Origin of the sequence: Nocardioides sp. (genome assembly GCF_036405735.1) — a bacterium.
Taxonomy (GTDB): Bacteria; Actinomycetota; Actinomycetes; order Propionibacteriales; family Nocardioidaceae; genus Nocardioides.
In genome coordinates this window covers 1-44,703 of the sequence record NZ_DASWXC010000086.1, presented here as the reverse complement: position 1 = coordinate 44,703, position 44,703 = coordinate 1, and the positions used below count along the sequence as shown (strand labels likewise).

Genomic DNA, 44,703 nt, shown 5'->3' with positions numbered 1-44,703 from the left:
GCGGCCACCAGGGCCAGCAGCAGCCCGGCGCGCCACCCGGCCCGCCAGCGCCGGTCGGCCTCCGGGTCCGCGAAGCCGAGCGCGGCGTGGGCCAGCCACGGAAGCGCGGCGGCGGCGACCACCGGGCCGAGTCGGCCGTCGCCCCAGGCGCCCGCGACCGCGGGCACCAGCGCGTACGAGGCGGCGCCCCACAGCACCAGCCAGCGCGGAGCGCCGTTGATGGAGAGCAGCCGGCCGAGCACCCGCAGCAGCCGCCAGGCGCCCCACAGCGCCAGCGGCAACGCGAGCAGCAGCACGAGCGAGACCGCCAGGCCCGGCTTGCCGCCGAGCACGCTGGCCAGCAGCGTGAGTGGCAGGAGGTACGGCGGCGCGGGCACCTGTGAGCCCTGACCGACCAGGTGGCCGGCCGACACGTGCAGCCGCCACCAGTCGCCCACCCCGGCCGGCGTCCGCGAGAGCCCACCTCCGGCCACCTCGCCCAGGGCGTCGCGGGCGCCGACGAGGAGCATCACGACGGTCACCGCCAGCAGCAGCGCCACCGGGTTGGTGAGGAAGCGCGCGACCACACCGGTGTCCTGCAACAGGGCGTCGGGATCGTCGGGATCGGCCAGCCCGCTGGCCTCCCGGGCGCGGGCGGCGAACGACGCGGGGTCGCGCTCGGCCGCCGCGGCGCGGCGCCGTTCGGCGACGTCGGCGGCCTGGTTCGTCGCGGCCGCCACCACGTCACCGACCAGGTCGAGCCCGTGGCGGTAGGGCAGCCACGGCGGGGCGAGCAGGCGGCGTACGTGCGCGGGGTCGGTGGGACCCGCCGAGTCGAGCTCGCGCCGCTCCCGTCGGGCCTGGTGGATCCGGCGGGGGCTGGCGTAGATGTTGACCAGGGCCGCCAGCTCGTCGAGCGCCTCACCCACGGAGCGGACCAGCAGGAAGCCGACCATCCGCAGCAGCGTCCCGACGAACATGCGGACCAGTTGGAGGGGCAGGGTGCGGGCCCGGGAGTTGACCAGCAGCGTGTAGAGCGCGGCCCGCCGCTCCTGGTAGTGCGTGTGCCGGCCGGTGAGCGACGTGCGGCGGGCCCCGCGGTGAGCGGCCTCGGCGTGGAAGACCACGGCCTGCGGCACGACGATCGTGCGCAGTCCGGCGCGGGCCGCCCGCCACCCCAGATCGATGTCGTTGCCGAAGATGGGGAGCTGCGGGTCGAATCCGCCCAGGCGCTCCAGGGCAGAGCGACGCACCAGCATGCCCGCGGTGTTGACCGCCAGGACCGTGCGGACCCGGTCGTGCTGTCCTTGGTCGTACTCGCCGCGCTCGAGCCCCGTCTCCCGGCGACCCGTGCCCGAGATCGTGACGCCGAGCTCGAGGAGGCGGCGCAGCGACGGCCACTCCCTCAGCTTCGGGCCGAGGATGGCGGCGTCGGGCTCCGCCTCGGCGGCCGCGAGCAGCGCCTCCAAGGCGCCCGGATCGGGGTTGGCGTCGTCGTGGAGCAGCCAGATCCACTCGACCGGCTCGTCGCGCAGCCGGTCCAGACCGGCGTCGACCGCCTCGGGGAACGTGGTGGACCCCTTGAGGGCGAGGACGTCCGCCTCGTCACCGAACCCGGCGCGCAACAGCTCCCGGCTCTCGTCCTTGGATCCGGTGTCGACCGCGACGATGCGGGCGATCGGCGCGCGCTGTGCCCGGACGCCCTCGATCACGGTCGGCAGCCACCGCGCACCGTCGTGGCTGACGAGGAGCAGGGCGACCGAGTCATGCACGATCGGCCACCCTAGCCGCCCGCCGGAAACCGCCCGGGAGCCCTGGGAAGCCCGGGAACCTCTGGAACCCCCTGAAAACGCAGCGACCCGGGCCACGGGGCCCGGGTCTGCTGCTCAGACGGCTGCCTTCTTGAGCTTGCGGCGCTCGCGCTCGGAGAGCCCGCCCCAGATGCCGAACCGCTCGTCGTTCATCAACGCTGACTCGAGGCACTCGGTGCGCACCTCGCAGGTCTGACAGACCTTCTTGGCCTCCCGTGTCGAGCCGCCCTTCTCGGGGAAGAACGCCTCCGGGTCGGTCTGCGCGCACAGCGCCCGCTCTTGCCAGCCACCGTCCTCGGTGTCCGGCTCGAGGAGAAATAGCTCTCGCACGTCACTCGCCCTTTCGACCCTGTGCTGAAACTTCGGAGCATCACGTTGGTGTCGTGCCCATCGGTGGGCGACCCCCGCGGTGAAGGAAAACAACACTATTGGAATTACATGCCTGTCGTACCCACAAGTCAAGCCCGAGATCTGGTACAAGGACCAGATCGTCCTATTTCGTGGGGTTCTGGGCGGTTCTGGCCGGTTCTGGCCGTTCTGCTCAGGCCAGGGTCGGCTCCGGACCGGTCCCCGCGATGCGAGACAGTGGGGGCATGCGCAACATCACGGTGCTCTCCGGTGGCACGGGCGGAGCGAGGTTCATCAGCGGACTGCTGCACGCCATCGCCTCCGGCTCCCTGCCCGGCGTCGCCTCCGATGCGGAGGTGACCGTCATCGCCAACACCGCCGACGACATCTGGATCCACGGCCTGAAGGTCTGTCCGGACCTCGACACGGTGATGTACACCCTCGGCGACGGCCTCGACGAGGAGCGGGGCTGGGGCCGGCGCGACGAGACCTGGAGCGTCAAGACCGAGCTGGCGACGTACGGCGTGGAGCCGACCTGGTTCGGACTGGGCGACCGCGACGTGGCGACCCATCTGGTGCGCACCCAGCTGCTCGAGGCGGGGTATCCGCTCTCGCAGGTCACCGAGGCGCTCTGTCAGCGCTGGACGCCAGGGGTCCGGCTGCTGCCCATGACCGACGACCGGGTGGAGACCCACGTGGCCGTGGCGGACCCGGATCTCGAGCGCTCGCCCAGCGGCCGCCGCGTGATGCACTTCCAGGAGTACTGGATCCGGCTGCGGGCGCAGGTGCCGGCCGAGCGCCTCGTCTTCGTCGGACTGGATGAGGCGACACCCGCACCCGGCGTCGTGGAGGCGATCACGGACGCCGACCTGGTGATCCTCCCGCCGTCCAACCCCGTCGTCTCGGTCGGCACGATCCTCGGCGTCGCGGGTGTCCGTGAGGCGGTGCGGGCGACGGCCGCCCCGGTCGTGGGCGTCTCCCCCATCATCGGCGGCACGCACGTGCGCGGCATGGCCGAGCAGATGCTGAAGGCCATCGGCGTCGAGGTGAGCGCCACGGCGGTCGGCCTGCACTACGGCGCCCGGTCGGCGGGCGGGGTGCTCGACGGCTGGCTCGTCGACAGCGTGGACGCCGCCGGCCTCGCCACGCTCCAGGACGCCGGACTCCGAGCGGCCGCCGTGCCGCTGTGGATGCGCGACCGCGACGCCACGGCCGTCATGGCCGCGGAGGCCGTGCGCCTGGCCGCGGGGTGAGCGCGTGATCACCGTCTGGTCGCCGGACGGCGTGGGCGAGGTGCGCGCCGGCGACGACCTCGCCGCAGTCGTCCTCACCGCCCTGGAGCGCAGCGACCGGCGGCTGGCCGACGGCGAGGTGCTCCTGGTGACGAGCAAGGTCGTCAGCAAGGCCGAGGGCCGGGCGCGCCGTTCGACCCGCGAGGCCGAGCTGCCCGGCGAGACCGAGCGGGTCGTGGCCCGACGCGGCCCGACGCAGATCGTCCGCACGCGGCTCGGGCTGACGATGGCCGCCGCCGGCATCGACGCCTCCAACGTCGCGGCCGGCTGGGTGCTGCTGCTGCCCGAGGACCCTGACGCGTCGGCGCGTCGGCTGCGGACAGCGGTGCGCGACCGGACCGGCGTCAACATCGGCGTCGTCGTCACCGACACCGCCGGTCGGGCATGGCGCGAGGGCCAGACCGACATCGCGATCGGCGCCGCCGGGGTGAGGGTGCTGGAGTCCTTCGCCGGCCGCACCGACGCCTACGGCAACCCGCTGGCCGTCACCGCTCCCGCCGTCGCCGACGAGCTCGCCGCGGCCGCCGAGCTCGGGCAGGGCAAGCTCGGCTCACGCCCGTTCGCCGTCGTCAGCGGTCGCGCCGACCTGGTGCTGCCGCCCGGTGAGGACGGGCCGGGCGCGCGGGCGCTGGTGCGTGCCGAGGGCGCCGACCTGTTCGGGTACGGCGCCCGCGAGGCCGTCGTACGCGCGTTGAGGGGGGACCCCGCGGACCGGGCGCCGTTCGGCTCCGCAGCACCCGCGGAGGAGCTCGCCGAGGCGCTGCTCGAGGTGACCGGGACGCCCGCCGAGTCGGTCGCCGGCGGCCTCCGGGTGGCCGCCGACGGGCCGGCCGTCGCGGCACTGGCCTTCGCCCACGGCTGGGAGGTCGCGGCTTTCCGGGCCGGTCTTGCTGTACTCCGACCCGTCACTCCGTAGACTCTGCGCGACCTGACCCGACCCACACCGAGGATTGCCGACCGTGGCCAAGAAGACCGCTGCCCAGACCTCCCGTCGGGCGGTCATCGACGACATCCGCAAGAAGCAGAAGGGCGCCGAGCGCCGGCGCGGCTTCGCGATCGTGGGCGTGTGCGCCACCATCGCCGTGCTGATCGTCGTCGCCGCCGCCTACCGGCCCGTCAAGGACTGGTGGGACGAGCGGAAGTTCAACGACGTCGACCTGGCGGCCATCGGCGGTCCGGCGTCGGCCTGCGGCGAGATCCAGACCAAGCCGTCCGAGGGTCAGGAGCACGTGCCCACCGGAAGCCAGGTGACGTACCAGTCCTCCCCCGCGGTGACCGGCAACCACTGGAACGAGGCCGGCGTCGCGCCGGTGGCGATGGAGAAGAAGTTCTACAGTGCCGAGGAGCGTCCCGAGCTCGAGGCGCTGGTCCACAACTCCGAGCACGGCTACACGATCGTCTGGTACGACGAGACCGCCGCGGCCGACAGCGCCGAGCTCGCCGAGCTGCGCGCGATCGCCGGCAAGTTCCCCGGTGACTCGAACATGCGCTACAAGATGAAGGTCGTGCCCTGGCTCGAGAGCGACGGCGAGCCGTTCCCCGACGGCCAGCACATCGCCTACACGCACTGGTCGGCCGGCGGCGAGGGCGAGACCGACGCCAGCAAGCAGCTGGCCGTCACGCAGTACTGCAGCGAGGTCTCCGGTGAGGCGCTGAAGTCCTTCATGGAGAAGTACCCCTACCTCGACTCCCCCGAGCCCACCGCGATGTGACGCTCGCCTGCTAGGTGAGGTCGACCAGGCCCTCACGCTGCAGGCCGGCCACCATCTGCTTCACCTGCTGGGCGTGGGCCCGGGTGGTGACCAGCACCGCGTCGGGGGTGTCGACCACCACGATGTCCTCGACTCCCACGACGGCGATGGTGCGGCCGCCGTGCGGCACCACCAGGCCGGTGCTGTCAACGGAGTGCACCAGGCTGTGGTCGCCGAGCACCGTCGGGCCTTCGGAGTCCACCTTCATCGCGGCGTCGAGCAGGGTGGCGAGCGAGTCGAAGTCGCCGATGTCGTCCCACCCGAAGTCGGCCGGCACCACCGCGACCCGGCCGGCCTCGGCGGCTGGCTCGGCGACGGCGTTGTCGATGGCGATCTTGGGCAGCAGCGGCCACAGCTCCCCCATCCGGGCCGGCTCGGCCGCGATCGCCCGCAGCGTCGCCGCGAAGTCGGGGTGCCAGGTCTCGAGCAGCTCCAGCAGCACGCTGGGCCTGACGACGAACATCCCGGCGTTCCAGCGGTAGCCACCGTCGGCGAGGTAGCGCTGCGCCACCTCGGCGCTCGGCTTCTCCACGAACGACTCCAGCACGTATGCGCCGTCGTGGCCTGCCAGCGGCGCGCCGGCCCGGACGTAGCCGTACGCCGTCGAGGCGAACGTCGGGGCGATCCCCAGGGTGACCAGCCAGCCGTCGCGGGCGACGGCCGTGGCAGTGTGCACCGCCTCGGTGAACTTCTTGGCGCGGGTGATGACGTGGTCGGCCGCGAAGGATCCCATGACCGCATCGGGGTCGCGCCGCTCGAGCACCGCGGCGGCCAGACCGATCGCGGCCATCGAGTCACGCGGCGACGGCTCGGCCAGCAGACCGTCGGTCCCGAGGGCGGGGAGCTGCTCGTGCACGGCGTGCTGGTGCGCGGCACCGGTCACCACCACGATCCGGCCCTCGGCCAGCGGGTGGAGCCGGTCGTAGGTCTCCTGCAGCAGCGAACGCCCGTGCCCGGTCAGGTCGCGGAGGAACTTGGGCGCGGTCTGCCGCGACAGCGGCCACAGTCGCGTCCCGGCGCCGCCCGCGGGGATCACCGCCCAGAAGTTGTCGATGCTCAGCTTCCCAGCCATGCGCGGCAGCCTAGGGGACGGGTCCCGACGGCCGCGGCCTAAGGTGAGCCGAGTGACGACCTTCACCACCGTCCTGGCCGGACAGCTGCGCCGGGAGCCCGGTCGCCCGCTCGTGACGTACTACGGCGCCGAGGAGCGCGTCGAGCTCTCGGTCACGACCTACGCCAACTGGGTGGCCAAGGCCAGCTCGCTGCTCGTGGACGAGCTCGGCCTGGAGCGCGGCGACACCCTCGCCGTGGATCTGCCGCCACACTGGCTGGGCTGCGTCTTCCTCGGCGGCGCCTGGAACGCCGGCCTGGTCGTGACCACGGGCGAGGGCGGCGAGAACGCGGACGCCGTCGTCACGGGTCCGGCAGGCCTCGACCGGTGGGCGCCCGCCGCGTCCCGGCGGACCGTGCTCGCCTGCTCGCTACGCCCGCTCGGCGTCCGGTTCGCCGAGCCGCTGCCCGCGGGCGTCCACGACGTCGGCGTGGAGATCTGGTCCCAGCCGGACGCGTTCACCCCGTGGGACCCTGCCGAGCCCGACGATCCGGCGTACGACGCCGGTGGGGTGGTGCTGACCCAGCGCGAGATGTGGGAGGCGGCCGCCGCGGGGCTCTCGCCCGCCAGCGGCGGCCGCCTCCTCTCGGAGGCGAACCCGGCTTCCCCACCGGGGCTCTCCTCCTTCACCGAGCCGCTCGCGACGGGCGGCTCGGTCGTCCTGGTCGTCGACGCCGGTGCTGACCGGCTCGAGGCGATCGCCGCCTCGGAGCGCGTCACGCACCGCTTCCCCGCCTGAGGACCAGCGCTTCGGTTCCGACTCAGCCGGCCAGGTCGTACCCCTCGAACCCGTAGCCCAGCAGCCGCGGGGCGGCCACCGTGCCGTCACCCTTGCCCTGCAGCGCGTAGAGCAGGCCGGAGCCGCGCTCGCGCACCACCAGGTCGGCGGGGCCGCCGAGGCTGAGGTCGCCGACGCCGATCACCCAGTCGTACGGCGCCAGGCCCGACGACACGGGCCGCGGCAGCGCGAAGCCGCTCGGACCGTTGCCCGGGTAGAGCGTGAGGCCCGCTCCGTTGCGCACCATCACGTCCGGGGCGCCGTCGCCGTCCCAGCGGCCGACGCCGATCTGCTGCGTTCCGGCGACCGCGCTGTGCACGGCGTACGGCGTGCCGACGCCGGTGGCCCCGTTGCCCGGGTACAGGCGCACCGCGCCGCCGCCCTGCGCCATCAGGTCGGGCTTCCCGTCGCCGGTCATGTCGCCGACGGCGGCGATCATCGACATCGCGGCCCAGCCGCCGCCGAAGACGCCGGCCCGGCTGAAGCCGCCCCGGCCGTTGCCCAGGTAGAGGACCACGTTGTCGCGCTCGCGGGTGAGCACGTCGCCGTGACCGTCGCGGTTCCAGTCGCCGGCGTTGAGCACCAGGTCGGCGGCGGAGAGGTCGAGGTTCGTCACGACCGGTGCCCCCACGTCGGTGCCGGCCGCACGGGGCAGCACGTCGAGCCGGTTGCCGTAGGTGGCGACCACGTCCGGGAGGCCGTCGCTGGTGACGTCGGCGGCGCCCAGCAACGCGGTCTGCTTGCGCAGCACGGGGTGGGGGCCGATGCCGCGCCCGAAGGCGTTGCGGCCGAGGCCGGGCAGCACGTAGGAGTTGCCGGAGCCCTTGATCCGGACCAGCAGGTCCAGCCGCCCGTCGCGCGTGAAGTCGCCGGGGAGGATCGCGTCCAGCGTCCGCCACGCGGCGCCGGTGAGCTGCGCCCGACGGGGGAACCCGCCGTTGCCGCGTCCCGGGTGCACCCACAGCCGGCCGGCCGCGTCGCGACCGAGCAGGTCCACGGTGCCGTTGCCGTCGACGTCGCCGGCGGACATGAGGTCGTAGCCGCCGAAGATCCTGCTCTTCAGGGTGCGCGCCGTGAACGAGGCGGCGCGGCGCTGCCCGAAGTAGACGACGCCCTTGCCGGTCCGGCGGTCGACGGCGAACACGTCGTTGCGACCGTCCCGGTTCACGTCGCCCAGGGCGGTGATCTGCTTGCGGCCCGCGAAGGAGACCGTCCGCATGCCCTTGCCGAAGCGGCCGCGGCCGTTGCCGGGCCGCACGACGGCCTTGCCGCGCGGGGAGACGACCAGCAGGTCCGCCCGGCGGTCGCCGGTCAGGTCGGCGGACACCACGGCGCGGTTGCTGGCCCGGAAGCCGGCGCTGCTGCGCGCTCCGAAGCCGCTCAGACCCGTCGTCGGCAGGATCACGCCCCGCTTGTCGCTCGCCCGCCGGGCGATGATGTCGGGGTGCGCCGAGCCGACCAGGTTCGTGGTGCGCGGCGCGTAGCTGACCGGGGTCTGGGCGGCGGTCGCGATCCGGCGGATGTCGGGGATCCGGGCGTAGAGGTGCTTGCCGGGGCAGGCGGTCGCCTTCGTGTCGCGGTGGCCCATGATCGAGGAGGCGAAGACCTTCTTGCCGATCCGGACGTTCGTGGCGGCGGCCGAGACACCGCTGATGGAGAGCTTCCACGCCATCAGGGCGCCGAACGCACCGACGACCTCCTGCGGCGGGGCCGCGATGTCGAAGTTGCCGATGGCGGAGCCGGCGAAGGAGTTGCTGTTGTAGCCCTCCGTGTGGGCGCCCACGACCGGGCGGTCCACGCCACCCGCGCGGCCCTCCCAGATCCGGCCGAACCTGTCGATCAGGAAGTTGTAGCCCAGGTCCGACCAGCCCCGGCTCTTGACGTGGTAGGCGTAGATGCTGCGGATGATGCCGGGCACGTCGGCGGGCGTGTAGCTGTTGGCGTTCACCGTGTGGTGGACGAAGCCGCCCTGGATCACGCCCATCGTGGCCGCCCGCTGCTCACGGAGCTTCTCGTTGGCGCCCCACTGCGCGCGGCTGTAGATGACGGGCTTGGTGGCCGCCGTGGCCGCGGCCAGCACGATGCCGTCGCCGCCCTGGGCGTCGTCGGCCTCGTCGTCGGCCTCGTCGAGTGCCGGCTCCGTGGCGGGGGCCTCGGTGGCGGGGGCTTCCGTGGCGGGCGTCTCCGTGGCGGGGGCCTCGGTCGTCGGCGCCTCCACGAGGCCGCCGTCACCGTTCGGGACGGCGTCCGGGACGACGGGGAGCTGGCTGGTGTCGATGTCGGGCGTCTCCACCTTCGTCCCGGTGGGGTTGCCGGGGTCGATCACGGCGAGCTCGAGGTCGGCGGGGATCGCCTCGGGGGCGCCCTGCGCACGCACCTGCACCTGGTCGACGTGCCCGACGAGCGCCTCCTGGGTCCCCGGGCGGTCGTTGCGAGCCTCGTCGCTGCGCGGGTCGGGGCCGTGCTCGTCGTGGTAGTCCAGCTCCTGCCAGTCGCTCCACTCACCATCGGTGCGGGTGCGGACCTCGAAGCTGACCTCACCCTCCTCGACCTCGGACTCCGGAGCCCAAGTCAGGCCGACCGTGCCGAAGCCCTCGACCGCCTGCGGCGTGCTGGTCACGGTCGTCGTGCCGTCCTCGGTGTCCGCGACGGCCTGGATGCGGGCGCTCGCGGCGGCCGGGCGGACGTACGCCGCGGCGGTGGCCCGGCCCGTCTGCGCCGGTACGGCCGGCGTCAGCGCCACCTCCCGGATCTCGGGGTCGACGCTCTCGGCCGGGACCTCCGACGGGCGCCCGGCGACCGCACGGTAGGCGGCAAGGGCAGCGCTGGTCGCGTCAACGCGCTCGCTCGGGGCCTCCCGCACGACGTCCAGGTTCACCACGGAGGCGGCAGGGACGAGCGCGGCGAACACCGCACCCAGCACCAGCAACTGCTGGCACAGGGCGACGAAACGGGACTTCTGGGGATGCATGAAGGGCTCCAGGTGTGCGGGGAAGAGTCACACGAGGGCTCAACTTTCACATCAGTCACAGAACCTTGGGAAGGGTTCGCGAGTAACTACAAACATGTAATTTCTACTCGACACGCCGATGAATCCGAATGAACGGTAAAATTACACGCGTGTAGTTCGGTCGCGGAATCCCCGGTTCACCGGGGATTCCGCGGCTGATGGAACAGGGCGACGTCAGACGTCCGCCCCGAGCTCGGCGTCGGCCTGGTCGAGGCTGCCGGGCTCGTCGTCCGGCTCGTCGTAGTGCAGGTAGCGGATGCCCTCGTCGGTCGGACCGTCGAAGCCGAGCTTGCCCTTCTCCAGCACGATGACGCGGTCGCACATCCGCTGCACGGATGCGGCCGCGTGAGAGACGTAGACCAGGGTCACGCCGCTGCGGCGGATCTCCTGCATCTTCGCCATGCACTTCTTCTTGAACGGCTTGTCCCCCACGGCCAGCACCTCGTCGGCCAGGAAGATGTCGGAGTCGACGTGTACGGCGACCGAGAACCCGAGCCGGGAGTACATGCCGCTGGAGTAGTTGCCGACCGGGGTGTCGAGGAACCGGCCGATGTCGGCGAACTCGACGATGTCGTCGAACTTCCGCGCCGTCTCCTTCTCGCTCATCCCCAAGATGGCGGCGTTGAGGAAGATGTTCTCCTTGCCGGTCAGCTGCGGGTGGAAGCCCGCTCCCGTGGCGATCAGGCCGGCGATGCGTCCGCGGGTGAGCACCGTGCCGGCGTCGGGCCGCATCGTGCCGTTGATCATCTTCAGCAGCGTCGACTTGCCCGAGCCGTTGAGGCCCATCAGGCCGATCGACTCGCCCTGCTCGATCTCGAAGGAGACGTCGTCGACGGCGTGGAAGGTGTCGGACACCTTCTGGCCGCGCAGCTTCGCGACGGTGACCTGCTTGAAGGTCTTGTGGTAGCGCAGGGTGAAGACCTTCGTCGCGTGCTCCACCTTGATCGACGTCGCCATCAGATGCGCTCCGGGATCTTGTTCTCGAACTTGCTGAAGACCAGCTGGCCGATGACGAGGACCACGACGCTCACGCCGAGGGCGATCAGGCCACGGGAGAGCAGGTGGTCCGGCATGACGACCAGCGCCTGGTCGGCCGCATCCACGGCCGGGACCCAGAACGTCTCCTGCATGAGCAGCACCGCGCTCGCGATGGGGTTGGCCAGGTAGAGCTCCTTGACCCAGGTCGCCATCGGGTCGATGAAGCTGAAGCTGTAGAGCATCGGGACGCCGAACCGGACATAGTTGGTCAAGATCCCGACGAAGCTGCCGAAGTCGCGGAAGAACACGTTGGCCGTGCTGAACAGCAGCGCGAGCGCCGTACCCAGCGTCATCGCGATCGCGAGCGCGAGCAGCATCGCCGCCACGCCGGTCACGGTCGGGACCCAGCCCGTCGACAGCAGCACGATGACCAGGATCAGCAGCTGCGGCAGCACGTGGTAGAGCGAGACCAGCATCGCCGCCACCGGGAACATCTCCCGCGGCATCGCCATCTTCACGACCAGCGACTTGTTGCGGACGATCGAACGGGTGCCGGCGCCGAAGGTCTCGGTGAAGAAGTGGACGACGATGATCGCGGAGAAGATGTGGATCGCGAAGTTCGGGATCGAGTCGTGGAGCCGCATGATCTTGCCCATCACGAACCAGTAGATGAAGAACTGGGACGCGGGGTTGATGTAGGACCACAGCAGCCCGAGGAACGAGCCCTCGTAGCGCGCGCTGATCTCACGCTTGACCAGCAACCGCAGCAGGTAGCGGCGCCGGAAGACCTCCAGCAGGCCCTGGTTCGACGAGGGCGGGAGGAGGTCGCCCTCGACGTGCCGTACGCCGGTCTCGGTGCTCGCCGGAAGGCCCTCAGTCATCGCGCTCCCCCGTCCACGGCTCGAACGTCCGCTCCCACGCCTCCGGGGAGGTGATCGCGGGCAGCGCCTCGCGGTAGCGGCGTGCCAGCTCGGGCCACTCGCGGCGGTAGCGCTCGTGGATCGCGAACGTGCGCTTGGCCAGCTCACGGAACCGCTTCTCATCGCGCTGGTAGAGCGCGGCCGAGGTGCCGTCGTTCATCGACACGATCGCGGAGTCGTAGCTGGCCAGCCGGTACCACCGGGCGTCCATGGCGCGGATCTCCGCCTCGGGGTACTCGCGGGAGAGCTCGCGCGGCTTCTTCAGGTGGCGGATCGGGGCGAGTCCCGCCGTCATCAGCTGGGAGAGCCGCCCGGGCACCTCGACGATGTCGCGGCCCTTGCGCGGCGGCTTCTGGCGGCGTACGGGGGCGAAGTCGTCCCGGTCCGCCTTGAGCTGGGCGTCGGTGAACTGCCGGCGGACCTGGTTGACCTCCGCGAGCCGCGTCGGGAGCATCTCGTGCAGCCCCTCCGGCCCTGCCAGCACGTCCTCGAGCGCCATCAGCCGCAGCTCGGCGGTGGAGTACTGCATCGAGACCAGGTGGGCGATCTGGTGGTTGACGCTCTCCCGGATCATCCGCCCGCCCTTGGGGTAGGGCGAGTGGAGCAGCGCGGCGATGAAGCGGTTGCGCAGGTGGAAGTAGGCCTGCCAGTCGACGGCGTCGTTCTTGTCGGTCCACGGCACGTGCCACACGGCCGCGCCCGGGAGGGTCACGGTCGGGTAGCCGTGCGCCTTGGCGCGCAGGCCGTACTCGGAGTCGTCCCACTTGATGAACAGCGGCAGCGAGAGCCCGATCTCGGCGATCACCTCACGTGGGACCAGGCACATGTACCAGCCGTTGAAGTCGACGTCGACACGCTTGTGCAGCCAGCGCGAGGAGCGCAGGTTGCGCGCCGAGAAGTCCCAGTCCGAGAAGGTGTCGAGGGGCGACATCCACCAGAACCGCCACGGCTGGACGATCTCGCCGAAGCTGTGCAGCCGGCTCTTCGCGTAGAGGCTGAACATGTGGCCGCCGACGATCGTGGGCCGCCGGGCCAGGTCGCCGAACGTGATCGCCCGGATGATGCCCTCGGGCTCGCAGACGACGTCGTCGTCCATCATCATCGTGTACGTCGCGGTGCCCTTGCGCAGGGACTCCAGCTGCCCGCGGGCGTAGCCGCCCGAGCCGCCCAGATTGCCCTGCTCGACGACCTGGAGACGCTCGCCGAGGGCCTTCACGGCGGCCGGGAACAGCTCGCTGTCCACGACCTTGTCCGTGCCCTGCTCCATGACGTACACGGTGTCGAGGTAGGGCAGCAGGTCCGGCTCGCCGAGCTGGGCGAGCAGGGCGGCGCAGAAGTCGGGCCGGTTCATCGTCGTGATCGCGATGTCGACCGTGCCGTGCCCCTCCTCGCGCAGGCGGTCGGCCGGGACCTCGGCGGTCCACTCGGCCGACTCGACGACGACGTCACCGTGACCGGCGACGACGTCGTACCAGTACCAGCCCCCGTCGACGAACGGCTTCAGGCTCAGCTCGAAGGTGAACGTCGTCGGCTCGTCGGAGTCGGTGGTGACCGACTCGACCTTCTGCGAGCGGCCGTTGGCCATCGACTTGTTGACGATGACCATGGCGCCGGCCCCACGGACGGTCACGCTGAGCGTGACCGACGAGACGACGGTCCAGCGCCGCCAATAGCTGGCCGGGAACGCGTTGAAGTAGGTGCCGAAGGAGAGCCGGTCACCGGAGTCGACGCGAATCGCGGTGCGCGACAGCAGCTGGTCGGGGTGGACCCGCCGTCCGGTCGAAGTGGACTGCCGGATGGCCGCGTTGTTGAGGTCCTTGGCCGCCCGGTTGCCGCCGATCTCGTACTTGTCGGCGTCGAGGCGGGCCTCCTCGGGGTCGACGTAGAGCGCCAGCACGTCGACGTCGCGGTCGATCGGCATGATCTGCCGCTGCAGCAGCCGACGTACGGCGGTGGTCGATCCGGTCGAGCCCATCAGGCGTCCACTCCCCCGCTCTTCAGCTCGGCCCCGTCGCGGAAGTGCGGGACCAGCTTGTTCTCGAACATCGACAGCGCGGAGGCGATCGCCATGTGCATGTCGAGGTACTTGTAGGTGCCGAGGCGGCCGCCGAAGAGCACCTGCGGCTCCTTGGCGGCGAGGTCGCGGTACTTCAGCAGCTTGGCGCGGTCCTCGGCGGTGTTGATCGGGTAGTACGGCTCGTCGCCTTCCTCGGCGAAGCGGCTGTACTCGCGCACCACGACCGTGCGACCCGGCTTGTAGGTGCGCTCGGGGTGCAGGTGCTTGAACTCCAGCTCACGCGTGAACGGGACGTCCTCGTCGTTGGCGTTCACGACACCGGTGCCCTGGTAGTCGTCGACGTCGAGGATCTCCGACTCCAGGTCGACGGTGCGCCAGGAGAGCCGGCCCTCGCAGTTGCCGAAGTACTCGTCGACCGGGCCGGTGTAGACGATCGGGACGCGGCCCTTGAACTCCTCGGCCACGTCGAAGAAGTCGGTGTCGACCCGCACCTCGATGTTCGGGTGGTCGGCCATCCGCTCCAGCCACGCGGTGTAGCCGTCGGTGGGCAGGCCCTCGTACTTGTCGTTGAAGTAGCGGTTGTCGAAGGTGTAGCGGACCGGGAGGCGCGTGATGATGTCCGCGCTCAGCTCCTTGGGGTCGGTCTGCCACTGCTTGGCGGTGTAGCCCTTGATGAACGCCTCGTAGAGCGGGCGCCCGATCAGGCTGATCGCCTTCTCCTCGAGGTTGGTGGCGTCCTCGGTGCGGATCTCGCTGGACTGCTCGGCGATGAGCGCACGCGCCTCGTCGGGGGTGTGGCTGCGGCCGAAGAACTGGTTGATGAGGCCGAGGTTCATCGGCAGCGAGTAGACCTGGCCCTGGTACTTGCCGAAGACCCGGTGCTGGTAGTTCGTGAACGTCGTGAACCGGTTGACGTACTCCCACACCTTCTCGTTGGAGGTGTGGAAGAGGTGGGTGCCGTACTTGTGCACCTCGATGCCGGTCTCCGGCTCGAACTCCGAGTAGGCGTTGCCGCCGAGGTGGTAGCGGCGCTCCAGCACGAGAACCTTCAGCCCGAGCTCGGTCGCGCAGCGCTCCGCGATGGTCAGACCGAAGAAGCCGGACCCGACGACGAGCAGGTCAGGCATACCGGGGTCGAGATCGGGGGCGAGATCAGGGGTGGACACGATCGGTCAGTCTACGGAGGTGGGCGGAAGGCTCCGCATTCCCCGCGCCGAGCGTAGGGCGTTGATCACGTTGGCTGCCTCACGCCGCCCGCCCCGCAGCGGGCTGAGCAGCACCACCATCGCGGCGATCAGCCACGGCTTGGCCCGGACCAGCCGGTTGGCGCCGTACCGCAGGTGCACGACGAAGAGGTTGCGGTACATGTAGAACCCCTTCCAGCTGCTCAGGTCGTGCTGCTGGCTGAAGTCGAGCTGGCGCACCAGCACCGCGTCGCGGACCGCCCAGATCCGGAACCCCGCGCGACGGGCGCGCAGCGCGTAGTCCACGTCGTCGTAGAAGATGAAGTACGACGCGTCGGGCAGCCCGATCGCCTCGATGACGCGCCGGCGCACCATGAAGCCCTCGAACGCGACGTTCTCCAGCTCGACGCGCTCCGGCATGCTCGCGCGGTCGGCGTACGTCGAGACCACGCTCGCCCGCTTCGGCTTGATCGCCAGCGGGCTCTCCAGGTCGAAGCGGGTCGCGGCGAGCTCGATCAGGCGGCCGCGGGTGTCCTCTCGGACCGACATCAGGCAGTCGGCGTCCTGCGCGAGCAGCGTCGTCAGGCACTCCGGCTCCGGGACGACGTCGTCGTCCATCAGCCAGATCCGGTCGAAGCCCTGGTCGTAGGCCGTCTTCACCCCCAACCGGAAGCCGCCCGCGCCGCCGAGGTTCTCCTCGCTGCGGATCACCTGCAGCCGTATCCCGGTGGTCGAGCCTGTCGAGACCCTCGCCGCCAGCACGTCCGGGGTGCGGTCGGTGCTGGCGTTGTCGACCACGATCACGGCGTCGGCGGGACGCTCCAGCCGCTCCAGCCCGGCGAGCATGCGCTCGAGCAGGTCCGCGCGGTTGTAGGTCACGACGACGATCGCGACGCTCTCCGTCGGCCCGGTCATCGCAGATACCTCTCGTGCCCGGTGAAGTCACCGCGCAGCGCGGCCCACCACGCCCGCGCGCTCAGCAGCAGCCGCCCGGGCCGGGGCCGCGTGAACAGGTAGAACCACAGCGTCTTCGCGACGAACGCCAAGGCGTGCGGCCAGCCGCGGTAGGCGCGCAGGTTGAGCAGGTTGTTGCGGGCCATGCAGTAGTGCTTCAGGTCGCTGGGGCTGTGGTTGTACGTCGTACGGCCCGCCAGCATCGGCGTGCCGAGCTCGCCCACCGACGGGTGCAGGAAGCGCGCGTCGACCACGGTGGCGATCCGGGCGCCCGCCGCCTCGGCCCGCAGCCGGTACTCGTGGTCGTCGCCCCAGATGAAGAACTCCGCGCGCGGCACGCCGATCCGCTCGACGAGTGCGCGGGTCACCAGCACGCCGTTGAACGGGATCACGATGTCGTGGAGCAGTCCGCCGCTCGCCGCGGCGGTGACCGCCGCGACGTCGTGCACCACCCGGGTCCCGCCGGGGAGGCGGATGGGGAAGACCAGTCGGTCGGGGTCGACCTCGTCCACGACGACCGGGCCCCAGAACTCCAGATCCGGCGCCTGCCCACGCGCCCTCAACAGGGTCGGCAGGCAGTCCGTCGCGGGCACGCCGTCGTCGTCCATCAACCACACCAGGTCCGCGCCGCGCTCCATCGCCCACGCCAGACCGGTCGCGAAGCCGCCCGCGCCGCCCGTGTTCGTCGTCAGCGTGCGCGCCACCACCGGCGTGAGGGCGTGCTCGTCGCCCGGGTCGCGGTCCGCGAGGGCGGCCAGCCACTCCCCCGTGCCGTCGGTCGAGGCGTTGTCGACGACCAGCACCTCGCTCAACCCCTCGACGCCGTCGAGACGCTCCAGCAGCCGCTGCAACAGCGGAAGTCGGTTGAAGGTCACCACAACCGCCACCAACTGTTCCACGGCGACCACCCTAGGGGTCACCATGGGAGTGTCAGCATCGAGGACGTGGCAGCCGCCGACCCCGCGCCGTACAGCTTGTCCGTCGACACCCATCCCCGGGACCCCGACGGGCTCCTCGCCATGCCGCCCCCGACCCCGTTCGCACCGGTGCTGCTGCCGACCGCCGAACGGGTCCCGGCCGCGCCTCACCCGCTCGGCAGCCTCGGGGTGGTGACCTTCAACATCCACCGCGGCCGGTCACCGGAGGAGATCCTCGCCGAGGCCCGGCGACTGGCGAGGCGACCGGACGTCGACGTCATCGGCTGGCAGGAGGCGTTCACGCACCGCGCGGCGTTCCCGCCGCTGCTTCGGGACGGCTGGGAGACGGCGTACTTCGACGAGGGCGCGCGGGAGCTGCCGGTGTCCTGGCGCACCGGCGCCCTGGAGTACGTCGACTCCTCGCAGCACCTGATGCACCCCGGCTGGCCCGGACGGAAGCGGATGAAGCCCGCTCGCTACGTCGCCCGGGTGACCCTGCGGCACCGCGCGAGCGGCTTCCTGGTGACCGTCCTCAACACCCATCTGGCGCCCCGCACCGAGGACTGGGAGCGGCCAGGTCACTGGCGCACCACGATGAGCGCCGAGCGGGCCCGCGAGCACCTGGCCCGTCAGGCCGCGATGTGGCGTGCGGTGCCCGGGCGGTACGTCGTCGGCACGGCCGACCTCAACATGGACTTCCGCTCCGAGGCCGCTGTCCGCCCGCCGGGCGGGCCCAGCCGCGCGTGGTCGAACCTCGCAGTGGCCAACTGGGCGGTGCTCGGCGCCGAGCAGGTGCTCTCGACGGTGACCATCCCAGCCACCGGCCGCGACGACCTCGTCTACGACTGCGTGCATGCCTCGGCACGCTCGCTGGCCAACGGCTGGCTGGAGTTCGCCTCCCACGAGGCACTGGTCGGCTACGGCTCGGACCACGCGCCGGTGCTGGTGCGGTTCGCGCTGCGCTGACCGGTCAGCAGGCGGAGGCCAGGTCCTCGGCCTCGTTGGCGGCGTACCCGGACCTCATCGAGCCGATGGAGCCGCCGGTGACCTCGCTGGGCGCGACCGACTCGGCCGACTCGTCCTGCCCAGACGACTCGGACGACTCCTCGCTAGCCTTGGCGTCGGCCTCGTCCGACGCACTCACCTGCTCGCTCTTCGCACCCTTGCGCTGGGTGACCTTCTTGCCCTCGGCGCGGTCGATGGCGCGCTGCACCATCCGGTGCACCTTGCGCAGGTTGGGGTCACTGGTCACGATCGCCGGCGGCACCAGCGAGACCGTGGAGATCTTCTGTCCCTTGGCCTTCAGCGCCAGCCCGATGAACCGGTCCACCTCGCCGGCGGGGATGTTGGTGGAGACCATCGCGGAGCTGGCCGCGGCGATGTCGGAGAAGTGGGTCAGCACGTCCTTGGGGCTGAGCTGGTCCAGCATCGCGGCCATGACGCACTTCTGACGCGCCATGCGCGAGTAGTCGTCGGAGTCGTAGCGGGCGCGGGCGAACCAGAGGGTCTCGAAGCCGTCGAGCTTCTGCACGCCGGGCTCGATGTGGGTGTAGAAGTCGTCGTGCGGCAGACCGACCGGGATCCGGTCACGAACGTTGAGCGTGACCCCGCCGACCGCGTCGACCAGGGTGCGGAAGCCGCGCAGGTCGACCATCGCCCAATAGTTGATCTTCAGGCCGGTGATGCCCTCGACGCCTTCGATGGTCGCCTCGACGCCGGGGTTGTGGTGGCCGCGGAACAGCTGCCGATGGTCGGTGGCCCAGGTGCTGAGCGCGTTGAGGTAGCAGTCGTCGCAGTCCCAGCCCTGCGGGAACTGCTCGGCCATGATCGAGCCCTCGGGGAAGGTGAAGCCCGACATGTTGCGCGGCAGGCCGACCAGCACCGTGCGACCGGTCGAGGCGTCGATGGAGGCGACGGTGAGGGAGTCAGGGCGCAGGCCGGTGCGGCCGGCCCCGGCGTCGCCGCCGAGCAGGAGCACGTTGAAGCGGCCGTCGTGGGCGCCGACCACCTCGCTGCCCGAGAACATCGACAGCATCATTCCGCGCTGCACGCCGACCACGTGGGAGCCGAACAGCAGCGCGCTGGCGACCGTCAGGCACAGCACGCCGTTGACGCCCAGCACGGCCCGCCGGTGCGGCAGCAGCAGGCTCAGCGGCTGGCCGATCCGCCAGGCGTCGACGAAGAGCAGGGCCCAGCCGACGGCGAGGCCCATGAGTCCGAGGCGCAGCACCTGCAGAGCCGTGGGACTGGAGACCATCCAGAACGCGTAGTCGTGATGGAGCGCCGAGACGACCAGCGACCCCGCGCCGAGCAGCACGAGGCCGAGCCAGACGCGCAGCGCGATCCGGCCGACCCGGGCGTTGCCGGCGACGAGCTGCGCCGAGCCGGGCAGCACCAACGTCATCACCATGAGGGCGATGGCCCGGCGGAAACGGACGCGAGCAGCGCGCTCGGCGGTGCTGATGCGGGTCTCGACCATCGGGATGCTCTCTGCTGCGTTCTGAGGGGAAGATCAGGACTGGCCCCGGAGGACTGTTCGCCAGTATCACCAGTCACAGGCGTCACAGCGCGCAGCGACACGGTAGTTTCGGGCGCATGGCAGATCGTCCCCGCGACCCACGCGACGGCGGACCCGACTTCGACTGGCTCTACGGCAAGCAGAAGGGCGCGGCGGCACAAGGCACCCCCGGCAACGGTGCTCGCAACGGCACCGGCAACAGCGCTGGCCGGGCCAAGCCCGAGGCGACCCGCGTCATGCCGGTGCAGCAGCGGCCCTCCCGCCAGAGCGGCGGGGCCGACTCGCCTCCGCGGCGTCCGGTGCCGCCGACGCCGGCGCCCGCGCCCGGACCGGGCCGCCCGCGAGGTCGTCGCCCGCGCCTGAAGACCGTACGCCGGATCGTGCTGCTCCTCGTCGTGGCCTGGCTCGCCAGCCTGCTCTGGGTCGGCCTCTCCTTCCCCGGGGCGATGACCCGGGTCGACTGGGAGCCCGACGGCGCGCGACCGGCCGACCAGCCCGGCTCGACGTACCTCATCGTCGCGAGCGACTCCCGCAAGGGCCTGTCCAAGGCGGAGCGCAGGAAGCTCCACACGGGCGACGACGTGGGCCAGCGCACGGACACCATCAAGCTGCTGCACACCGGCGACGGCCCGAACCTGATGATGACCATCCCGCGCGACTCCTACGTGCCGATCCCCGGGCGTGGGAGCTCCAAGATCAACGCCGCGTTCGCCTGGGGCGGCCCGAAGCTGCTCGTCCAGACCGTCGAGCAGAACACCGGCATCCGGATCGACGGCTACGTCGAGATCGGCATGGGCGGGCTGGTCAACCTGGTCGACGGCGTCGGCGGGATCACGATCTGCCCGAAGACGAAGATGGTCGACCCGCTGGCGAACCTGCGCGTGAAGAAGGGCTGCCAGCCCGCCGACGGCGTCAAGGCGCTGGCCTACTCCCGCTCCCGGCACGCGCAGAAGTACGGCGACCTCGGGCGTGGGGAGGCGCAGTCGGAGGTGATCGGGCAGATCGGCAAGAAGGCCGTCTCGGTCGGCACCGTGGCCAACCCCTTCAAGCTCAACGGGCTCAAGGACGCCGCCTCGGGCATCAGCGTGGGCGAGGGCATGAGTACGCTGCAGATCGCCCGGTTCGGCTGGGCCTTCAAGTCCGTGGCCGGCGGCTCGGCGCTGACCTGTGGCGTGCCGATCTCGGACATGTACATCCACTGGGACGAGAAGCGGTCGAAGAAGATGTTCGACCTCGTGATCGCCGACCAGACCCAGAACATCCCGGAGGGGCTGTGCACCCCGACCGGCCTACCGAAGAGCGTGACCGGCTGATGCCTGACTACCAGACCCTGTCGTTGGAGGTGGACGCCGACGGCGTCGCGACCCTGACCCTGGACCGGCCCGACGCGCTCAACGCGTTCGACCTCACCATGGCCCGGGAGCTCGCCCAGTTCTTCACCACCGACGCCACGGCCGACGACATCCGGGCCATCGTGGTCACCGGCGCCGGTCGGGCGTTCTGCGCCGGGATGGACCTCTCGGCGCAGGGCAACGTCTTCGGCCTCGACGAGAGCGTCCGCCCCACGCCGACCGAGCTGCGCGCCCACCTCGCCGACCCCTCGCGCCACCCGGAGTACGCCGACGGCGTCCGTGACACCGGCGGCAAGGTGACGCTGGCGATCCACGCGCTGCCCAAGCCGGTCATCGCCGCGATCAACGGCCCCGCGGTCGGGATCGGCGCCACCATGACCCTGGCGATGGACATCCGGATGGCGTCGTCGGCCGCCCGGATCGGTTTCGTCTTCGGGCGGCTGGGGATCGTGCCGGAGGCGTGCTCGAGCTGGTTCCTGCCGCGGATCGTCGGGGTCCAGCAGGCACTCGAGTGGGTCTACTCCGCCGACATCCTCACCGCCGAGCAGGCGCTGGCCGGCCGGTTGCTGCGCAGCGTGCACGAGCCCGACGAGCTGCTGCCCGCCGCACAGGACCTCGCCCGCTCGTTCGTGGTGGACCGGTCGCCGGTCGCGCTCGGCCTGGCCAAGCAGCTGATCCAGCGCAACGGCGCCGTCCCGGATCCGCTCGAGGCCCACGTGGCCGACTCGCTGGCGATGTTCTACACCTCGATCGGGGACGGCAAGGAGGGTGTCGCCGCGTTCCGCGAGAAGCGTGCGCCGCAGTTCACCGGGCGGGCCAGCGAGCTGCCGCAGGTGTTCGCCGACTGAGGAGCGGGTAACGGGCCGACATGGTCTTCCACCCTGATGACGAGCGGCCGATCGAGGTCGAGGGCGTCCCGCCCGAAGAGGGCGTCGACGAGGCCGACGCCGTGGAGCGGCTCGACCTCGAGCCCGAGGAGCAGGAGAACTTCCCCGACGCCGACCAGCGCCGCGTGGAGCTCACCGACCCCGACGCCTGAGGCTCATCCACCCTCGCCGGGCAGCGTGGCGTCGAGCAGCTCGCGCAGCTCCCGGTAGTGCCGCTCGGCCGACGGCTCGTGCCACTCGGAGGTGTCGGCCATCGTGTAGCCGTGCGCGGCGCCGGGGTAGATCTCGTTGCGGTGCGGCACCGCTGCCTGTGTCAGCGCCTGCTCCAGCAGCTCGACCTGCGGCGGCGTCATGGAGCGGTCCTTGTCGGCGTGCCCGAAGACGTACGACGCCGTCGTGCCCGCCACGCTGAGGTGCGGGCTGTCGCTCGCGCCGGTGGCGAGTCCGCCGCCGTGGAACCCGCCCACCGCGCGGACCCGGTCCGGGAACCACCCGGCGGTGCGCACCGCGAGCCGCGCGCCCATGCAGTAGCCGGTGGTGCCGATCGGACCCGCGGTGGCGACACCGGCGAGCGTGGTCATCCAGGCCCGGGCGTCACGACCGGCACGGTCGGGGGTCAGCGAGCGGATCCGGCCCATCACGCCACCGGCGAAGAACGCGTCGCGGTTCGCGCGGATCGTCAGGTCCTGCGTGGGCGCCAGCTGTGCCGCCGTACCGTCGCGATGGAAGACGTTGGGCGCCAACACCGTGTAGCCCCACGACGCGATCCGCCCGACCATCGCCGCGATCTGGGGCCGCAGTCCGATCGCGTCCATGTAGAACAGCACACCGGGGCCGGCTCCGGCGAGATAGGCCTCGGAGGGGCCGTCGTCGGTCTCGATCGTCACGGTGCGCACCGGATCCATGACGCCACGCTAGCGAGCCGGTGGGTCCTCCTCCCGGCCGGCGGCGCCGCCGGCACGCGCGGCCCGCTCCTCGGCCTCGGCGTCGCCGGTGAACAGCCCCGTCGGCGCCGTCGAGCGAGGTCGCCGCTGCCTCCGCGCGCTGCCTTCGACCAGCTCCATGCGCTGGCGCGGCAGCGCGTCGGGCTGGCGCCGTTGCAGCCAGGAGACGAGCTCCTCGCGGACGTGGCAGCGCAGGTCGAACAGCGTGGGTGCGTCCTTCGCCGTGACGAGCACCCGGATCCGGATCAGGCCGCCCACCGCGTCGGTCGTCTGGAGCACCTTGACGCGCCCGTCCCACAGCTCGCAGCGCTCCAGGATCGCGTCGAGCTCGGCGCGCAGGGCGGGCACGTCGACGCGCCAGTCGAGGTCGAGCTCGACCGCACCCAGCAGCTCGGAGGTGTGCCGCGTCCAGTTCTCGAAGGGCGTCTGGGTGAAGTAGGTCGACGGCAGGATCAGCCGGCGGTCGTCCCACAGCCGCACGACGACGTAGGTGAGGGTGATCTCCTCGACCTGCCCCCACTCCCCCTCGACGATCACCGCGTCGTCGATGCGCAGCGCGTCGCTGAAGGTGATCGTGAGCCCTGCGAAGACGTTCGCCAGCGACGACTGCGCGGCCAGGCCCGCGACGATCGAGATGACGCCCGCGGAGGCCAGCACGCTCGCGCCCGCGACACGCACCGCGGGGAAGGTGAACAGGATCGCCCCGATGGCGACCAGCAGCACGGCGGCGACCGTGAGCCGACGCAGCAGCAGCACCTGGGTGCGCAGCCGACGGGCGGTGCGGTTGTCGGGCACGTCGATGCGGTGGCGCCGCAGGCTGATGTCCTCCAGGTAGAGCAGGATCGCGCCGATCAACCACGCCGACGCCGCGATGAGCGCGATCCGGCAGCCGTGCTGCACCACCGACCACCACTCCTCGGCCCCTGCGGGCGTACGCCGGGCGGCGACCGCGGCCGCGCACACGAGCGCGAACACCCGGAACGGCGCACGCACCGCCCTCCTCAGCGTCGCGCCGCGCGACCAGTAGCGGGCGACGACCCAGAAGGCCAGCCTGCCCAGGGCGATCACGAGAACGGCGGTGACCGCGGCCGTCGCGAGGGTGGTGACGAAGTCCATCCAGGTGAAGCTCACGAGGATGCCGGTAGGCCGTCCGGACGCGGAGGAAACCGGGTCGGCCCGCTCGGCGGACGTGATCTCCGTCAGCCCCGGCGCTCGATCGGGCAGGTCATGCACCGCGGTCCGCCGCGTCCCCGGCCGAGCTCGTTGCCGGCCACGGTCACCACCTCGACGCCGTTGCGCCGCAGGAACGCGTTGGTCGCCACGTTGCGCTCGTAGGCGACGACGACTCCCGGCCGGACCGCGAGCACGTTGCAGGCGTCGTCCCACTGCTCGCGCTCCGCCGACAGCAGGTCCTGGCCCGGCGTGAGCACGCGGATCCGGTCCACCCCGAGCGCGTCCGCGATCACCGCGTGCATCGCCTCCGCCGGGTGGGCGGTGATCCGCAGCTCCTTGGCGTTGTCGCCGGGCTCGATCGTGTACGACGGCAGCATCCCGAGGCCGGCGTACTGCGTGAAGGTGTGGTCGTCGACCATCGTCATCACCGTGTCGAGGTGCATGAAGGCGCGCTGGCGCGGCAGCGCGAGAGCCACGACGCGATGGGCGCTGCCGGCGTCGAAGAGACGCAGCGCGAGCCGTTCGACGCCCTGGGCGGTGGTCCGCTCGCTCATGCCGACCAGCACCGTGCCGCCCCCGAGGACGAGGATGTCGCCGCCCTCGGTGGTGCCCGCGCCGGCGCCACCGCTCCAATGGCGCACCCGGCCCGCGAAGAGCGGGTGCCAGCGGTAGATCGCCTCGTAGTGCACCGCCTCGCGCACCCGGGCCGCGCGGCTCATCGCGTTGACGCTGACGCGGTCGTAGATCCACGCCGAGGTGTCGCGGGTGAAGACGTGGTTGGGCAGCGGAGCCACCAGGAAGTCGTCGAGGGCCATGCTGCGTACCAGCACCGAGCCCGGCTCGTCGACGTGCTCGAGCAGCTCACGTTTGGTCAGCCCGCCGATGAGGTGGCCGGCGAGGGCATCCGGGTCCGCCCCGGCGAGGAGGTTGTAGACCGCGTCGAGGGCGATGGGTCCCAGCGTCGCCTCGTCCAGTGCCCGGTCGAGCACGTGCTTGCGCGCCTCCGGGAGCGTGAGCGTCTCGCGGAGCAGCTCGTCGAGCAGCAGCACGTCGGCGCCGAGGTCGCGCAGGGCGGCGGCGAAGGCGTCGTGCTCCTCCTGCGCGCGCTCGAGCCACACCACGTCGTCGAAGAGATACGCGTCCTTGTTGCTCGGCGTGAGCCGGGCCAGCTCCAACCCCGGGCGGTGCAGCAGCACCCGTCGCAGCTCGCCGACCTCGGAGTCCACGCGCAGGGCCGGCGCCGCCTCGGTTGTCGTCGTCACGAGCCTCGGTACCCATCTGTCCCAGCGGCCTCCCTTGCCTCCCTTACATCGTCGGCACCGGATTTCGTCACGGATCTGACAACTTCCCCCGCTGATGGGGATTTCGTCGCCCGTTCTGATGCGGCACGGCGAGGTCACATGCACACTCGAAAGATGAGAGCAGCATCGTCGCGCGTTCGCGCCGCCCTCGGGATCGCCCCGCTCGCCATGATCTCGGCCGCCGCCACCGTGCACCTCGCCCAGACCGGCCCCGCCTCGACCGCGACGGTCGCGACGACTGCTCACACGCCACGACCTTCGGCGTCGTCCCCGTTCGTCCGGCAGCCGCTCGCGCCCGCCAGCGTGGTCGGCGCCGGCCTCGCGGCGAGCGTCGCGCCGACGACCATCGCCACGGTCGCCCAGGTCGCCGCCGTCACGGCCGCCGACATCCCCTACGACGCGCTCGCCGCCTACCAGCGTGCCGCGACCGTCGTCGGCACCGCCGACCCCACCTGCCACCTCGACTGGGCGCTGCTGGCCGGTATCGGGCACGTCGCCTCCGAGCACGGACGCCTGCCGGAGGCTGCGGGCTCCGCTGCCGACACCGACGCGGGCCAGTACGACGGCGACGCCGCCCACGACCGGGCCATCGGGCCGCTGCGGCTGTTGCCGGCGACCTGGGCCGCGATCGGCGTGGACGGTGACGGCGACGGCCAGCGCGATCCGCGGGACGTCGACGACGCCGCCCTCGCGGCGGCCGTCTTCCTGTGCGCCGGCGAGGCGGACCTGGCGCTGCCGGACGCCCAGCGCGCGGCCGTCACGGCGTACGACCCGACGCCCGGCTTCGCCGACGCCGTCCTGGCCGCCGCGGCGGCCTACCGCGTCGTCCCGCCGGTCACGACCATCGCTCCCGCCGCGGTGCTCGTGCGGGGCGTCGCCTTCACGCCGACGACCGGTGCGGGGGCCGCCTCCGCCACCGCGCAGGCCGCGGCCGCCCACCCAGGCAAGAAGCGACGGGGCGACCACACCTCGGCGGCGTCGCTGCAGCCGACAACGCCCACTTCGCCTGCGGGGACCACGCCGCCGGCCGCGAACCCCACGCCGGAGCCCACGAAGGACCCGACGACCGAGCCCACGGCGGAGCCGCCGACCGAGCCCAGTACCGAGCCCAGCACCGAGCCCACACCCCCGCCGCCGACCCCGGACCTCGCGACGAAGGCCGAGCTGGAGACGCTGTGCCGGGACCGGCTGAGCGAGGCGTACGCCGACGCCACTGCGAGCGCACTCTCCGCGGCGACCGAGCGGTGCGTCACCGAGCTCGACGGCCGGACCCTCCCCGAGGCGAGGGACGCCGTCGCCGAGGTCGTCGCGAGGGTCGGGAAGCTCGTCGACGGCCTGGCGCCGGCGGAGCCCTCCCCCTCGGCCGAGGGAACCGGCGAGACGGAGGCCCCCGCGGAGGGCGCCAGCGAGTCGCCCGCCACCAACTGACGCCGCGCGCGCCTACCTCGCCGACACGTTGGAGCTGGGCTTCCGGCTTCCCGCCACCTGGGAACGGGTCCAGTCCGGCGACGTGCCGGTGTTCCGGGCACGCATGGTCGCGCAGAAGACGCACTCGCTCCCGCCCGATGCCGCGAACCACGTGGACCGGGAGGTGGCGCCGATCGCGCACAAGGTCGGTCCGACCCAGCTGATGCGCATCGTCGACGCCGCCCGCGCCCTCTACGATCCGGCCGGGGCCCGGGCGCGCGCCGAGAGAGCTGCCGAGCACCGGGAGGTGCGCATCTACCGCGACCAGCCCATCAACGGCGTGGTCGAGGTCGTCGCCGGCCTCGACTACGCGGACGCGCTCGACCTCGAGGCCGCGCTGCGCTCGCCACCGTCGCGGAGGAGCTGCGAACGGCCGGCGACGAGTCGCCGCTCGACGTACGCCGCTCGAAGGCGCTCGGCGAGCTCGCCCGACGCCAGACCGGCGGCGGGCGTCTGGTCCAGCTCGACGTGCACGTCGCCGCCGGCGACGCCTCAGGACTCGCCGACGTGGAGGGCTCCCCCGCCCTCGCCACGATCGAGCGGGTCCGCGAGTGGTGCACCACCGCCGGCACGAACGTGCGGGTCACGCCGGTCGTCGACCTCAACGACGACCTCCACCGCGACGGCTACCAGCCGAGCCCCCTCCAGCGGGAGCAGGCCGCGCTCCTCGACCGCACCTGCGTCCATCCGTTCTGCACTCGACGGGCCCGCGCCTGCGACCTGGACCACATCGAGCCGTCCCTGGCGGGCGGCCCGACCGCCTCAGCCAACCTCGCGCCGCTGTGCCGCCGTCATCACCGACTCAAGACCTTCGGAGGCTGGAGCTACGAGCGGGTCGGCCGGGGCCGGTACCGCTGGACCAGCCCGGGCGGACGGCGCTACCTGCGTGACCGGCAGGGCACCACCGAGGTAGGCCCGGGCCCGTAACGGTCGTCCAGAAATCCCGGCATTCCGGTCAGCACACCCCGTCGGATCCGTCACTATCCCGACGTGGACGGACTCCTCGAAGGTCTCGGGCTCGGCCTGCTCGGCGGCATGGTGGCGTGGGCCGCTGCCCAGGCTCTGCTGCGGCCACGCATCAGGTGCTCGCTCCACATCAGCAAGCAACCGAACCCGAGCGCACCCTGCGGCTACGCCTACCGCGTCAAGATCAAGAACGCCAGCTTCCTGAGGTCGCTCGCCGACGTACGGCTCCAGGCTCGCGTCTACATGCGCCACCGCAACGAGAGCGGCTCGACGACCGGCCGCAACCTGCGGCTCGGCACGTGGCCATCCGACGTCTTCCGGATCCTGCCCCGAGAGCACGTGATCCTCCGGATCGATCCGGCCGCACTGAGCTCGGAGAGCAACGACCGCCTTCGTGCCTGGGGCTACGACATCGCAGAGCGAGCCGACCGCTCACTGGAGGACTACCTACGGCTTCCGGACGCCTACTTCTCGGTCCAGATGCGGGGCACCGACGGGTGGTCGGGGGCAGCGCACTTCAAGGAGACACCGAGGCTGCGCCTCAGCGACCGCCCGATCCTGGAGGCTCGCTTCGTCGCTCGCCGGAACTGGGTCGACCGCGTCGTCCACCGCCTCAACCAACACCGCTCCGAGGCGTCCAACAAGCTGGAGCGACACGCCCTGCTGCGCCGATCGCATCCGGAGCTGCGCGTGCGGGCAGAGGCAGAGGCAGAGCATTCGGATCACGCCGGACCCGCCGGGTACCGGAACGACATGACCGAGCACGACGACCTGCCCCTGCCCGACTACGACCATCTGCCGACCGGCTCGCTCGAGGTAAGGATCCGCAGCCTCACCGCCGATCAGGTCGGCACCCTGCTCGCCTACGAAGGCGAGCACGCCGCCCGACCACTGGTCCTGCGCATCCTCCAGACCCGGATCGACCAGCTCGAGGCCGGCGCCGAGCCGACCGGCGGGTCGCCGGACGCCGCACGGCCCGAGACCGCGCAGCACGCGGAGACGCCCGGCAAGGCCAGTCCGGAGACCACCGGGCCGCCGATCAACCCGCCCTCGCAGGGCGTCCCCACGAACCCGTCACAGCCACGCGGCTGACTGCCGGCCAGCGCCGATCAGCGCCGATCAGCGCCGCTTGACCTTGACCAGCACCGTCTTCGCCTTCGGCTTGGCCGTGGCGCTGCCGAGGTAGACCAGCTTGAAGCGGTACCGGCCCGGGTAGAACCGCACCGTGCGCAGCGTCGCCTTCCCCTTCTTCAGGGTCGCCTGGCCGATCTTCAGCGTCCCGTAGCATGCGACGACGGTGCCGCGAGCGGGCTTCTTGCGTGCCTTCACGGTGAGCGCGACGGCCGGCTTCTTCTTCCACGACCGGGCCTCAGCCTTCGCCTTCAAGGTCGTGGGACGCTGGCCGGCCCGCGGCGCCGGTACGGCGACGCACGGGTCCACCGCAGTGGTCGCGTCCTCGCCGGTGCCGGGGGTGCCCGTTCCGGGCGTCTCGGGGCCGGGCGTGACGACGGGACCATCGGTCTCCGGACCGGGCGCACGCACCAGAAGCCGCGTGACGACCGGGTCGAGCGGGTCGAGCGGGTCCAGCGCGCAGGTCACCGTGCCGGTCAGCACGGAGAGCATGCTGGTGACCGTGAACGAATCCGGAGCCGTCAGCTCATAGGTCCCGGCTTCCGACGGAATCGGCAACGATGGCAACGACAGTGCGCCGGTGGCCAGCTCGACCTCGGGCCGGTAGGTGGCCTCCTCGAGAGTGAAGACCAGACCTTCGACCGAGCTCAGCAGGGTGGCGCCGGTGACGCCGAGCTCGCCCAGCAGCTCGGACAGCCCGGTCGAGCTGCCGAGGATCGGGTCGAGCGGCGCGGCGCCGATCTCCCTCTCGACCTCGTCGAGCGCGTCCAGCTCGATCGGCAGCGAGAACGGCTCGCTACCCAGCAGCGAGCTCAGCAGCCCGTTCGGCGTACACGTGTAGTCCAGCACCTTCGATACATCTGCAGCGACCGCCGGCGGCGGCGCGGCGACCAGCATTCCCGAGACCAACGCAGCACAAGCGCCCCAGCCCATCAGGCGCGCACGAACAGCCCTCATCTGCTTCCTCCCCTTCCCCGGGCCCCTCAGCACGGGCCCCAGCGGTGCCCCATTCCCCCCAGATTCATGATGTGACCTGCCTCACATCCGTGTCCCGGTTTCGGAAGAATTCGTTGAACGGTCTTCAAACGGCCCGCGATACCGTGGCGAGGTGACGCGCAGCTGGCAGGATCCGGAGTGGGTCGACCTCATGCTCGACGATGGCGACACCTGGGCCGTGGTGGGGCTGTCCAACGACACCAGCCGTACGGCGTACGCCATCGCGCGGCTGCTGCAGAGCCGCGGGAAGCGCATCGTCCCGATCCATCCGGCGGCCGCCGACGGCGAGATGGAGGTGCTGGGCGAACGGGCCTATCCCACGCTGGCCGACGTCCCGTTCGCCATCGACGTCGTCGACGTCTTCCGTCGCTCGGAGGCCGCGGGCGAGTTCGCCGACCAGGCGGTCGCCATCGGCGCCAAGGGCGTGTGGTTCCAGCTCGGGGTCGTGGACGCGGCGGCCTTCGAGCGCACCACACAGGCGGGCGTGCCCATGGTGATGGACGCCTGCCCCGCCATCGAGTGGAGCAGTCGGCGCCACTGAGCGCCGGAGGCACAGGTCAGTCCGGCGGCTCCGGCGGCATCGGGTCCTCCCCCGGCTGCGGGGTCGGCACCGGCGGCGTGTCCGGGAAGGGGTCGGGAATGTCGGGGCCGGGCTCCGGGATGCCGCCCGGGTAGGGGTCGGTCCCGGGCTCGGTCGGCGGGACGGGGGTCGTGGTCATGAAGTACCGGTACCCGCTCGCCGTCGCCACGACCCACTCCAGCGGGCCGCGAAGTCCCGCGGCGGCGAAGACCGCCCCGATCCCCAGAAGCACCACGACGTGCTCGAGGAAGGCGGCCGGTTGCTCGTCCGGCCACACGTCCGGAGTGCGCATCACGACGTGGAGGCTGTAGAGGGTGAGGGTCATCGTCCCGGCTCCGAACAGCACCGCCAGGAACACCCGGCCCGGGAACGGGAGCAACCGGGCCAGCAGGCAACAGACCCCGATCACGGCCACGGCGCTGGCCAGCGTCTGGGCCAGGTCGAACGGCGTCGAGGAGTGCGGCGCCACCACCAGGAGCCACTGCCACGAGCCTCCGACGGGCACGTTGCCGAACATCCCGGTGGCGATCTCGTCGAGCAGGCTGTCGACGTCCTCGAACGGCTGGCCCACCAGCAGCTCCTCGGCGCCGGCCGTGAGCCGGCGCGAGAGCGCCGTCACGGCCGCCGCGACGGCGACGCCGCCCGCGGCGAGCGCGGCCAGCAGCCGCCGGTTGCGCAGGTCGGCACGGCCCAGCGCCATCCCGCCCAGCAGGTAGGCCAGCCACGGCAGGGCCGGGTAGTAGCCGGTGAACAGCAGCTCGGCGGCCAGGCCGCCCGGATCGGCCAGGTCACCGAGGGACGGGCTCGCGAAGTCGCGGGCGGGCAGCTCCGGCTGGACGGCCCACGACACGACCGGTGCCACGACCACCCATGCCACGGTCAGCAGCGCGAGCGCGCGGGCACCCAGCCCGACGAACGGCAGAGCGAGCAGGAACAGCACGCCGTAGTAGGCGAGGATGACGGCCAGCCCGCTGTCGAGCTCGCCCAGCGCCAGCCCCACCAGGGCGACCAGCACGGCGCGGATGGCCAGCGACGCCGTACGACGGCCGCGCGCCCTGCCCCGTACCGGCGTGCGGCCGCCGGTCATCAAGGCGATCGACACCCCGGCCAGAGTCGCGAACAGGGCCGAGGCTCGGCCACCGGCGAGCCACTGCGCCGTGACCAGGTCGCCGCCCGCGGTGCGCTCGTCGAGCACGTGCGTCGCGACCATGCCCAGCAGGGCCAGGCAGCGCGCGACGTCGAGGCCGACCAGGCGGCCCTCGACCCGCTGCCGCAGTCGGCCGGTCAGGAGCCGGCCTCACCGCGCACGACGGCGCCCTTCTGCTGCGCGACGGTCCGCAGCGACGCCTGGAACTCCACGACCCGCTGCTGCAGCTGCGGCGAGGTGGCCGCCAGGATGCGGACCGCCAGCAGCCCGGCGTTGCGGGCGTTCCCGATCGAGACCGTCGCGACCGGGACGCCGGCCGGCATCTGCACGATCGAGAGCAGCGAGTCCATGCCGTCGAGGTACTTCAGCGGCACCGGCACGCCGATCACCGGCAGCGGCGTGACCGCGGCGAGCATCCCGGGCAGGTGCGCCGCTCCCCCGGCACCGGCGATGATCACCGACAGCCCGCGCTCGTGCGCACGCTTGCCGTAGTCGATCATCTCCTCCGGCATCCGGTGCGCCGAGACGACGTCGGCCTCGTAGCCGATGCCGAACTCCTCCAGCGCCTCCGCGGCCGCCTTCATCACCGGCCAGTCGGAGTCGGAGCCCATCACGATGCCGACCACCGCCCGTTGGTCGAGCTTGTCGAGACCCCTGTCGGTCATGCTCACTCGCTCTGGTTGCCGAGGTCGCCGCGGAACCAGGCGGCGGCGTGCCGCGCCCGCTCCAGGCAGTCCTCGAGGTCGTCGCCGTAGGTGTTGACGTGCCCCACCTTGCGGCCGGGCCGCAGCTCCTTGCCGTACAGATGCACCCGCAGGTGCGGGTCGCGGGCCATCGCGTGGGGGAAGCCGTCGTACAGCCGGCCCACATCCGAGTTGGCTCCGCCGAGGATGTTGACCATCACCGACCAGCGGGCGCGGGGCGCCGGCGAGCCGAGCGGCAGGTCCATCACCGCGCGCAGGTGGTTCTCGAACTGCGAGGTGACCGCACCGTCCTGCGTCCAGTGGCCGGTGTTGTGGGGCCGCATGGCGAGCTCGTTGACGAGGATGCGGCCATCGACGGTCTCGAACAGCTCGACGGCCAGCACGCCGGTGACGTCGAGCGCGCCCGCGATGCGCAGGGCGATCGCCTGCGCCTGGCCGGCCAGCTGCTCGGAGATCCCGGGTGCGGGCGCGATCACCTCGTGACAGATGCCGTCGAGCTGGGTGGTCTGCACGACGGGGTACGCCGCGGCCTGGCCGCTCGGCGAGCGCGCCACGATCGCGGACAGCTCACGGGTGAAGTCGACCAGCTCCTCGGCCAGGATCCGCACGCCGGTGCGCTCGGCCACCTCGAACGGCTCCGCGGCGTCGGCGGCCGAGCGGACGACCCAGACGCCCTTGCCGTCGTACCCGCCGCGGGTGGTCTTGAGGACGCACGGGAAGCCGAACGCCTCGACCTCCGCGACGGAGCCCACGATCGCGTTGCGCGGGCACGGTACGCCGAGCTCGGCGAGCCGCTCGCGCATCAGTCCCTTGTCCTGGGCGTGGACGAGCGCGTCGGGGCCGGGCCGCACCGCGAGCCCGGACGCGGCCAGGGCGTGCAGGTGCTCGGTCGGCACGTGCTCGTGGTCGAACGTGACGACGGCGCAGCCGTCGGTGACCTTCTGCAGCGTGGCCAGGTCGCGGTAGTCGCCGACGAGGTGGTCGGGGATGACCTGCGCGGCGGAGACGCCGTCGGCCTCGGCGAGCAGCCGCAGCGGCAGGCCCAGGGCGATCGCCGGCTGCGCCATCATCCGGGCCAGCTGGCCGCCACCGATCACGGCGAGGGTCGGCGCGAGGCCGGGGTTCGTCGCGGACACGCGCAGAGCCTAGCGGCGTCCTGGCCAGCTGCCGCACCGCGTCCGTGGCGCTAGCTGACCCGGGCCGACGCCTTCTCGAACCGCAGGCCCTTGCCGCGGATCGTGGTGATGAGATGCGGCTGCCGGCTGTCGTCGCCGAGCTTGCGCCGGACCCAGCCCAGGTGCACGTCGATCGTCTTCGACGAGGTCCAGAAGCTCGCGTGCCACACGTCGCGCATCAGCTCCTCGCGGCTGACGATCTGGCCCGCGTTGCTCATCAGCTTGTGGACGAGGTCGAACTCCTTGCGCGACAGGGCGATCTCGTCGCCACCTCGCCAGGCACGCCGCGTCTCAGGGTCGAGCCGAATCTCCTGCACCTCGATCACCCGAGAACGATAAGGAGGCGCGGACGGCCCCCGGCAAAGAATTGCACCAACCTGCCATTGACAGGTTGGTGACAGACCGGTGACAGGGTGGTGACAGCGCGCGAGAGCCTCAGTGACGGCGTACGGCGACCGGCTCGACGATCCCGAACCCGCGCACCGGGCGCGCCGGTAGCCGACGGGTCTCGAACTGGTCCTCCGGCAGCACCGCAGCGGTCCGCTCGTCGATGATGATCCGGTTGCGGCGAGCCACCGCGGTGAGCCGGGCGGCCATGTTGACCGGCGGCCCGAAGACGTCACCCAGGCGCATCACGACCGAGCCGGTCGCCAGGCCCAGCCGGACGTCGGGCATCCGGGGGTCCCGACCGATGACGTTGATGATGCCCTCGGCGGTGTCGTAGGCCCGGATCGGGTCGTCGTTGACGAAGAGGACCGAGTCGCCGAGCGACTTGATCACCCGGCCGTGCTGGACCGCGACCACGTCGGCGCAACGGGACTCGAACAGCTCGACGAGGTCACCGATCTTGGCCTCGGTCAGGGTGTTCGACAGCGCGGTGAAGGAGACGATGTCGGCGAACCCGACGGTCACCTGGGTCGTGCCCACGTCGTCGGCCTGCGATGCCTCGAGCCGCGCCAGCGCCGCGGCGAGGTGCCGGCGCCAGGCGTAGACCAGCAGCTCCTCGAAGGTCTTGTTGAACTCCCCGGCCAGCTCTCCGGCCTGGTGCACGATCGCGGCCGCGCCGGCGGCGTCGCCGGTCTCCTCGATGCGGTGGAGCAGTGCGGAGAACTCCCAGTCCGAGAGCCGCGCCATCGTCTGGCCCATGCCGCGGGTGAGGTTCACCGCGAGGTCGAAGTCGATCAGCCCGGTGTCGATGACGTCCATGAGCACCCGCAGCGCCCGGACGTCGTCCTCGGAGTAGACCGCCTCCTCGCCCGCCTCGGGGAAGCCGAGGGCGCGCCACAGCTTCCTGGCCTGCTCGAGGGTGATGCCGGTGCGCTCGGCGACCTCCACCGCGGTGAAGTGCGTCGGTTCGCTCCCCTGGTCGGTCGAGATGGCCACGGCGGCATCATCTCATCCGGCGCTCAGCCCGTGACGGGGCGCACATGCACGACGTCGCCGGCCCCCACCGCGGACTCGCCCTCGGGCGTCCGCACGACCAGCCGGCCGATCGGGTCGATCGCCACCGCGGTCCCCAGCAGCGCGTCGCCGCCAGGCAGCTCCGCGCGGATCTCACGCCCCAGGGTCACGCTGGCGGCGGAGTAGGCCGCGGCGAGGCCGTCGGGGTCGACCTGCCAGTCGCCGTACCGATCCAGGAGACGGCGCAGCAGTCGCGCCAGCAGCGTGCTGCGGTCCACCGGCGCTGCCGAGAGCAGCTCCAGCGAGGTGCCGGTCTCGACCGGGATCTCGCCGGCCCGCTGGGAGGTGTTGAGCCCGATCCCGATCACGGCGGCCGGACCGACCTCGCTGGTCGAGCCTGTCGGCGCCTCGATCCGCTCGACCAGGATCCCGCAGACCTTGCGCTCCCCGTCCGCCGTGTGGACGAGGACGTCGTTGGGCCACTTCACCCCGGCCAGGAAGCCCTCCTCGCGCAGTGTCTCGGCGACCGCCAGGCCCGTCATCAGCGGCAGCCAGGGCCAGCGCTCGGTGGGGACCTCCGCCGGGGGGCGCAGCAGCACCGAGAACGTCAGCGCGCTGCGCGCGGGCGTCTCCCAGGTCCGGTCCAGCCGGCCGCGACCGGCGGTCTGGTGCTCGGTGGCCAGGACCAGTCCCTCGGCCTCGCCGGCGCGTGCCCGCTCGACGACGATCGCATTGGTCGACGCCGTCTCCTGCTCGATCTCCACCCGCAGCGGCACCGGCAAACCGGCCAGCTCCGTGGCGATCCTCACAAAATCCAGCGGGGCTCGCCCGTTCGGCTCCTGGGTCATGGCCACTAGGGTGCCAGTCGTGACTGCGCACAAGGATGAGTCGGCCCCCGAGATCGACCTGCACACGACCGCCGGCAAGCTCGCCGACCTGGAGCGCCGCCTCGACGAGGCGATCCACGTCAGCTCCGCCAAGGCCGTCGAGAAGCAGCACGCCAAGGGCCGCAAGACGGCCCGCGAGCGGATCGAGATGCTCTTCGACGAGGGCTCCTTCGTCGAGATCGACGAGTTGGCCCGGCACCGCTCGACCGCGTTCGGGCTGGAGAAGAACCGCCCCTACGGCGACGGCGTCATCACCGGCTACGGCACGGTCGACGGCCGCCAGGTGTGCGTGTTCTCCCAGGACTTCACGATCTTCGGCGGCTCGCTCGGCGAGGTCTACGGCGAGAAGATCGTCAAGATCATGGACCTGGCCCTCAAGACCGGCTCCCCGATCGTCGGCATCAACGAGGGCGCCGGCGCCCGCATCCAGGAGGGCGTGGTCTCGCTCGGGCTGTACGGCGAGATCTTCCGCCGCAACGTGCGCGCCTCGGGCGTGATCCCGCAGATCTCGCTGATCATGGGCAACTGCGCCGGCGGCCACGTCTACTCCCCCGCGGTCACCGACTTCACCGTCATGGTCGACGGCACCTCGGCGATGTTCATCACCGGGCCCGACGTCATCAAGACCGTCACCGGCGAGGACATCTCGATGGAGGAGCTCGGCGGCGCCCGGGCCCACAACACCAAGTCCGGCGCGGCGCACTACATGGCCTCCGACGAGGAGGACGCCATCGAGTACGTCAAGGCGCTGCTGTCCTACCTGCCGAGCAACAACCTCGACGAGCCGCCGGCGTACGACGAGGTGGCGGACCTGGAGCCGTCCGACGACGACCTGGCGCTGGACACCTTCATCCCCGACTCGCCGAACATGCCCTACGACATGCACGACGTGATCGCGAAGGTGCTCGACGACGGCGAGTTCACCGAGGTGCACCCGCTGTTCGCCCCCAACATCGTGGTCGGCTTCGGGCGCGTCGAGGGCAAGCCCGTCGGCGTCGTGGCCAACCAGCCGATGCAGTTCGCCGGCTGCCTCGACATCGACGCCTCGGAGAAGGCGGCCCGCTTCGTGCGGACCTGTGACGCCTTCAACGTGCCGGTGCTGACCTTCGTCGACACCCCCGGCTTCCTGCCCGGCTCCGACCAGGAGCACACCGGCATCATCCGCCGTGGCGCGAAGCTGATCTACGCCTACTGCGAGGCGACCGTCCCGCTGGTCACGGTCATCACCCGCAAGGCCTTCGGCGGCGCCTACGACGTCATGGGCTCCAAGCACCTGGGCGGCGACATCAACCTCGCCTGGCCCACCGCGCAGATCGCGGTGATGGGCTCGCAGGGCGCGGCGAACATCATTCACCGGCGTACCCTCCAGGCCGTCGAGGCCGAGGGCGGCGACGTCGAGGCCAAGCGCGCCGAGCTGATCGACGAGTACGAGACCACCCTCTCGAACCCGTACATCGCGGCCGAGCGCGGCTACGTCGACGCGGTCATCCGTCCGCACGAGACCCGCGCCGAGGTCGTCAAGGCACTGCGCCTGCTGAAGACCAAGCGCGACACGCTGCCGCCGAAGAAGCACGGGAACATCCCGCTGTGAGCGCCGAGGCTACGCCCGTGCTGCGGGTCGTCAACCCGGACGCGACGCCGGAGGAGGTCGCCGCGATCGTGGCGGTCCTCTCGGCGCTCGGCGGTGCCGCACCGGCACCGAGGAAGCCGCGTAGCACCTGGGCGAGCCCGGCCCGTCAGCTGCGGGGCCCGCTGCCGCCGTCGTGGCGCGCCAGCGGCCTGCCCCGCTGAAACTGGCCCCTTCCGGCCCGCACCCGGTCCGTCCTAGCGTGGCGGGGTCGGCAGTTCGCCGACCCCGACTTCGGACCGGAGGCATCGATGGCGACTCTCAACCCCTACCTCGGCTTCAAGGACAACGCCCGCGAGGCGCTGGAGTTCTACCACTCGGCGCTCGGCGGCGAGCTGTCGATCATGGCGTTCGGCGACATGGGTGAGGCGATGCCGGCTCCTCCCGGCGAGGAGAACCTCGTCATGCACGGGCAGCTCACCCTCGAGGACGGGCTGGTGCTGATGGCGGCCGACACCCCGAGCGGGATGGAGCACGTTCCGGCGACCAGCGGCGTCACGGTGGCCATGACCGGCGGGCCGGAGGACCTCGACCGGCTGCGCAGCGCCTTCGAGGCACTGTCCCAGGGCGGCACTCCCGGGATGCCGTTGGAGAAGGCGCCCTGGGGCGACTACTTCGGCCAGTTCACCGACCGGTTCGGCATCTCGTGGATGTTCGACATCGGCACCGAGTGAGCTGCCGCTAGGGTCGGCTGACGTGACCCGATCTGTTGACGCCCGCTCCGAGCAGTACGTCGAGGAGTACGCCGCCCTCGACCCGATCGCGGCCACGTCGGTCGGCATCCCCGGTCACGAGCACGAGCTCCCCGACCTCTCCCCCGACGGCTTCGCCGCCCGGGAGGAGCTCACCCGGCGCGCTCACGCCGAGGTGGCCGCGCTGCGCCCGGTCGACGAGCGTGAGCAGATCGCCCAGGACGCCTTCCTGGAGCGGCTGGGCCTCGAGGTGGAGCAGGTGGAGGCCGGCCTGGCGCGCCACGACCTCTCGGTGATCACCGGTGCCTCCCACGAGCTGCGCGAGGTCCTCGACCTGATGGGGACCGAGTCGGCCGAGGACTGGGAGGCCATCGACGCCCGCCTGGCGGGCATCCCTGCGGCGTTGGCCGACTACCGCCGCACCCTGCTCGAGGAGGCCGGGTCCGGGCGCGTCGCGGCCCGGCGCCAGTACGTCGAGCACGCGGCCCAGATCAAGGGCTGGACCGGCCAGCAGGGAGCCGGCGGCAACTACTTCCTGACCTTCGCCGGGCAGGCGCCTGAGCCGGTGCGCGAGCGGGTCCTCGCCCGGGCGGAGCGGGCCAGCGCGGCGTACGCCGACTTCGCGGCCTTCCTCGAGGCCGACCTGGCGCCGCGCGGCCGGGAGGCCGACGGCGTCGGCCGTGAGCACTACGCGCTGGCCTCGCGCCGCTTCCTGGGGGCGACGGTCGACCTCGAGGAGACCTACGCCTGGGGCTGGGAGGAGCTGGCCCGGATCGAGGGCGACCTGGCGGCGACCGCCCAGCGGATCGCGCCCGGGGGCACCGTCGCCGACGCCGTCGCCGCCCTCGACGCCGACCCCGCCCGCGACTGCGGCAGTCGGGAGGCGTTCGCCGAGTGGATGCAGGCCAAGGCCGACGACATCCTCACCACCTTCCACGGCGTGCACTTCGACATCGCCGAGCCGATCCGGGAGATCGCCTGCAAGGTGGCGCCGGTCAACGACGGCGGGGCGTGGTACACGCCGCCCTCCGAGGACTTCTCCCGGCCCGGCACGATGTGGTTCTCGTTCACCGACGACCACAAGATCTTCTCGACCTGGCGCGAGACGACGACCGTCTTCCACGAGGGCGTGCCCGGCCACCACCTGCAGTGCGCCCAGGCGGTCCACCGCGCCGACCGGCTCAACCGCTGGCAGCGGCTGTTCTGCTGGGTCAGCGGGCACGGCGAGGGCTGGGCGTTGTACGCCGAGCGGCTGATGGACGAGCTCGGCTACTTCGCGGACGCCGGCGACCGGCTGGGCTTCCTCGACATGCAGGGCTTCCGGGCGGCCCGGGTGATCGTGGACATCGGCGTCCACCTCGGGCTCACCATTCCGAAGGACAACCCGTTCGGCTGGCGCCCGGGCGAGGTCTGGGACGCCGAGAAGGTGCTGGAGTTCATGCTCGCGCACAGCCGGATGGACCCGGGCTCGGTGCGCTTCGAGGTGAACCGCTACCTCGGGTGGCCGGGCCAGGCACCGTCGTACAAGGTCGGCGAGAAGATCTGGCTCGACGCTCGCGCCGCCGCCGCGGCCCGGCATGCGCGCGAGGGCCGAGCTTTCGACCTCAAGGCGTTCCACACCGCCGCGCTCGACCTCGGCTCGCTGGGCCTGGACCCGCTCCAGGCGGCGCTGGCCCGGCTGTGACGCCGCGGTGAGCATCCGGCTGAGCCGCGAGGACGCCCGGCGGATCGCGGTCCGGGCGCAGCTCCTCGACGCGGAGCGACCGTTGTCCCTCGTGGAGGTGGTCGACCAGCTGACGCTGGTCCAGATCGACCCGACCACCGCGATCGTGCGCAGTCCCGACCTGGTGCTGTGGTCACGGCTGGGGCCGGCGTACGAGCCGTCCGACCTGGTCTTCGCGCTGGAGACCGAGCGGTCGCTGGTGGAGCACGTGACGTTCATCCGCACCATGGACGACATCGGCATCCATCTGTCGGTCGCCGACGAGTGGCTCCACCCCTCGACGCTCTCCTGGGTCGCGGCCAATCCGCGGTTCCGGCAGCGGCTGCTCGACCAGCTCCGCAGCGACGGGCCGGTGCCAGCGACGGCGCTCCCCAACGACCCGGAGCTGCCGTACGCCTCCACCGGCTGGAACGACGACAAGAATGCCGGCCGCATGCTCGACGTGCTGTGCCTGCGCGGGGAGGTCGCGGTCGCCGGGCGGCAGGGTCGCACCCGGCTGTGGGACCTCGCCGAGCGGATCTACCCCGAGGACCTCTACCGACCCGAGCCCGAGGAGGCGCGGCGGTTGCGGGACGAGCGTCGCCTGGCGTCGCTCGGCATCGCGCGCGCCAAGCCGCTGCGCTCCCCCGGCGAGCCGTCGCCCCTCGGCGACCTCGGACTCGAGGCCGTGGTCGACGGCGTGGCCGGCACCTGGCGCATCGACCCCGACGCGTACGCCGCGCTGGAGGACCCGTTCGACGGGCGGTGCGCGCTGCTCTCGCCGTTCGACCGGCTGGTCTACGACCGCGACCGGGCCCTGGACCTGTTCGACTTCGAGTACGTGCTGGAGATGTACAAGCCCGCCGCCCAGCGCCGCTGGGGCTACTTCGCGCTGCCCATCCTGGTCGGCGACCGGCTCGTGGGGAAGCTCGACGCGAAGGCCGACCGCAAGGCGGGTCTGCTGCGGGTGTTCGCGGTCCACCAGGACGGCCCGTGGACGCCGGAGGTCGGCAACGCCGTCGAGGCGGAGATCGAGGCGCTCGCGGCCTGGCTGGGGCTGGCCGTCGGCCGCTGACCACGCGCGCCGGGACCAGAAGACCGCAAAGTCCTGCGCCGGAGCGTGTCACAGCGCTACGGTCCCTCCATCGCAGTCGGTCGCACCTGGGCGACCCGGATGAGAAGGAACAACGGGATGCATCTGGGTCGCGCGCTCGTCGCTGCCGTCCTCGCCCTCACCACCGGCGTCACCACGGTCCTCGCCACCAGCCCCGCCGCCGTCGCCGCGGGTGGCAGCGCGCCGGTGACCGTGGCCGACCGGCTCGAGGGCCGGGCCGGCTCCCTCCTCGAGGTGGAGCCGCTGGGCAACGACTCCGACGCCGACGGTGACGCGTTGGCGCTGTGCCGGCTCGGCACGGTGCCCCCGGGCATGATGGCGGAGATCATCGAGGACACCGTGATCGTGATCGCGTCGCAGCCCGGCACGTACACCCTCGACTACTACGCCTGCGACTTCGAGCAGCTCACGCGCGGCACGATCACGGTCGTCGTCACGCCGGCCGTGGTCATCAGCCTGCGGATCCGCAAGCTCCCTCAGCCCGGACAGCTCCGGGTGGTCAACCGCAGCGCCTTCCAGGTGTCCTTCGCCTGGGGCTCGGTCAAGGAGGACAAGGCCGACGGCTCCCGCTGGATCCGGCCGGGTCGCGCCGTCGTCATCAAGGTCAGGCGGCCCTCGATCGTCTGGGCCGCCGCCAACCTCCGCCAGGACGTGTTCAAGGTCGGCGCCGTGCGCGGGATCCGGCTGCCGAAGGGCACCAAGGCGCTGGCACCGGGCGCACCCAAGCCCGGCATGGAGGGCGCCTTCGCCGGCCGCGCGATGGACGGGTGGAAGTGATCGTGATGACCAAGGCTCGCGCGGCGCTGGCCGCCGGTTTCGCCGTTGCCATGCTCGCGCCCTCCGGTGCGGCCGTCGCCGGGTCCGACGTCGTGCGTGACAAGACCGGCGACGTCTCGGTCGTCAGCCTCCTCTCGGAGTCGGACGAGGTCGCGCAGGCACACGCCCGCCGCCGGGGCGACATCACCAGCGTGCGCACCGCCTACGCGCGCGGCACGATCACCCTCACCACGCGGATGCGGGAGATCCCCCGTTCGTTCATCGCCCTCGCGGAGCTCGGCACCTCCGCCGGGGGCCGTCGCTACGGCGTCCTCGCCTCCGGGCGCGGCAAGGCCGCGGAGGTGGCCCTCTACCGCGGCAAGGACAGCGAGACCGTGCTGCCCTGCGACGGGCTCACCGTGCGCGCCCGTCCGCGACAGCAGACGCTGGTGGTCCGGATCCCCGCCACGTGCGTGGGATCCCCTCGGTGGATCCGCAGCGCCGTCGCCATGACGGCGCTGAGCTTCCCGTCGCCGGCCGAGCTGGCCTGGCCGGGTGCCTTCGAGGACCTGAAGTTCTTCGCCGACGTGGCCGGAATGGCGGGCATGAGCGAGAAGTACTTCAACTCCTCGGCCGCGCGGCTCCCGCTCGGCCCGATGATCCGTAGGAACTGAGCGTCCGTCGGTCCAGGGTCACTGACCCAGTCGGGCCAGCTCCTCCTCGACCACCGACGGGTCGAGCTTGGTGAAGATCGGCGTCGGCTTCGCGACCGGCGTACCGGCCGTGATGGGGCGGCGTCGCCAGGCCGGTGCGGTCGAGTAGTCGCCGGTGATGACCGGATAGCCCGGCCCGCCGTCGAGGTCGTCGACCTCCTCGATCCGCGGCATCGGCGCGATCTCGCCGGCACCGCCGAACACCTTGTCGACCTCGTTGGCCGAGAAGGGCAGGAACGGTGACAGGACGAGGTTGAGGTCGGCCACGCACTGGGCGGCCACGTGCAGGATCGTGCCCATCCGCACCGCGTCGGCCGGGTCCTTGGCGAGCTTCCACGGCTCGGTGTCGGCGAGGTAGCGGTTGACCTCGCCGACCGCTCGCATCGCCTCCCCGATGGCGTGCTTCTGCCGGTGCTGGGCGATCAGCCCGCCGACCGTGGCGAAAGCGTCCTCGACCAGGTCCAGCACGGCCCGGTCCTGGTCGGTGAGCTCGCCGCGGGGCGGGATCTCGCCGAAGTTCTTGGCGATCAGGTTCGCGGTGCGGTTGACCAGGTTGCCCCAGCCGGCGACCAGCTCGTCGTTGGTACGCCGGACGAACTCCGCCCAGGTGAAGTCGGAGTCGTTGGTCTCCGGTCCGGCGGCCGCCACGAAGTAGCGGAAGGCGTCGGCCTGATAGCGGGCGAGCAGGTCGCGGACGTAGATGACGACCTTCTTGGAGGAGGAGAACTTCCGACCCTCCATCGTGAGGAACTCGCTGGAGACCACCTCGGTGGGCAGGTTCAGTTCGCCGTACTCCCGCGGCGAACCCCCCTTGGCGCCCTTGCCGGCGTAGGCGAGCAGCTCGGCCGGCCAGATCTGGGAGTGGAAGGTGATGTTGTCCTTGCCCATGAAGTAGTAGGACAGGGCCTCCGGATCGTTCCACCACTCGCGCCACGCGTCGGGCTTCCCGGAGCGCCGGGCCCACTCGATGGAGGCCGAGAGGTAGCCGATGACCGCGTCGAACCAGACGTAGAGCTTCTTCGTCGGGTTCTCGCGCCAGCCCTCCAGCGGCACCGCGATGCCCCAGTCGATGTCGCGCGTCATCGCGCGCGGCCGGATCTCCTTGAGGATGTTCTGCGAGAACCGGATGACGTTGGGGCGCCACAGTCCGGTCTTCTCGCGCTCGTCGAGCCACGCGGCAAGCGCCTCGGCGAGCGCCGGCAGGTCGAGGAAGAAGTGCTGGGTCTCGACGAACTCCGGCGTCTCGCCGTTGATCTTGCTCTTCGGGTTGATCAGGTCGTGCGGGTCGAGCTGGTTGCCACAGTTGTCGCACTGGTCGCCTCGCGCGCCATCGGCGCCGCAGATCGGGCAGGTGCCCTCGATGTAGCGGTCCGGCAGGGTGCGTCCGGTGGAGGGGCTGATGGCGCCGTACGCCGTCTGCTCGACGAAGTAGCCGTTCTCGTAGACCCCGAGGAAGAGCTCCTGCACCACCGCGTGGTGGTTGCGGGTGGTGGTCCGCGTGTAGAGGTCGTAGGTGAGCCCCAGCGCGCACAGGTCCTCGGCGATGAGGCGGTGGTTGCGGTCCACCAGCTCCTGCGGCGTGAGCCCCGCCTCGTCGGCGGCGATCAGGATCGGGGTGCCGTGCTCGTCGGTCCCCGAGACCATCAAGACGTCGTGCCCCGCCATCCGCATGTACCGGCTGAACACGTCGGAGGGCACGCCGAAACCGGCCACGTGACCGATGTGGCGCGGGCCGTTGGCGTACGGCCAGGCGACGGCAGAGAGGACGTTGCTCACGGACGAATCCTAGTGACCGTGCGACCGGTCCCTATTCGCCGGGAGGGTCGTAGCGATGGACCCTCTTCCCGGCCCGCTCGCGGATGGCCGGGAGCTGGGCGTAGAGCTGGGCGCCCGGGCACGCGGTCTGGCTGGTGTCGCGGTGGCCGTCGATCACCGGCAGCCGGACCCAGGTGCCGGCCGGGTAGTGGTCGCTGCCGCGCGACTGCGCCCGGACCCAGCCGCGCGGGCGGCCGCCGTAGCGGTCCAGCTTCCAGGCCGCCAGCCGCACCACCGTCGTCACGGCCTGCGGCGTCGGCGGCCGCTTGCCGAACCGACCGAGCACGGCGATGCCGACCGAGTTGTGGTTGAAGCCCAGCGTGTGCGCGCCGCGCACGGGCCGCCAGAAGCCGCCGGAGCGACCCACCCAGGCGCGGCCGAAGCTGTCGACGACGAAGTTGTACCCCAGGTCGAACCAGCCCAGCGTCCGGGTGTGGTAGCGGTACATGCCCTGCAGGATCCCCGGCACGTCGCCGGGGGCGTAGGCGTTGGCGGTCGCCGTGTGGTGCAGGTGGACCTGCCGCACCTTCCGGTTGTACGACGGCCGCCCGTTGCGCCACGAGGGATCCGCACCCCAGGCCGCCCGGTTGAGCAGCGGCGGGCGC

General features: G+C 71.8%; 43 protein-coding genes. 19 read left to right on the top strand and 24 right to left on the bottom strand.

All coding sequences use genetic code 11. The features are described from left to right. On the bottom strand, positions 1-1,751 hold a 1,751-nt coding region (locus VGE38_RS14125; RefSeq protein ID WP_331143189.1), incomplete at its 3' end, for a glycosyltransferase family 2 protein. 114 nt (positions 1,752-1,865) lie between these two features. Further along, positions 1,866-2,120, bottom strand: a complete 255-nt coding sequence (locus VGE38_RS14120; protein WP_331143188.1) for a WhiB family transcriptional regulator — start codon at positions 2,118-2,120, stop codon at positions 1,866-1,868. 263 nt (positions 2,121-2,383) lie between these two features. Here VGE38_RS14120 and cofD point away from each other — a divergent pair, with 263 nt between their 5' ends. Genes cofD through VGE38_RS14105 form a run of 3 tightly spaced genes read left to right on the top strand, consistent with a single transcriptional unit; the run spans position 2,384 to position 5,142 of the window. Next, a complete protein-coding gene (gene cofD, locus VGE38_RS14115) occupies positions 2,384-3,391 on the top strand; it encodes a 2-phospho-L-lactate transferase (protein ID WP_331143187.1) in 1,008 nt (335 codons plus the stop codon). Between the two features lie 4 nt (positions 3,392-3,395). Continuing rightward, positions 3,396-4,346, top strand: coding sequence for a coenzyme F420-0:L-glutamate ligase (gene cofE / locus VGE38_RS14110; RefSeq protein WP_331143186.1), 951 nt, complete (start codon positions 3,396-3,398; stop codon positions 4,344-4,346). 43 nt (positions 4,347-4,389) lie between these two features. Further along, on the top strand, positions 4,390-5,142 hold the full coding sequence (locus VGE38_RS14105) for a DUF3105 domain-containing protein (protein WP_331143185.1): 753 nt from the start codon (positions 4,390-4,392) through the stop codon (positions 5,140-5,142). A gap of 10 nt (positions 5,143-5,152) precedes the next feature. On the opposite strand, the gene VGE38_RS14100 is transcribed toward VGE38_RS14105, so the two are convergent. Then, a complete protein-coding gene (locus tag VGE38_RS14100) occupies positions 5,153-6,253 on the bottom strand; it encodes a mannose-1-phosphate guanylyltransferase (protein ID WP_331143184.1) in 1,101 nt (366 codons plus the stop codon). A gap of 52 nt (positions 6,254-6,305) precedes the next feature. On the opposite strand from VGE38_RS14100, the gene VGE38_RS14095 reads away from it, so the two are divergent. Beyond that, positions 6,306-7,031, top strand: a complete 726-nt coding sequence (locus VGE38_RS14095; protein ID WP_331143183.1) for a TIGR03089 family protein — start codon at positions 6,306-6,308, stop codon at positions 7,029-7,031. Positions 7,032-7,053: 22 nt separating this feature from the next. On the opposite strand, the gene VGE38_RS14090 is transcribed toward VGE38_RS14095, so the two are convergent. The 7 genes from VGE38_RS14090 to VGE38_RS14060 form a co-directional block, all read right to left on the bottom strand. Then, positions 7,054-10,041 carry an FG-GAP-like repeat-containing protein gene (locus tag VGE38_RS14090; RefSeq protein ID WP_331143182.1) on the bottom strand — a complete coding sequence of 996 codons (2,988 nt, stop codon included), beginning with the start codon at positions 10,039-10,041 and terminating at the stop codon, positions 7,054-7,056. 213 nt (positions 10,042-10,254) lie between these two features. Beyond that, a complete protein-coding gene (locus tag VGE38_RS14085) occupies positions 10,255-11,037 on the bottom strand; it encodes an ABC transporter ATP-binding protein (RefSeq protein ID WP_331143181.1) in 783 nt (260 codons plus the stop codon). Beyond that, positions 11,037-11,939 carry an ABC transporter permease gene (locus VGE38_RS14080; protein ID WP_331143180.1) on the bottom strand — a complete coding sequence of 301 codons (903 nt, stop codon included), beginning with the start codon at positions 11,937-11,939 and terminating at the stop codon, positions 11,037-11,039. The genes VGE38_RS14085 and VGE38_RS14080 overlap by 1 nt, the downstream gene beginning before the upstream one ends. Next, on the bottom strand, positions 11,932-13,953 hold the full coding sequence (locus VGE38_RS14075; RefSeq protein WP_331143179.1) for a glycosyltransferase: 2,022 nt from the start codon (positions 13,951-13,953) through the stop codon (positions 11,932-11,934). Before VGE38_RS14075 ends, VGE38_RS14080 begins: the two co-directional genes overlap by 8 nt. After that, complete coding sequence (glf, locus tag VGE38_RS14070; RefSeq protein WP_331143191.1) at positions 13,953-15,122, bottom strand: UDP-galactopyranose mutase; 1,170 nt, start codon at positions 15,120-15,122, stop codon at positions 13,953-13,955. Before glf ends, VGE38_RS14075 begins: the two co-directional genes overlap by 1 nt. Before the next feature lie 45 nt (positions 15,123-15,167). Beyond that, positions 15,168-16,094 (bottom strand): glycosyltransferase family 2 protein, encoded by a 927-nt coding sequence (locus VGE38_RS14065; RefSeq protein WP_331143178.1) that lies wholly within the window; start codon positions 16,092-16,094, stop codon positions 15,168-15,170. Further along, positions 16,091-17,032: a glycosyltransferase gene (locus VGE38_RS14060; RefSeq protein WP_331143177.1), complete on the bottom strand. Its 942-nt coding sequence runs from the start codon at positions 17,030-17,032 to the stop codon at positions 16,091-16,093. Before VGE38_RS14060 ends, VGE38_RS14065 begins: the two co-directional genes overlap by 4 nt. 45 nt (positions 17,033-17,077) lie before the next feature. On the opposite strand from VGE38_RS14060, the gene VGE38_RS14055 reads away from it, so the two are divergent. Then, positions 17,078-18,016 carry an endonuclease/exonuclease/phosphatase family protein gene (locus tag VGE38_RS14055; RefSeq protein ID WP_331143176.1) on the top strand — a complete coding sequence of 313 codons (939 nt, stop codon included), beginning with the start codon at positions 17,078-17,080 and terminating at the stop codon, positions 18,014-18,016. A gap of 4 nt (positions 18,017-18,020) precedes the next feature. Here the strand turns inward: VGE38_RS14055 and VGE38_RS14050 are convergent, their stop codons facing one another. Next, positions 18,021-19,529: an LCP family protein gene (locus VGE38_RS14050; protein ID WP_331143175.1), complete on the bottom strand. Its 1,509-nt coding sequence runs from the start codon at positions 19,527-19,529 to the stop codon at positions 18,021-18,023. A gap of 116 nt (positions 19,530-19,645) precedes the next feature. On the opposite strand from VGE38_RS14050, the gene VGE38_RS14045 reads away from it, so the two are divergent. From VGE38_RS14045 to VGE38_RS14035, 3 genes are read left to right on the top strand one after another with little or no spacing between them, the layout of a single operon-like run. After that, positions 19,646-20,881, top strand: a complete 1,236-nt coding sequence (locus VGE38_RS14045) for an LCP family protein (protein ID WP_331143174.1) — start codon at positions 19,646-19,648, stop codon at positions 20,879-20,881. Continuing rightward, positions 20,881-21,768 (top strand): crotonase/enoyl-CoA hydratase family protein, encoded by an 888-nt coding sequence (locus VGE38_RS14040; protein WP_331143173.1) that lies wholly within the window; start codon positions 20,881-20,883, stop codon positions 21,766-21,768. The genes VGE38_RS14045 and VGE38_RS14040 overlap by 1 nt, the downstream gene beginning before the upstream one ends. Positions 21,769-21,788: 20 nt before the next feature. After that, positions 21,789-21,959 (top strand): hypothetical protein, encoded by a 171-nt coding sequence (locus VGE38_RS14035; protein ID WP_331143172.1) that lies wholly within the window; start codon positions 21,789-21,791, stop codon positions 21,957-21,959. Positions 21,960-21,962: 3 nt separating this feature from the next. On the opposite strand, the gene VGE38_RS14030 is transcribed toward VGE38_RS14035, so the two are convergent. The 3 genes from VGE38_RS14030 to VGE38_RS14020 form a co-directional block, all read right to left on the bottom strand. Next, positions 21,963-22,712, bottom strand: a complete 750-nt coding sequence (locus tag VGE38_RS14030) for a dienelactone hydrolase family protein (RefSeq protein ID WP_331143171.1) — start codon at positions 22,710-22,712, stop codon at positions 21,963-21,965. Positions 22,713-22,721: 9 nt separating this feature from the next. Continuing rightward, positions 22,722-23,882, bottom strand: a complete 1,161-nt coding sequence (locus VGE38_RS14025; RefSeq protein ID WP_331143170.1) for a mechanosensitive ion channel family protein — start codon at positions 23,880-23,882, stop codon at positions 22,722-22,724. A 68-nt stretch (positions 23,883-23,950) separates the two neighbouring features. After that, positions 23,951-25,186, bottom strand: a complete 1,236-nt coding sequence (locus tag VGE38_RS14020; RefSeq protein WP_331143169.1) for an arginine deiminase — start codon at positions 25,184-25,186, stop codon at positions 23,951-23,953. 153 nt (positions 25,187-25,339) lie between these two features. On the opposite strand from VGE38_RS14020, the gene VGE38_RS14015 reads away from it, so the two are divergent. Then, positions 25,340-26,653 (top strand): hypothetical protein, encoded by a 1,314-nt coding sequence (locus VGE38_RS14015; protein ID WP_331143168.1) that lies wholly within the window; start codon positions 25,340-25,342, stop codon positions 26,651-26,653. 345 nt (positions 26,654-26,998) lie between these two features. On the opposite strand, the gene VGE38_RS14010 is transcribed toward VGE38_RS14015, so the two are convergent. Then, positions 26,999-27,166, bottom strand: a complete 168-nt coding sequence (locus VGE38_RS14010; RefSeq protein ID WP_331143167.1) for a hypothetical protein — start codon at positions 27,164-27,166, stop codon at positions 26,999-27,001. On the opposite strand from VGE38_RS14010, the gene VGE38_RS14005 reads away from it, so the two are divergent. Both VGE38_RS14005 and VGE38_RS14000 read left to right on the top strand, forming a co-directional pair. Then, positions 27,161-27,619: an HNH endonuclease signature motif containing protein gene (locus VGE38_RS14005; RefSeq protein ID WP_331143166.1), complete on the top strand. Its 459-nt coding sequence runs from the start codon at positions 27,161-27,163 to the stop codon at positions 27,617-27,619. The genes VGE38_RS14010 and VGE38_RS14005 overlap by 6 nt on opposite strands. A gap of 63 nt (positions 27,620-27,682) precedes the next feature. After that, positions 27,683-28,750 carry a DUF8129 domain-containing protein gene (locus tag VGE38_RS14000; RefSeq protein ID WP_331143165.1) on the top strand — a complete coding sequence of 356 codons (1,068 nt, stop codon included), beginning with the start codon at positions 27,683-27,685 and terminating at the stop codon, positions 28,748-28,750. Positions 28,751-28,777: 27 nt separating this feature from the next. Here VGE38_RS14000 and VGE38_RS13995 read toward each other — a convergent pair whose 3' ends face one another. After that, entirely contained in the window at positions 28,778-29,746 is a 969-nt protein-coding gene (locus VGE38_RS13995; RefSeq protein WP_331143164.1) for a hypothetical protein, read from the bottom strand. 151 nt (positions 29,747-29,897) lie between these two features. On the opposite strand from VGE38_RS13995, the gene VGE38_RS13990 reads away from it, so the two are divergent. Continuing rightward, positions 29,898-30,326: a CoA-binding protein gene (locus VGE38_RS13990; RefSeq protein ID WP_331143163.1), complete on the top strand. Its 429-nt coding sequence runs from the start codon at positions 29,898-29,900 to the stop codon at positions 30,324-30,326. Between the two features lie 16 nt (positions 30,327-30,342). Here VGE38_RS13990 and VGE38_RS13985 read toward each other — a convergent pair whose 3' ends face one another. The 6 genes from VGE38_RS13985 to VGE38_RS13960 all read right to left on the bottom strand — a co-directional run bounded on the left by VGE38_RS13985 (position 30,343) and on the right by VGE38_RS13960 (position 35,640). After that, on the bottom strand, positions 30,343-31,617 hold the full coding sequence (locus VGE38_RS13985; RefSeq protein ID WP_331143190.1) for a heparan-alpha-glucosaminide N-acetyltransferase domain-containing protein: 1,275 nt from the start codon (positions 31,615-31,617) through the stop codon (positions 30,343-30,345). Between the two features lie 32 nt (positions 31,618-31,649). Continuing rightward, the gene (purE, locus tag VGE38_RS13980) at positions 31,650-32,177 is read right to left on the bottom strand and encodes a 5-(carboxyamino)imidazole ribonucleotide mutase (protein ID WP_331143162.1); all 528 of its coding nucleotides are present in this window, start codon (positions 32,175-32,177) and stop codon (positions 31,650-31,652) included. Between the two features lie 2 nt (positions 32,178-32,179). Next, positions 32,180-33,358: a 5-(carboxyamino)imidazole ribonucleotide synthase gene (locus VGE38_RS13975; protein ID WP_414690960.1), complete on the bottom strand. Its 1,179-nt coding sequence runs from the start codon at positions 33,356-33,358 to the stop codon at positions 32,180-32,182. Between the two features lie 44 nt (positions 33,359-33,402). Beyond that, positions 33,403-33,717, bottom strand: coding sequence for a winged helix-turn-helix domain-containing protein (locus VGE38_RS13970; protein ID WP_331143160.1), 315 nt, complete (start codon positions 33,715-33,717; stop codon positions 33,403-33,405). A 109-nt stretch (positions 33,718-33,826) separates the two neighbouring features. After that, complete coding sequence (locus VGE38_RS13965) at positions 33,827-34,774, bottom strand: adenylate/guanylate cyclase domain-containing protein (protein ID WP_331143159.1); 948 nt, start codon at positions 34,772-34,774, stop codon at positions 33,827-33,829. Positions 34,775-34,797: 23 nt separating this feature from the next. Then, complete coding sequence (locus VGE38_RS13960) at positions 34,798-35,640, bottom strand: biotin--[acetyl-CoA-carboxylase] ligase (RefSeq protein ID WP_331143158.1); 843 nt, start codon at positions 35,638-35,640, stop codon at positions 34,798-34,800. Positions 35,641-35,659: 19 nt separating this feature from the next. On the opposite strand from VGE38_RS13960, the gene VGE38_RS13955 reads away from it, so the two are divergent. From VGE38_RS13955 to VGE38_RS13925, 7 genes are all read left to right on the top strand, one after another. Next, on the top strand, positions 35,660-37,270 hold the full coding sequence (locus tag VGE38_RS13955) for an acyl-CoA carboxylase subunit beta (RefSeq protein WP_331143157.1): 1,611 nt from the start codon (positions 35,660-35,662) through the stop codon (positions 37,268-37,270). Beyond that, positions 37,267-37,470 (top strand): acyl-CoA carboxylase subunit epsilon, encoded by a 204-nt coding sequence (locus VGE38_RS13950; RefSeq protein ID WP_331143156.1) that lies wholly within the window; start codon positions 37,267-37,269, stop codon positions 37,468-37,470. The genes VGE38_RS13955 and VGE38_RS13950 overlap by 4 nt, the downstream gene beginning before the upstream one ends. 87 nt (positions 37,471-37,557) lie before the next feature. Continuing rightward, complete coding sequence (locus tag VGE38_RS13945) at positions 37,558-37,980, top strand: VOC family protein (protein WP_331143155.1); 423 nt, start codon at positions 37,558-37,560, stop codon at positions 37,978-37,980. 22 nt (positions 37,981-38,002) lie between these two features. Beyond that, positions 38,003-39,682: a DUF885 domain-containing protein gene (locus VGE38_RS13940; RefSeq protein ID WP_331143154.1), complete on the top strand. Its 1,680-nt coding sequence runs from the start codon at positions 38,003-38,005 to the stop codon at positions 39,680-39,682. Between the two features lie 7 nt (positions 39,683-39,689). After that, positions 39,690-40,775: a DNA glycosylase AlkZ-like family protein gene (locus tag VGE38_RS13935; protein ID WP_331143153.1), complete on the top strand. Its 1,086-nt coding sequence runs from the start codon at positions 39,690-39,692 to the stop codon at positions 40,773-40,775. A 117-nt stretch (positions 40,776-40,892) separates the two neighbouring features. After that, positions 40,893-41,591, top strand: a complete 699-nt coding sequence (locus VGE38_RS13930) for an Ig-like domain-containing protein (RefSeq protein WP_331143152.1) — start codon at positions 40,893-40,895, stop codon at positions 41,589-41,591. A gap of 5 nt (positions 41,592-41,596) precedes the next feature. Next, complete coding sequence (locus tag VGE38_RS13925) at positions 41,597-42,244, top strand: hypothetical protein (RefSeq protein WP_331143151.1); 648 nt, start codon at positions 41,597-41,599, stop codon at positions 42,242-42,244. A gap of 18 nt (positions 42,245-42,262) precedes the next feature. Here VGE38_RS13925 and metG read toward each other — a convergent pair whose 3' ends face one another. Both metG and VGE38_RS13915 read right to left on the bottom strand, forming a co-directional pair. Beyond that, positions 42,263-44,059 (bottom strand): methionine--tRNA ligase, encoded by a 1,797-nt coding sequence (metG, locus tag VGE38_RS13920; protein WP_331143150.1) that lies wholly within the window; start codon positions 44,057-44,059, stop codon positions 42,263-42,265. Positions 44,060-44,090: 31 nt separating this feature from the next. Continuing rightward, the coding region (locus VGE38_RS13915; protein ID WP_331143149.1) for an N-acetylmuramoyl-L-alanine amidase at positions 44,091-44,703 on the bottom strand (613 nt) is incomplete at its 5' end.

Excerpts from the sequence above, each read along its gene's own strand:
- cofD (WP_331143187.1), top strand. The coding sequence starts at position 2,384 with ATGCGCAACATCACGGTGCTCTCCGGTGGCACGGGCGGAGCGAGGTTC.
- VGE38_RS14100 (WP_331143184.1), bottom strand. The coding sequence starts at position 6,253 with ATGGCTGGGAAGCTGAGCATCGACAACTTCTGGGCGGTGATCCCCGCG.
- VGE38_RS14090 (WP_331143182.1), bottom strand. The coding sequence starts at position 10,041 with ATGCATCCCCAGAAGTCCCGTTTCGTCGCCCTGTGCCAGCAGTTGCTG.
- VGE38_RS14085 (WP_331143181.1), bottom strand. The coding sequence starts at position 11,037 with ATGGCGACGTCGATCAAGGTGGAGCACGCGACGAAGGTCTTCACCCTG.
- VGE38_RS14080 (WP_331143180.1), bottom strand. The coding sequence starts at position 11,939 with ATGACTGAGGGCCTTCCGGCGAGCACCGAGACCGGCGTACGGCACGTC.
- VGE38_RS14075 (WP_331143179.1), bottom strand. The coding sequence starts at position 13,953 with ATGGGCTCGACCGGATCGACCACCGCCGTACGTCGGCTGCTGCAGCGG.
- glf (WP_331143191.1), bottom strand. The coding sequence starts at position 15,122 with ATGCCTGACCTGCTCGTCGTCGGGTCCGGCTTCTTCGGTCTGACCATC.
- VGE38_RS14065 (WP_331143178.1), bottom strand. The coding sequence starts at position 16,094 with ATGACCGGGCCGACGGAGAGCGTCGCGATCGTCGTCGTGACCTACAAC.
- VGE38_RS14050 (WP_331143175.1), bottom strand. The coding sequence starts at position 19,529 with ATGGTCGAGACCCGCATCAGCACCGCCGAGCGCGCTGCTCGCGTCCGT.
- VGE38_RS14045 (WP_331143174.1), top strand. The coding sequence starts at position 19,646 with ATGGCAGATCGTCCCCGCGACCCACGCGACGGCGGACCCGACTTCGAC.
- VGE38_RS14040 (WP_331143173.1), top strand. The coding sequence starts at position 20,881 with ATGCCTGACTACCAGACCCTGTCGTTGGAGGTGGACGCCGACGGCGTC.
- VGE38_RS14035 (WP_331143172.1), top strand. The coding sequence starts at position 21,789 with ATGGTCTTCCACCCTGATGACGAGCGGCCGATCGAGGTCGAGGGCGTC.
- VGE38_RS14030 (WP_331143171.1), bottom strand. The coding sequence starts at position 22,712 with ATGGATCCGGTGCGCACCGTGACGATCGAGACCGACGACGGCCCCTCC.
- VGE38_RS14015 (WP_331143168.1), top strand. The coding sequence starts at position 25,340 with ATGAGAGCAGCATCGTCGCGCGTTCGCGCCGCCCTCGGGATCGCCCCG.
- VGE38_RS13995 (WP_331143164.1), bottom strand. The coding sequence starts at position 29,746 with ATGAGGGCTGTTCGTGCGCGCCTGATGGGCTGGGGCGCTTGTGCTGCG.
- purE (WP_331143162.1), bottom strand. The coding sequence starts at position 32,177 with ATGACCGACAGGGGTCTCGACAAGCTCGACCAACGGGCGGTGGTCGGC.
- VGE38_RS13960 (WP_331143158.1), bottom strand. The coding sequence starts at position 35,640 with ATGACCCAGGAGCCGAACGGGCGAGCCCCGCTGGATTTTGTGAGGATC.
- VGE38_RS13945 (WP_331143155.1), top strand. The coding sequence starts at position 37,558 with ATGGCGACTCTCAACCCCTACCTCGGCTTCAAGGACAACGCCCGCGAG.
- VGE38_RS13930 (WP_331143152.1), top strand. The coding sequence starts at position 40,893 with ATGCATCTGGGTCGCGCGCTCGTCGCTGCCGTCCTCGCCCTCACCACC.
- VGE38_RS13925 (WP_331143151.1), top strand. The coding sequence starts at position 41,597 with ATGACCAAGGCTCGCGCGGCGCTGGCCGCCGGTTTCGCCGTTGCCATG.